Here is a 57,671-nt window from a genome sequence, read left to right on the forward strand (position 1 = left end):
CCGGGTGCAAACGCCGTTATTAGGATTAGTGGCAAGGCGGGATAAAGAGATTGAAGTTTTTGTGAGTAAACCTTTTTATGAAGTGGAGGCGCACTTAACGACACTCAAACCTGAAAATATTGCCTCATTTACGGCCAAATGGAAGCCCAGTGAAGCCTGCGAAAAATATCAGGATCATGAAGGGCGTGTACTGGTTAAAAAATTAGCTGAGAATGTCGCGCAGCGTATTTCTGAGCAGCCCGCTTTCGTTAAAAGCTTTACGGCTAAAAATAAAAAACAGGTTGCACCTTTACCTTATAATTTATCGGCGCTACAGATTGATGCTGCTAAGCGTTTCAGCTATACGGCGCTGGAGGTATTGGATATCTGTCAGGCATTGTATGAAAAATATAAGCTGATCACCTATCCGCGTTCTGATTCCCGTTATCTGCCCAAAAATCATCTTTCTCAGGCCGGATCAGTGACTAAGGCTATTGCCAATAACCAGCCCGCTTTAAAAAAGGCGGTCAGTGATGCGGATCTTTCACTAAAGAGCCGTGCCTGGAACGATAAGAAGGTTGATGCCCATCATGCGATTATTCCAACGGATAAACACCAGTCTTTAACGAGTTTAGATACTGCCTCACAAAATATTTACGCTTTAATTGCCCGTCAGTATTTATGTCAGTTTTATGCTGATTATCATTATGGCGAATGTGTGGCTGAAATTGAGATAAATAACGGTTTATTTATCAGTAAAGCGAAAGCGAAAATCAGCGATGGTTGGAAAGTATTATTTGATAAACAGGAGAAAGACAGTTATTTACCTGCGCTTTGCAAAGGACAAAAGCTGTTTTGTAATAAAGGTGAGGTGATGGAAAAAAATACTCAGCCGCCGGCCTATTTTACCGATGCTACTCTGTTAGCTGCAATGAGTAATATAGCCCGTTATGTGCAAGACAATGAATTGAAAGGCATCCTGAAGGAAACCGATGGTCTGGGCACGGAAGCGACCCGAGCGGGTATTATTGAACTGTTGTTTAAACGTTTGTTTCTGCAACGCACGGGTAAGCTTATTAAAGCGACTGAGACCGGCCGAAAGTTAATTGAAAGTCTGCCGGAAATGTTGACCTTGCCTGATATGACGGCGCAATGGGAGATGGAGCTCAATGCTATCAGTCAAAAAGAGCAAAGTTATCAGGGTTTTGTTGTGCCGTTACAAAATCAGCTTAAAAGCATTATAGAAAAAGCGATTGCAGACGGGCCGCGGGCATTGGCGAATTTACCGAGCAGTGGCAATGTTTTTAAGAAAACCTACAGAAAAAAATCAACAAAAAAAGGCACTTTTAAAAAGAAGAGCAGTTAATAATGCCCAAAGAAATTAAACTTTGAGTTTTGAGTTTTGAGTTTTGAGTTTCGAGCTTTGAGCTTTCGAGCTTCGGGTTTTTAGCTTCGAGCTTTCGAGCTTTTCAGCTTTCCGGCTTCGAACTAATCACGCTGAAAGTGGCATAAATGGGGTTGTGGTCTGAGATTTTCTTGGTATCGATGGCTTTGGCTTTGAGCAGTTGCAGATCTCTGTAGAAGATATGATCGAGTGGTTTTGCAAAGATCTGTTTGACGTGATGCGGTTCCTGAACGTCTGCTTTTTCCAATCCGAGTGCGTGCTGAAAAGTCTCCAGTGCCATTATCCGTTTTTTGGTCCAATTATTAAAATCTCCTGCAACAATTATCGGGCCGCTGCAGCTGTGCAGTACTGCTTTGATCTTCTCCAGCTCTTTTATAAATCCTTTTAGAGAGACAAAATTGATGCCATGAATATTGACAATATTTAGGGCTTGGCCATCGGGCAGTTCGTGGTGCGTGATGAGCATACTTTTATAGGTAATAAGACCGACTTCCCGCCGATGCGTAAGGTGTGAACTGATGGTGGTAAAGGCGATTTTGGTTGCGGTTAAAACGCCGTAGAGATGCTGAAAAGTCTCTATATTACTGGCCATCGCATAGGAAAAAGAATCTAGTACAGAGGCAATTTTTTTGGGGAATTTGACCTCTTGAAAAAGCAAAAAATCACAGGGGTACTCTTGGATCAGGATTTCAAAGCGATCTAGAAACTGCGGGTGCAGGTTCTCTTTATGGATATTCCATACCATAAGGGAAAACGTGTCCGGCAGGGCATGTTGCTGATGGGCAAGTCTTTGCGGAAAAATTCGGGGTGTAAAAATAAGTTATCCCTTAGGGTCTGTTGACCTTTTGTGTGCATTTTTGCATAAATTTGTGGGTGCTTTATACAAGGAATAGCCTGCAACCTGTCGTATTCTACATAAATAGGCGATAACCGATACGATCGTATTCACAAATTCTGCCCTTCGGGTTCATTCAAAAGCGTCCTGCGCTGCGTTATACGTCGTTTACATCGAATAACTATGCTTCACTTCTAATGCCTTGCTCAGAACACGTTTAGATTGAACGAAATTTGCACTCCAAAGGTCAACAGACCCTTGAGTTGCGGGGCTAAGATACGCATCAGATTTTCTGCAATACGACGTAACCCGAAGGCTTCTTCCATTTCCGTGTCAGCCTTGGTGATAAAACCCGGCATCCACTTTTCTATCTCGCGAATAATAGCGTTAGTATAAGCAAAACTGACGACTTCATCATTAAGCAGCAGGGAACGGTTGTCAATATTGACTGAGCCTATCATAACGGCATTCTGGTCAAACAGAATAGCTTTGGCATGGAGCATATTAGACCAGACTGATTCCTTCTTCCTGCCGTTCTCTGCGACCAAGGTCGGCGGGACTGCTTGGGTGTGATTAGTTTGATATCGGCGCCATTGTGTTTGGCAATCTTTAGCGCATGCATTAAGGTCTCATCGTGCAGAAAGTAGGGTGACTATCCAGATGCGCTCTTTTGCGGAGTGCATTGCACTGATCAGTGCGTTAAAAAGTATACTCGCATATCGTTTTTTATATTATGAAAGTCGCCACGATTTTGCTATGGCTGTTGACTCGAAGGCTTGAGGGTTTGAAGGCTTGAAGGCTCGAAGGCTTGAGGGTTTGAAGGCTCGAAGGCTTGAGGGTTTGAAGGCTCGAAGGCTTGAAGGCTCGAAGGCTTGAGGGTTTGAAGGCTTGAGGGCTTGAAGGCTCGCCATTCGCCACTCGCCACTCGCCACTCGCCACTCGCTACTCGCTACTCGCCACTCGCCACTCGCCACTCGCCACTCGCTACTCGCTACTCGCTACTCGCCACTCGCTACTCGCTACTCGCCACTCGCTACTCGCCACTCGTAGCTCATAACTCATAATCAAGCTACACTTCTTTATTTGAATCGCTATTCGTCACTTTTGGTTTTTAAGTTTAAAGGAATTAGTATGAAAAAGATCATCTCTGCTCTTGGTTTAATTTATTTATCCGCCTGTACCATCCAACCTGTCGCACAGAGCCCGGTTAACAGCGAGGAGAGTCAATGTATTGGCAGCGTTGAATTGAATCCGCAGGTCGCGGAGCTGTTTGCTGTTGCCGATGATCTGCAAATGCTGCAGCGCGCCTTAGGGGAGCCGGAACTTGGAAAGTTATGCCAGGGTAAGGTATATCAGCTTAAACAGGGGCAGACTTTGCCGCTGTATCGCTCTTGGAACAGTACTAATCCAAACAGTCAAATGGGGAGCTGGTGGGCGTTTAATAAACCAACGGGCAAGGTCAGCTTATACCGTAATGATTATGAAATCTGTTATCAGTGGTCACCATTAGATAAATTAACCCAGTGTCAATTAAAAGCAGGGGCAAAGGTGGTGATTGGTAATGGACAAAGTGCGCAATGTTCCGATTATTTATCTTATCCGGTTTCAGCCGTACAGCAGGTTTATATTGAGAACAGTAGTGAGTTAATGCAGGGCTGTGAGCAGTTTGATGCTGTATTTAAATGGCAGCCGGATGTGATTGAATCAAAACTTAGATTCAAATAATAAAAGGGCCATTACGGCCCTTAACTTAATTATCTGATCGTGATTAACGACTTTTATAGTTACGTTTTCGAGATTTTTTCTTTTCTATTTTATTTTCTGCCTGCTCTGCCATTAGCTGCGCCACTGCTATTTTTTCTACTTTTGCCATATCCGGCGTTTCAATACTTAAAGGACCCAGTGCACCGGATCTTAATTCATTCAGTAAAATGGTAGAAACTTTATAGATATCAAAATGACCTCCGGCGCGCAAGCAGCCTCGACGTAATGCAATGGCTTCCATTAATTCATGATCACTCTCGGGCAAGGTTTCCAGTTCGTAACGGCTTTTTAAACGTTCTGGATAATTCGCCAGCAGGTACTCAGCAGCATAATAAGCGATATCTTCATATTCAATGGCAGTATCTTTGATTGCACCGGTCACGGCAAGGCGGTATCCGGAATTTGCATTTTCAATTTTAGGCCATAAAAACCCGGGTGTATCGGAAAGCATTATTCCGCTTGGTAAACGGATCCGCTGCTGTTGTTTGGTGACGGCGGGCTCGTTACCTGTTTTTGCTATGATCCGATCTGCTAATATATTGATAATGGTTGATTTTCCAACATTTGGAATACCCATGATCATGGCGCGGATCTGTTTATCCTGACCTAATTTATGGGGTAACATCTGTTCACACAATTTGGTTATGTGATGTACTTGTTCAGGTTTGCTGGTGGTAATGGCAAGTGCCTTTATACCCTGCTCCTGCTCTAAATAAGTGATCCATTTGGCAGTAATCTCAGGATCGGCTAAATCTGATTTATTGAGCACTTTAATACAGGGGGTATTTTCGCGGATATTAGCAATGAGTGGATTTTCACTGCTATAGGGAATGCGTGCATCAACGACTTCAATAATGATATCAACCTGAGGCAAGACCTCTTTGATCTGCTTGTGTGCTTTGTGCATGTGCCCGGGAAACCATTGGATATTAGCTTTACTCATTTGATTTTAAACTCTTTTGTTTTATATAGTATCCAATGGGGAGGTTCTTGGGGTACTAAATGTGATTGTGGGAATGATCGACAGTAATGCTGCCTGAAGGAAAGTTTAACTTATTGAGGGTTAACCATCAAATATCATTGCTGGCGTGGTTATTTTATATTTGTATCTGACTCTGATTAATCAGCGGATTAATCAGAGTCAAGGTCATTGCCGTGATTGTAAAGCAAGGCCGCTTGAACTAGGTGATTTCTTATCTAGTCGGTTTGAAGCATCCAATCTTTCGCTTTGATCTCGCGAATCTCTTGGGCTTTGATCTGACGAGTTTCTTTCGCAGTATCTGACTGTGGTGCTTGTTTTTCTTTTTTCTGCTCAGCTTCCTTTGCTGTCAGTGCTTCTGCTGCTTTTTTCTGTTCAGTTTCCTTTGCTGTCAGTGCTTCTGCTGCTTTTTTCTGTTCAGCTTCCTTTGCTGTCAGTGCTTCTGCTGCTTTTTTCTGTTCAGTTTCCTTTGCTGTCAGTGCTTCTGCTGCTTTTTTCTGTTCAGTTTCCTTTGCTGTCAGTGCTTCTGCTGCTTTTTTCTGTTCAGTTTCCTTTGCTGTCAGTGCTTCTGCTGCTGTTTTCTGTTCAGTTTCCTTTGCTGTCAGTGCTTCTGCTGCTTTTTCCTGTGCAGATTCTTTTTCTGCAAGTGGTTCTTTGTGTTTTTTTGCAGGTGGTGTTTTCAGTTGCGGAAAGGCCACGTCAGCCTCAGTTGCGTCGAGCAGAGCCTCCGATTGGCCTGCCATATGGCTATATAAAGCCTGATAACTGCTGGCAACCTGTCCCATCAGTTTAGCGCTGTCGGAAAAGTGGTTACTGACCTGAGATTTATAATGATCCAGTTCTGCTTTGGTATTATCCAGCGCTTGCTGCTGCGCGGCTTTTTGCTTCCTGCCTGATGTTATACGACTGATAACATAACCAATGATGCCACCAATAACGCTGCCTATAATAAAAATCAACACTCCGCTTATTTCTGTCATGTGCATTCCTTAATATAATATATAATAAATCACTACGTCATCGATATAACTATTTGAATAATATAGATTAAGACGATGCAGATAAATTTTATTCAAAGTAGGATAAGAATAAGCGCGATTTTAAATTATGCAAACTCATTGGCGAAGTATTCATGGCAGGATGAGACATAACAGTCATCAATCAGCGTTATAATCGTTATTCTATAAATTTGACGCTTGTGTACTTAACTTAGACCCTATCATTGTGCTGCCTTTTTTGATCTAACCGCAGCTTATCAATGCATAGCGCTGCCATTTTTGACTATTAACTTAAGTAAGATACATGGACAGTAGGTTCTGCCAAACATTAAAATCAAATCTCTCATTGCGCTAATTTTTCTTTTTTGTCCCGGGACTGCATTCTCAAATCCTGTCGCGGCGCTGTTGTTATTGGAAAGATTATTGAGTTTTGTAAAATGACTATTCACTACCGAGCTTAAGCGTTAGAATATTCACATCAATCAAGAAGAGTGGAAGGTACCTATGGCTTATATACCCAGTAATTATAAAAGTTTAGAAAGCGATTATCGAGATAAAGCATTAAAATTATTTCCTTGGGTCTGTGGAAAGTGTACGCGTGAATTTGTTTATTCAAATCTGCGCGAATTAACAGTTCATCATGTCGACCATGACCATGCCAATAATCCGGCAAATGGCAGTAACTGGGAGTTATTATGTATCTATTGTCACGACCATGAACATGATAAATATACTCAGGCTGACATCTATGGCAGCAGCGTTAAGGCGGGTGACGATGAGCACGTGAGTGCCACCTATAATCCCTTTGCGGATTTACTGGGTAAAATAAAAAAATAATTTTATGAATGTTTGTTTAATAACTTACTCTGCCCCGCACATTGAAACTCGCATTTACAGGCTGCATGGGTATAATCGCCTTTTTTATTGAGACCTTAGAGTAAATTATGGAAAACTTATTGGACAAGCGTTTTCGAGGCTTTTTTCCGGTTATTATTGATATTGAAACGTCTGGTCTTAATGCGCAAACCGATGCTATTTTAGAAATAGCGGCGATTTTACCGGCAATGGATTCACAAGGTTATCTTTTTGCTGCTGAAAAAATTCATTTTAATGTGTTGCCTTTTGAAGGTGCAAATTTAGATCCGAAAGCCTTAGCCTTTACCGGTATTGACCCTTTTAATCCTCTGCGTGCTGCGGTGGATGAACGGGATGCACTCACTGAGATATTTAAATTAGTGCGTAAACATCAAAAGCAAAACCTCTGCAACCGGTCAATTATCGTTGCGCATAATGCCACATTTGATCAAGGTTTTATCAATAAAGCCACCGAACGTTGTAACTTAAAACGTATGCCATTTCATCCTTTTGTCAGTTTTGATACTGCCAGTATGGCCGGTTTGATTCTGGGACAAACGGTGCTTGCGAAAGCCTGCCAACAGGCAAGTATTCCCTATGATAATAAGCAGGCACATTCGGCTTTATATGATACGGAAGTGACTGCAGAGCTATTTTTTTATATGGTAAATAAATTGAAGGCGTTAGGCGGCTGGCCACTCGCTCCGGTTTAAGCGGGGTATTTTATAACTATCAGCTGTATATTGTGCGGACATTGCGTCTTTGTGCGCTTAAAATTGGAATAGCAAAGATAAAAACAGATCAATTGGTTTGCGGATGGGTTTTATAGCTAGGCCATTAATTAAGTGATTTGGTATTAGGCAATAAAAAAGGGATACGTTGAGTATCCCTTTTTTATAGTGTGATTCAGGCTTGATTCAGAATTTATTCTGACTCAGCTGCTGCTGCTGTTGCCGCAACTGCCTGCTCAACAAGAGGCTGTAATTCACCTTGTTGTGACATTTCCATAATAATATCGCATCCGCCTACTAATTCGCCAGCGATCCATAGTTGTGGAAAGGTTGGCCAGTTTGCATGTTTTGGTAGCTCTGCGCGAATATCTGGATTTTGTAGAATATCTACGTAAGCAAAAGGGTGACCGCATTGCATTAGTGCTTGAGAAGCCTGTGATGAAAAGCCACAGCTAGGTAATTTTGGCGAGCCTTTCATGTAAAGCAATACTGTATTTTCACTGATTTGGCTTTTGATTTTATCTAATGTTTCCATTTTAATATCCGGTAATTATGTTATTGGGATGGTCACCACACTCTAGCATAGTCAAAATGCTTTATAAATATGGACTAATTAAATCTACTTTATCATAAACTTTCATTGACATGGATCATTTTCTTGGGGACTATTACATTAAGTTAAGACCAAAAATGATAGTAATAATTCTATCACTCATAACTATATAAATTAACTATATAAATTGGAGATTATAAACATGGCTTTTGAATTACCAGCATTACCCTTTGCAATCGATGCGTTAGAACCACACATTTCTGCTGAGACTCTTGAATTTCATCACGGCAAACATCATGCAACTTATGTTTTAAAATTAAATGGGATAGTTGAAGGTACTGATTTGGCTGAAAAATCTTTAGAAGATATTATTAAATCTGCTAAAGGTCCTCTGTTTAACAATGCTGCACAAGTGTGGAACCATACGTTCTACTGGAACTGTCTTGCTCCGAATGCGGGTGGCGAACCTACTGGTGCTGTTGCAGATGCAATTAATTCAAGTTTTGGTTCGTTTGCAGAGTTCCAAGCAGCTTGGAATGATAAAGCCGTCAATAATTTTGGTTCATCATGGACTTGGTTAGTGAAAAAAGAAGATGGTTCACTGGATATTGTTAACACATCAAATGCAGCGACTCCATTAACCGACGAAACAGTAACGCCACTATTGACCGTTGATCTATGGGAACATGCATATTACATCGATTACCGTAATGCTCGTCCTAACTACTTAAATGGTTTCTGGGCATTAGTTAACTGGGATTTCGTGGCTAAAAACCTAGCTTAATCGCTTTATGCTTTCTCTTTAAATTTGTAGAGATGGCAAGATAAGCAGCGTAACCGTTGTTTATAAAAAAAACCTTAATTTTTATATTAAGGTTTTTTTATGGGCGATCATAAATAATGGATATAGATGCTGTTATTTTAAATTTTTTCTAGATTGCTGTTATTTAAAATATTGTTGATTTTGTTTCACTAATTTGGATATTAGCCTCGACAGGCGATAATATAACGCTTCAATTCTTCTAAAAAACAGTGCCATGGCAATAGTGCCGACTAAAAAAGATAAAACAAATAATAACAACATTGTTGAAAAACTTTTTTCCTGGTAATCATTAATTAAGCTGAGAATCTTCCCCTGTTCAAGAGAGATTCGAATATAACCAATTTTTTCATTGTCTTTATAAAGTTCGGCTATCTGCGGAATGATCCCCTGCGATCGTTTATCATTGGAAGACGCTATGTTGAGCAGCGTAGGTAATGGAAGCGCATCTTTTGATTGGAAAATTATTTTGCCAAACTGATCGTAGATTGTTACATCTCTGACGATAGGATCATCAGTCAACTCATGGATAAGTAACTGTAAATCTTCATTCTTCTGCTGTGAAAGATAACGAGAAGCCTCCGAGGCTGCCAAGTTCGTTAATGAATATGAAAACCTTTCTGTTTGCTGATAACGAATCCCATCAGAAGTATTACGTAAGCTTATAAATTGATAGGCAATAACGCTACAGATAATCAATAAACTTGAAATTTGTAATGTCCGTAGCAGATAATACATTTTTTTATGCATTTATTATTCCTCAAGAACTGGCGGGTAAAACTTGCAATGATAAATCGCAATAGTTATGGTGTAGCCATAATTTAAACCCATTTAGGTGTAGGTATTTTACAGTGAAAGTAATAAAAAATCTTTGTAACCCTTCAAATTCTCAATCACTGATTCAATGGCGAGATTGTTTAAAACAAGATCTTAATGAATTAGAAAATCTCTTTTACCATCAAGGAAACTTAACGCAAGTATTACTTTCTGATTTCACCGTGAAAGCAGAACTTATTGTGATGGGAAAACAACTTACGACCTTGGATTTACATAACTTACTCACTTTTTTAGAAAATGAAAAAATCGACTCAATACAATTATTTGCACCTGAAATAATAGAAAACAGGGTGGTTATGCGTTTTGCTTTAAATGCTTTCCCCCAAGATTTAAAGGTTAAGTTAGATAATTTCGCTGCAACGTTGAAGTTGGATTTTGCATTGATGAAAAATTTCCCTGACTGGAGTAAACCAGGTTTAGTTTTAATGGACATGGATTCTACCACTATTCAAATAGAGTGCATTGATGAAATTGCACGACTGTTTGGTGTCGGTGAGCAGGTCTCAGCGGTCACTGCGCTGGCGATGCAGGGAAAAATAGATTTTAATGAAAGCTTAAGAACGCGAGTCGGTAAATTAACCGGGGCACCGGTGTCAATTTTAAAAGAGGTTGCAGATAATATGCCTTTGATGCCGGGCTTGCTTGAACTGCTTAAGGGCTTAAAGGAAAGTGGCTGGAAAGTGGCGATCGCGTCCGGTGGATTTAACTATTTTGCAGATCGTTTAAAAGAGGATCACGGCTTTGATAGGGCTGTCGCAAATACTTTGGAAGTTGTAGATAATCACTTAACAGGTCAAGTTGTGGGTGAAATAGTTAACGCCAGCGTCAAGGCACGCACACTGTCTGAATTAACTGAAAAGTTTGATATCCCACTATCACAAACCGTTGCTATTGGTGACGGGGCGAATGATTTATTGATGCTGCAGGCTTCGGCGATGGGCATTGCCATACATGCCAAACCAATAGTACAAGAAAAAGCGGCAGTATCACTGAACCATATGGATTTGTATGGGGTACTGGGAATATTAAGCGCCAATAATAGCACTCACTGGTAATACCCAGTTTTAAGAGAATGACTATAACAGATAGGCCGATCAGTTTGAGGTTTGAATAAATAGTCTATGCCCTATCGATTTATAACAAAGCAATAGGGTATAGCACTGTGTATTAGCCATTAAGAGAGATGTATTAGGCATTAATTGATTCATTGTTCTTTATTTTTTTGGCTATATCAAGTTCAATAACACGTTGCAAATGCGCTGCACTGTCTAAATTTAGGCTTAAGAAGTTAATGCCTAAAACACCTGGTTGTTGATGCATAATAATACCACTCAATTTGAGCTCTATATCTTCCCCTTCCAGTATTAATGTCATGCGGACGTTATCATTTTGGATACCAGGCCAATTGTCAGGACATTGAATTGAAGCACCCTGAGCCGTTATCTCTAATATGTTACTCTGCCATGTTTCTAAATCTGTTGCTCCTTCTCGACTCAATATACAATACCCGATAGGATGAATAGGTGGGAACTCCCGTTTATCTTTCATATTGTTCCTTTTTATTTCGTTATTATGGTGTTCCGATATTACGGATAAATCGCTCATATATAACAGGTAATTGTTCGCATATAAGCGACTTAGCCAATACATTATGGTGTAAAATGGCTCCTTCTATGAGGGGCTGGGTTAATTTCTCAATAGCCTGTTGAGCAATTGGGAAATAGCTTATATGCCAAGGCTCGATGGCTACTCCACCGTTATATTTTTGGTACGGGCGATAAAATCCAAAGGATTTCATATTCTCCGAAAGCCATTGAGTGAGTTCAAAAAAATATCCTGCTTCACTGTATTCACTCACTGTTAATTGTAATTTTTTGCCTGCGGGTAGACAATTTGGATCAAAAATATCAAAATCGGTTCCCCAGTGATGGCGACTGGTGCCCGGTAATGCAGACCAGTGAAGAATGGCAAATAATTTTTCAATCTCAGAGAGTTTATCTATTGCTAAAGGATGCCCCTCTTTATTCAATATTCGGGTTTTTCCCGAAAATTTATTATTCCAGATTAATTGCTGCCGTTCAAAACTACGAAACCCACTGGCTATTTGCAGATTAAAGCCGGCTTTTTGTGCTGCGAGTTGCAATCCCTTAAAAGCAGATACAACCTCTTTATGCACATAAATATTATTCGAAAGTTGGGTCAAATGTGAAGACACTTGACCGGTTAGCTGCTCATCTAGCATGTAATACCAAATCCATTAATTTTCTGTTCATTTATGCTGGTTAAAATACATGCTAGCTAGACATAAAACTCCGTTTTAGTCTTTGTTATTGATTTGATAATTAGAATAACTAGTTACTGCAATCAATGCCTTGCTTTCATGCATTTTTCCGGCGCCTAAATAGACCACCTAATTAGTGGGATTGGCATAACAATTTTTCCAGGGTGAGGCGGTGAATATGTACCAACTCTTCCAGGTCTGCAATTTTCACTGATTCATTCACTTTGTGAATGGTTTTATTACCGGGCCCCAGTTCAACAACTTGCGCCCCTGTCGGTGCGATAAAACGTGCATCGGAGGTGCCACCACTGGTGGAAAGCTCAGTTGTTAACCCATTGACAGAAAAGATAGCCTCACTTACCGCATTAGTCAAAGAACCTGGTTGAGTAATAAAGGGAGAGCCGTTATAGGTCCACTTAATCTGGTAATTAAGCGCATGTTTTTGCAAAATAGCCACCACACGCGCAACAATCATCTCGGCTGTTAACTCGGTCGAGTAACGGAAATTAAACTGAATCTGCGCCTCACCAGGCACTACATTACCCGCGCCCGTGCCGGCATTAAAATTGGTTACCTGAAAACTGGTTGGTGGGAAATACTCATTACCCTTATCCCACTCCATCTGCGATAACTCAGTGAGCGGTTCGATGCAGGCATGAATAGGGTTCTCGACCATGTGCGGGTAAGCAACGTGACCTTGCACGCCATTAATGGTTAAATCGGCCGTTAATGACCCTCTGCGGCCATTTTTAATAGTATCACCAACATGATCTGTGCTTGAGGGCTCTCCAACAATACAATAATCTATTTTTTCATTACGCGCTTCAAGTGTTTCAATCACGCGCACAGTGCCGTTGATGAAAGGTCCCTCTTCATCGCTGGTGATAAGCAACGCAATGGAGCCCTGGTGATCTTGATGGGTTTTTATGAACTGCTCTAACGCAATGATAAAAGCGGCAATACCACTTTTCATATCTGCAGTGCCACGGCCGAATAAAAAACCATCGACAACGGTTGGCTCAAAGGGAGGGTAAGTCCAATTTTCTTCAGGACCGGTTGGTACCACATCGGTGTGTCCCGCAAAACAAAAAAGCGGTTTTTCTGTTCCCCTGCGTGCCCATAAATTGGTGGTATCTTCGAACACCATGACTTCACATTCAAAGCCTAATTTTTCAAGTCTAGAGATTAATAACGGCTGGCATCCTTCGTCATGTGGGGTAATAGAACGGCGGCTTATTAAATCTTTTAAAAGAGCCAAAACTGGGCTATCTGACATGGGGTTTCCTTTATAATGAAAATAGAGTTTGGTAGGTGTCGATGTTAAAACCAAGCTGATAGTGATTATCATGGTGCAGAAGAGGGCGCTTGATCAATGTTGGGAACGCAATAAAGAGTTCGATGACAGTTTCGGCAGATAAATTTTCTTTCTGTTCTGCAGTCAGTTGCCTGAAACTAGTGCTGCGTTTGTTGATAAGATCTGTCCAGTGAATATTTTTTAAAAAAGAGCCAAGCAGGATTTTATCTAAACCGTCTTTACGGTAATCATGGAAAGTATAAGGTAAGTTATTTTGTTCAAGCCATTTACGGGTTTTTTTAACGCTATCGCAATTGGGAATGCCATAAAGTGTGGTGATCATTTTTTACTCGTCAGCAATAATAGTTAAAATATTGTAACAATTAATAATAATAAGATCAGCACAGAAACTAAAAGAGTCGCATTAGCGACTCTTTTAAAAGTTAAAAAAATTTACATTATTTAACTATTTTAAGAACAGGATCAATTCCAACTACAACAGTACCGGACATTTTTTGCAGTTCTTTAATTTCATCCATGTTTGAGATAACAACAGGCGTCAAGATTGATTTTGCTTTTTCAGTTAGAAATGCAAGATCAAACTCAATAATTGTATCACCCATTTTTACTGTTTGGCCTTCTTCAGCAATACGCGTAAAACCTTTACCTTTCAGCTCAACAGTATCAATACCGAAATGCACAAAAAGCTCAATACCCGTGTCAGACTCAAGCGAGAATGCATGATTTGTTTCAAATATTTTACCAATTGTTCCGTCACAAGGAGCAACCATTTTGTTGCCGGTAGGACGAATGGCAATACCATCACCTACTATTTTTTCAGCAAAAACAACATCAGGCACCTCTTCAATCGCAACAATTTCACCAGAGATTGGCGCTATTAGGTTGATTGTACTTTCAGTTTGAGTATTACCTGAAACCGCTTTTTTTAATGAATCGAAAAAACCCATGGTCGAACTCCCTATTATTGTTAATAGTTATATTTTTTAAATGAACTTATTTTTTATTTACAGTGTAGCTCGTTTAAAGATTTAATTAATACCTTTAGTTTTGTTGAACTCATTCACTAAGGCTTCAATTTCAGCGGCTGTTGCCACTGATAATGCTTGATCAGCAAGTGCTTTTACATCGGAGTAATTAGTATTACGGATAATTTTCTTAACCGTTGGGATAGACATCGCACTCATGGAGAACTCGTCAAGACCCATGCCAACTAACAATAATGTGGCTTTTTCATCACCCGCTAACTCACCACACATACCCGTCCATTTACCCGCCGCATGGGAAGCATCAATCACTGTTTTTATAATGCTTAATACAGAAGGGGTCATTGGATTGTAGAGAGCAGAGATAAGTTCATTACCGCGGTCTACAGCAAGGGTATATTGGGTTAAATCATTTGTACCGATACTGAAAAAATCAACTTCTTTAATCAGGTGATGCGCAATCGCCGCTGCCGCCGGCGTTTCGATCATAACACCGATTTCGATCTCTTTATCAAAATCTAAACCTTCTGCAGTAAGTTCAGCTTTAAGTTCATTCAAAATCTCTTTTAGTCGACGAATTTCTTCAACTGAGATTATCATCGGGAACATAATACGAATTTTACCAAATGAAGATGCACGCAATAAAGCACGCAATTGAGGATTCATTATTTCTGGTCGATCGAAACAGATGCGGATTGCACGCCAACCTAAGAAAGGATTTAATTCCGTTGGCAAATTAAGGTAGGGTAAATCTTTATCGCCACCAATATCCATTGTACGGATAATACAAGCTTGACCATCCATTGCTTCAACAACGTCTTTATAAGCTAAAAACTGTTCTTGTTCAGTGGGTAACTGGTCACGATCCATAAATAAAAATTCAGTACGGTATAGACCAACACCTTCAGCACCATTACGTTTTGCACCTTCAGTATCTTTAACACTGCCGATATTTGCACACACTTCCACATGATGCTCATCAAGTGTTACTGCAGGCAAATCTTTTAACTTGGCAAGTTCAGCTTTATCAGCCAGAAATGCAGCTTTGATGCGTTTCGCTTCTTCAATTTCCGCATTCGTTGGATTAATAATAACTTTATTATTAAGTGCATCTAAAATGATTAAATCACCATTTTTTACACGCTTAGTAATATCCTTTGTACCAACGATGGCAGGAATTTCGAGGGAGCGAGCCATGATTGAAGTATGTGATGTTCTGCCACCGATATCGGTTACAAAACCGAGCACTTTATCAAGGTTGATTTGTGCTGTTTCTGATGGCGTTAAATCATTAGCAATTAACACTACCTCTTCAGAAATATCACTTAAATTAACAATTTTAATACCCAGTACATTCTTCAGTAAACGGTTGCCAATATCACGAAAATCAGCGGCGCGTTCACGTAAGTAAGGATCTTCGAGCTGTTCAAGCATGTTGGCATTTTCTTCAACAATAGTATGAACCGCAACATCAGCACTGCATTTTTTTTTGCGAATGTGAGAAACGATATCTTCTTCTAGCTCTTCATCATCAAGCAGCATCAGATGACCTTCAAAGATTGCCTCTTTTTCTTCGCCAAATGTTTCGAGTGCTTGTTGTTTGATAATTTCAAGTTGAGCTGATGTTTTTGCTCGCCCGTCTTTAAAACGTGCGATTTCGTTATCAGAATCACTCACTTTTGCCGTATTAAGGGTAATTTCATCTTCCTGTAATAATAATGCTTTTGCTATCGTTATACCAGGAGATGCTAGAATACCAGATATCATAATCCATCCTTTAAAGTTCTAATTAAAATTTGGACTCTTTCTATAAAAAATTGTAATTAAAGGGTTTATTTTACAACAATCTAATAAGAAAGAGCCTAAAATTTACAAATGATGCAATGAAACTATACCAAAGTAGCCATTAGTTCAATCAGTGCTTCAACGGCGTTTTGTTCGTCGCTACCTTCTGCTTTAATATTTACTTCAGTTCCCTGAGTTAATCCTAAAGTTTGTAGTTTAAAAAGACTTTTGGCACTTGCTGATTTTTCACCAACTTCAACCGAAATAGCAGATTCAAAAGATTTAGCTGCTTTTACAAATTGCGCTGCTGGACGAGTATGAAGGCCGTTTGGTGCTGTGATAGTAACTTTTTGTTCAAACATGGTAATGTCCTAATATTATGAGAAATTAGTTTTTATTTTATCACCTTACTAAATCATAAGGTAAGGTGACAATAAAGAAGTATTTTTGTGTTACTTAAAATAACCAATAAAGTTAACTAGGGTGTTAATCTAGGTCAAGTTTTTGTTTGCCAGTTAGTTATTAAGAGTCAAAACATCATTATTAACGGGCAGATGACATTAGTTACCTTAAAAATGATGACGATAATCCGCAAAAACGGTGAATAGGTCAATATATTTTTGCCCGGAAGCGATAATAACTTCATTGCGCTGTGTGTTTTTGTGATTTGTATTGTTAAATATGTGATTTGTCTTGTCAAAAAGAGGCGAATAAGGGGTTGACAAATAAAATTTAACGGTTTTGGTGGGCTATGTTCAAAGCAGTCGAAGTTGCTGCTTCCTGCCTCTTAGCAGTGCAGTTGAAATTGTAGCAGTACAGTTGAAATTGATATGAGCGAATCTAAAGGTATACCAGAAGCAGTTGCTTCGAGTTGTCTCTAGACTCGCTTAAAAGTCGCGAGGAAATGCTTTACTCACGACGCTGTTATTTCAACACTGTTATTTCAACACTGTCTATATTGAAGGAAAATTTTCACCTTCAAAAACACCTGCAAAGAGTGCGCTTGATAAATAACGTTCAGCTGAACTTGCTAAAATAACAACAATGTTTTTGTCTTTAAATTCATCTAACTCGGCTAAACGAGCAGCAGCAACTACGGCAGCACCCGATGAAATCCCAGCTAGAATCCCTTCTTCTTCCATTAAACGACGTGCCATTGCGATTGAATCTTCATTACTGACAGCTTCAACACGATCAATTAAAGAAAGATCTAAGTTTTTAGGAATAAAACCAGCGCCAATACCTTGAATTTTATGCGGGCCAGGTTTGATTTCTTCACCGGCGAGCGTTTGTGCAATCACTTGAGAGTCTGTTGGTTCAACAGCAACACTGATAATTGCTTTACCTTGAGTCTGTTTAATATAACGACTTACACCTGTGATTGTTCCACCAGTACCCACTCCGGCAACAAATACATCGATCTCGCCATCGGTATCATTCCAAATCTCAGGGCCTGTTGTTTTTTCATGAATTTCAGGGTTAGCCGGGTTATCGAATTGTTGCAATAACAAGTATTTAGCCGGATCTGAACTGACAATCGCTTCAGCTTCAGCAATCGCACCTTTCATACCCTTTGCGCCATCGGTTAATACTAAATTAGCCCCTAATGCTTTTAATAGCTTACGACGCTCAACACTCATTGTATTTGGCATAGTTAAGGTGATTTTGTAACCACGCGCAGAGGCAACAAACGCCAGTGCAATACCTGTATTTCCACTTGTTGGCTCAACAAGTTCAACATCTTTAGTTAACGTGCCTTTCTTCTCTGCGTCCCAAATCATGTTTGCACCGATTCGGCATTTAACACTGAAGCTTGGATTACGGCTTTCTATTTTTGCAAAAACATTACCGGATGTGACGTTATTTAAACGGACCAGAGGTGTATTGCCGATAGCCTGTGAATTGTCACTAAATATGTTAGACATGTAATTCCCTTTTTTATTGAATTTTCATCGAATTTTCATTGAATTTTTATTGACTTCTTACTAATAATACTGCAGCAAGATTGCGGAATTGTCAATATAGCGAATCTATTGTTTTTTCGGAAATGAAGTTTTGTTATAGCATATAGTATTTTACGATAACTTAGCATTCTAGGCTGCTGCAGCAGAGTCGTCCGCCATTTAACATGACAAATAATGGGGATATTATGGGTTAAAATTGAGTTTCAAAACCGACTAATGCTTTACTTGTTCCATACCCCGGAATTTCATTATTAGAAATAACTATTTTAATTTTGCTGTTCGAGTCGGTCTTAAAACTGATACCGGCACCCAGTGCCAGATCGCTTCTATAGAGATCGAGTGTCTCAGAATTAGACCGGTAATTATAGAGAAGGTGATCCGCTGAAAAATTACTTAAATGCTGTGAAGCAGGAGTCGAAAAATTACCAAAAAATTCAAGCTGAACCCCTTCCGTATTGGTTGGAATGATTGGAATAGCAATAACCTGAGAATAAGCATTTTTTTTAAATGTACTGTTGGCTATTGAAGTATTAAAAGACAGTTTTTGATAAAAAGAGGTAAATACAGAATTCAGGTATAAATAGGTTGTCTCCGGAATTTGAAAAACAGGATTTAAATAAAATGCGGTTGACGTTTGTTTAATACTTTCCTGATACTGAACCTGTAATGAATTAGTTGGAATTTTTTCGGCAAAACAGACTGTTGATAGGAAAGAAGCTAAAATAATAATAGGTTTGATCACAATCTTAGCTCGCTTTTCTGGTGATTAAAAGATGAATTCGTTTACTCATTAAATCTTGGCTAATTTTAAGATTAACAGTTAATTATTCATAGTTTAAATAATTCAAATAATCATATAATTGCTGTAATAATTCTATTTTTGCAGGATTGCTCTGATTTTCAAGTGCGAGCGCTTCGAGTTTTTCAATATATGCTTGACTATTTTCTAATAAATAGGCTTGGCGGTGTCTTGCCCATTTTTCCTGCTCTGCGAAATCCAATGAATCTGGTGCATTTCTGGCTCTGTAATGCCATAACAGAATATCTAACCGGCCATCTTCAAAGTTGAATTTTTTATTCGTTAACTCCTGCCACGTGCTGTTACAAACTTGTTCACTGAGCGCTTTGTCTGCCGCAGACAAGAATCCGCCACTATATAACATCTCCTCCACTGATTTATTTTCCGTACTCGGCATTTCCTGTACAAAAACCTTCTGTAGTTTTTCTGCAAGACCCTGCTGGTTACTTAAAAAATCTAACGAACGTCGACATTGCTCGCGATTAATCCCCAATTGATCGGCCCGTTCCTCGGTTAATGTTTTTGCCGGTGCAATGATCGGGCATTTATTAATATGGATTAATTTGATAGCTGGACGTTCAATGCCTTCCGGTAAATCGATGCTGGGAGTATATAAGTAGGCTTGGATTTGTTCGATTGAAAGTGTTTCTAACCCACTTAAATCTTTGTTTAAATCAACCACTATGACGGCATTTTTATTAGAAGGATGCTGGGTGATAGGCATTACGTAGGATGCACAGCCCTGAAGGGCGGGAAACATCCCTGAAACATGTACTACGGGTGTATTAGTGCCCAGTTTTAGTTGTGCTAGCACATTATTTTTTTTACGCAGGCCAAAGAAATAATCATAGAGCTTAGGGTGCGTCTCTTTTATCAACTTTGCCATTGCAATGGTGGCATAAACATCCGACATTGCATCATGCGCTTGTTGGTGCGCGAGGCCATTCTCTTTGGTTAACAATTCTAAACGAAAGGAGGGCGCATCATTTTCATCAACAGGCCAATTTATGCCCTCGGGACGCAAAGCATAACATGCTCTTACCATATCGATAATGTCCCAGCGGGAACAGCCATTTTTCCATTCACGCTGATAAGGATCGCGAAAATTACGATAGAGCGTAAAGCGCGTCACTTCATCATCAAAGCGTATATTGTTATAACCCACAACACAGGTATTTGCCTGACTGAACTGCTGGTTAATAAGCGTAATAAACTCACTTTCTACCATGCCTTTTTGTAATGCACGTTGGGGTGTTATTCCGGTGATTAAGCAAGCTTCGGGATTTGGAAGGTAGTCATTGGGCGGTCGGCAATACCATTCATCGGGCTCAGAGATAATATTTAAATCGAGATCGGTACGAATACCGGCAAACTGAGAAGGGCGATCCGTGCCAGGATTAAGTCCGAATGTCTCATAATCGTGCCAGTATATCGACGGCTGATCGGTGGTTTTTTTTGATGTTGCTTTTTGCTCGTTATTATTCATTTAACACCTTTTTTTAAAGTATTTTTTCGTTTGATGTTATTGCTTGTCATTCTGTGCCGCTTGCTGATTGTGGATCACAAATTGGATTATACTTTAACTTACGTTGCACCACGGTGGACGATGGCATTATCTGATTCAAAACATCGCAGTATCAAGGCTGCTTATATTGAAGCCTCAAAATATCTGACCGTGGTGATGGTTTAACTGTCCGTCTCACTAAAAATGCAGTGGCTATTTTTGATTTTCAATGGATTAGCAGCATTAAACCTATGTTGCTGATTATTTCAGAGGTTAGACTAGCTGAAGCGCGAGAGCAAGTGATTAAGCACAGACGTAAGCTGTTTGATGGGAATCATTATCAAAAATAACCCGATAAAGTATTTATCTATTTAACAGATATTTCTGATCTGCTATTTTATCGCTTCTAATTGATGACTCAATCATTTTCTGCTTTATATCAATATGAGTAGATCTCGCAATTTGTACTCAGCAGATCCGTTTCAATATCGTCTTATCCGCGTTGTTATTTCACACGCTATAACAACCCCTGTTTCTATTTGCTTTTAAAAACGCCCCACTAATAAATCATGAAGGTGCTGTGATACTCTCTAAATTAATATTTTTCTGCTCGCGCTTCCATGTGCGGCGGCGTCTTTCTGTCCTTGAGATTAGAAACCTTATTTTCGCAATGCCAGCCCATTAGGCTATTTTGTTTTATCCTCATACTGTTCAGAGTGTTAACCAATTAGTCACCGTTTAGTCACTATTCAAAGCGATTTTGTCAGCAATATGAAATTTTAATAACTATTAAGTCAGCGTGCTTGGGCCGTTATTGACATGTTGTCAGAATGTTAAATAAAGCGAGGATTAAGTTCAAATTTTGTTAAGTAAAGCTACTTTATTAGTTTAAATTGTGGGTATATTGTACGATTAATGATAATCACAATGATAATCATAATCATTTTCAAAAAGTAAAAGGCAGGTTGGAGAGTCTTTTGTAGCAGGTTTTAGCCATTATGCCTGTCGAATAATATGACTTATACGGACTGTACTTTAACCAGTAATAATTTTTTTTGTTGTACATATACAAGGAACTTATAGCGTATGCGTTTATATTCAGTAACCTCAATAATCAACAATAAAATTGCCAGACAGGGATGTTTGCTACTTATTAGCGGGCTGATGACCGTTTGGTCTCCTATTTTACCTGCCGACAATCTGCTGGATTTATGGAAGATTGCCGAATTACAGGATGCCAAATACCTCTCGGCCTCTCACAAATATCGCTCAGACCAAGAGATTGTTAAGCTCAGTCGTGCTGATTTACTGCCCAGTGTGGATTTTCAGTATGAATATAAAATAACCGACCAGACAATCAATGAATCGGATAATGAGGTATACGATTCCGGCTCCGATCAGTATGCCACTACAACTTACGGTCTAACCTTGACTCAGTCTGTTTTTGACTATGCGCGCTGGCAACGCTATTCACAGTCAAAAATCAGTGCCAGTCGTGCGGAAGTCGAATACAGTCTGGCCAAACAGCAATTATTACTGCGTCTGTCTGAAGCTTATTTTCTCGTTCTTGAGCGCGGTGACCAGCTCGAAACCGTGCAGACAGAAAAAAAAGCCATGGGTAAACATTTAGACGTTGCAGAGAAAAAGCATCAAAGCGGTCTTGGCAGAAAAGCCGATGTTGAGGAATCCAGAGCAAGCTATCTGAATGCACTCAGTAAAGAAGTGGAATTAAAAAGCCGGTTACTCGATAGTCGCTATGCTCTGCGCGAATCGTTGGGGTCTATGCCCGAGCAATTGTCAACGCTGCGGCCGAAGATAGATCTAACATTACCTGTCCCCGCTGACCCGCAACAATGGGTTAGCCAGTCTGCTCAAAATAATCTTGAATTACAGGTTATTCAACTGTCACTCGACGAGGCTGAAAAAGAAATAAAAGTCCTTCGCGGCGGGCATTATCCCACGCTTGATCTGATAGCTTCCATGGAAAACACCGAAACCGACGGTTCGGTGTATGGCGGGGGCAGTAATATCGACGAAACCAATATTATGCTCAGGTTAACCGTGCCTTTTTATTCCGGAGGCAAAACATCTTCCAAGCTTCGTCAGGGCATTGAGAAACGCCGCAGCGTGTTTCAGGATCGTAATGATAAGCAGCGCATCGTTGAGCGTTCAGCGCATGATGCCTATTATCGTATCGGTGAGGCTATTGAGCAAATCGGCGCGCTTAGGCAGTCGGTAAAAGCACAGGAAAGTCTCTTGAAATCAAGAAGTTCAGGCTATCGTGTCGGCCAAAATAGTCTCCTTCAGGTACTGGATGTCGAGCAGGCGCTGTCCGAGGCAAGACAGGCTTTAACCCAGGCACGTTACAACTATGTGCTTAATGTACTGCGTCTAAAATTTGCGGCCGGTGACCTGCAGGAAGCCGATCTGGCGACCATTAATGGCTGGTTGGTGGGTTAACCCGCATTTATTTTTGATCCAAGAGATGCTGTAAGTCTCTTGTCGAATACCTATTAGCGTTACAAAAATTCCGGCTTCTAATAGGAAGCCTTTATTGTCGAATAGTTCACTGTCAAAGAGACTTTTCGCTAACTGAAAAATAATTTGGAATAAGTTATGTCAGCTCTCCTCTATCGTCTGTTCAGATCACGTTACGATAAGTTACAGAATTTGCGTCAATTCTTCTGGAATCGCCGGGTGACCACCGCCCGCAGGCGCAATACTTATCTGATGGAGCAAATGGAAAACCGCTATCTGTTGTCTGCCGATGCGGCGCCACTTGCCCTCAGTGCTGAACTACTTAACGACGAATTAATGATAGAGCAGCTGATCGATGCGGGTCTGGCCGAGGCAAGCAATGCCCAGGATCTGCAACTGGTTCGCCAGCATGATTATGACCTTGAAAAATCGGGCAGTCTAATCGACATCAATGTGTCTGATATAAATAGCCTGCAACCCGCGGACCTAACGCTTTCTTCTGAAAATTCAATTGATCCGCTGGACGCTGTTCTGCCTATCGAAGTGTCGGCTGAAGCAGGTTTAAGCACAGAAAACCTACCCACCGACGGTGAGACTCAAACAGCCGCTAAAATTCAACATATACAGCAATTAAACGGCCACCAGTTTGTGGTTATTGACCGTTCCGTTGAAGATTATCGTGCTCTGTTGAGTACCTTTATGGGGGATGCCGGCGCTGATCTTGCATGGCAGACGGAAACCACCAGTGCTGGAGATGTGCTGGTCGCCAACTGGTATCCTGCGAATGAAAAGGCAGAAGCGGCGACCCTTGCCGAAACAGGTGATGAATTAATTGATGCGCCCGTTAAACCGACCCAAGCGGATCGGGTGACGGTTGTATTACTGGACGCAGAAGGCGACGGAGTTGAGCAACTGGCTGGAATACTCTCGGCTTATGACGATATTTCGGCGCTGCATATCTTATCCCATGGCGCGGCAGGTCTGCTGCGTTTAGGGTCGGCAAGTCTCGGTGGATCTTCACTGGAGCGTTACCGTCAGCAGCTTGAAGCCTGGGGTAAAGCATTAAAAGCCGATGGCGATATCCTTATCTACGGCTGTAATGTCGCAAAGGGTGAAGTCGGTATCAGTTTTGTGGATCGCTTGGCGGGTGTGACGGGTGCTGATATTGCGGCGTCTGACGATTTGACCGGTAATCGCTTTATTGGTGGCGACTGGATATTGGAATCCGAGTTTGGTTATGTCACTCAAAAACTCGATTTCATGTCCACGGAACAGCTGATGTTTGCAGCGAATGATCCGCGTTTTGAGGGTGTTTTGTTAGCGAATCCAAGCTATAGCACCAGCACCGGATCTGGTTCATCAACAACTGATATAACTGATGAAAATTTTACCGGCAATATCACGCTCGAAGCCAATGTATATAAGAGCATCAATCTGAAGAATGTAAATGGTTCGTTAACGATTAAATTTACCAAAGCGGGCCCTGCGATTATTACCAATGGCAACGACAAGATTACCGTTGTGGGGCTTGATAATATTACCGTAAGCAGTGGATCCGCAGATATCGAAGTATTGTTTGAACAGGGCGCGCAATTTAAAGGTGTCACTGTCGATCTAACTAACATTACGTCCAGTAATAAAACGCTGAGTTTTACGGCTGATCCAAGTAATCCTGATGGGTTTCTGGCCAAAGGTGAGTCGCAGCAGGTTGATTTGGAGCAATTGGGTAATGTTAAAGGGGAGTATATTGCCACAGTAGGTAATAATGCTATCACCTTATTAGGTTTTCAAAGCGCAACGCTGGTCGGTGGTCTGGGGCGGGATATATTTGTTGGCAGTGACTTGCTTCAGGTTAACGAAGTGGTGCTTGGCGGGAAAGGCGACGATGCCATTAGTGGTGGCAAAGGCAATGATACCCTCTCGGGCAATAAAGGTGATGATCTGCTCGTTGGCGGAGAGGGGGTTGATGCGCTCTTTGGTGGTGACGGTAGCGATATCCTTGAAGGTGGTACAGGCAACGATAGCGGGCTAGCCGCTTATAGCACGAGCACTGCTGCTGCCGTCGGTTTACACGGTGGAGATGGAGCGGACAGTCTTTTTGGCGACGAGGGTGACGATTGGCTGTTTGGCGAAGGTGGTGCCGACAAACTGAGTGGTGGTACGGATGACGATACCCTGGTCGGTGGTTCGGGTAATGATAGTTATCTGTTTGAAGATAACTGGGGCAACGATGTTGTTATAGAAGCCAAAGGTGATGGCAAGGATCTGCTCGACTTTAGCCAAATTACGACGGCTATGGCTATCACAATAGGTAAGGCCGATGTGGCGGCTGCGGATTATTTTAGCATTGTTTCCGGAACCAATTCTGTTTCTGCCAGCGCCTATACTGAATCATTACTGGCCGGTAAAGGTATAAATAATTATATTTTTGATGTCACATTTCCAACGAGCTATTCCCCAGACGGCATTCTCAATCGGACCCTGAACATCAATAATACGCTTAAAGCGGATGGTATTCCCACTGCGGTACTGGATCTTAGTGCCATTACGGTAAAAATGAATATTACCGTTGAAAAAGATGCAAACAGTGTTGGCAGTAATAAAGTTACCGTGGAATTTGATTCGGGCAGTGTGTTAATCCCTAATAAAAAACTGGTTATGTTCAATGTTGCTGAAATTAAAACGGGTGATAGTGAAAGCGTCATTATATTTAAAAATAATGCCACCCTTGTTGGTAATCTGACCCTGGGTAACAGCAGTAATTCAATAACATTACAAAGTAATTCTCGTCTTGGGGGGAATCTCACTACAGGCGATCAGGATGATATTATCACTCTGGCGGATACCTGTGAGATTAGCGGAGATTTAACAGCGGGCTCTGGAAACAACACACTTGTGTATTTAGGTGCTCGCTATGCGGGTACACATTTTGGTATTCTTGATGCGAGCGATTTAACCACGCTGGATGCCATTGATGCCAAGTATTACGCGAATGATCCTGGTTCTCTCGGCACAACGTTCACTATGGGCACTGCTATAGGGCAGTATCCTCGAATTACTGGGCTGGCCACCGGTATTGTTAATGTGACCAGCGGCGAATTTGCCGATGCGATATTTGGTACAACCGAGGATAATATACTTATTGGTGGCGACGGCAATGATCGTATCTTTGGAGAGGGGGGGAACGACACCCTAAGCGGCGGCGCAGGTGATGATTATCTTGCCGGTGGTGCTAACCCTGACCAAACAGCCTATCAGGAACTAGACGGTGGTTCAGGCAATGATATTCTCGTTAGTGGGTCTGGTGATGACAAGCTGATGGGTGGTAAAGGTAATGACACCTTTGTATTTGAAAATAACTGGGGCAACGATAAGATTGTCGGTGATTTTTATAAAGGCGGGAAGGATACACTCGATTTAAGTCAGGTTACAGATGGTTTGTTATATAGCCTTGCCGCTAATGAAATTCTGCTGGGTAATGTGGCTGATTCCTCGGAATTTACACGCGATGCGGCTCTGTTTGGCGCTAGCTCTGCACTACCCGGCTATGAAAAAGCGACGGGCAGTTTCTTGCCAAGTGCAAATACCATTACCGTAGAAGCAACAGGTACGCTTGACGTTGGTAAAACTAATATTAGTAATATTGTTACCGGGGTGGGCGATCAAACCTTTATTATGGGTAATCGCTGGTCACAAACCATTATCGATGCGAAAGCGGCAAGCGATGCCGGTAGTAAAGTCGTACTTGATTTTAGCGGCAGTACCATACCTTTATCTTTCGAGTTCAGAGCTGATTTTAGCAATCAGTTAATGACGGTACCCGCGGGTGCAACTGTTCTCACCATCGCTTATGGCGATACTCTTATTGAGCTAAGAGGTGCTGATCTGACACCTGAAATGTTAGAGCAAAAATTAGCTGAGATTGAGGCACTTAAACAAAATTCTCTGCTTGATAAGGTAAAGAAAAGTACGGTAGGTCTTAGCCCGGATGTCAAAGTCACGGTTGAAAATGGCCAGTGGCGTATAACAATGCCCAAAGCGGATAGCTATCTTTTTTATAGTTTTGTTGATGCCGATTTTACTGAGCAAAAAATAGCACCAGCTCCGGTGCTAACACCATTCACATTACTTTACGGAACCCAACAGGTTACTTTTGCAAACGCAGGTGAAGACCTTCGAGCTGCTGCTGAAAGCTGGTTGAAGGAAAATGTTGATGCCTTAGCAACTATTGCTGTTGATACCTTTGGTGAGTGGACTGTGGTGCTGCCTTTTAAAGCCCAAACCCTGATATCTATTAAGGGTGATGGTGCGCCCGTTGAAGCGAGCCGTGAATCATTAAGCCGTGCCGATGCGGCAGATATTGTGCGCGTTTATAAGGTTAACGGTTTAAGCGACCTATCGGTTAATGCTTTGTTGAAGGTGGCAGGTGCCGCTGATTATCTTGAGTTGCGCGGCGTTGATGCAAATACAGAAATTATTTCCGGCCGTAATAGTAATGAATACCGTGTTCGTGGTGATGCTTCCTATGCAGGTCAGCTGACCCTGCTTAATGGCCCGCAATACAACAGTGTGCTTGGCTCTGAGAAAGCCGTACCGGTTGGTGTTCAAATCGAGCATGGTTTGAGTTTCGCCGAAGGTATTTTTACTGATCTTAATCCTAAAAACATATTTTCTAATTTTGTTAAGCCAACCTACGTAGATCTGTCAACGAATCAGGCCGGTAAAGTGAATTGGCCTTTGACGCAGGGTACGGGAAACTTGCCAACCAAAGACAAAATATTAAAAGCCATAAGCGATTTGCCCAAGGGATTAAAAAGCGCTTTTCAAGCGATCGCGCCTTCACTCCCCTCTGCATGGAATGAGACGTTTTTTGATGCAGGGTCTGCCGCTATTGATGGCCTGCCTAATATTGTATTACAAGATGGTGAGCGCAACGCAACGTTGTCTTATTCTGCGCCGGCGAATCTCTCTAACGTTACCCTGGGATCGGGTTTGAATATTGTCAAGGGTGATGCCGACTTTAATACCATTTCAACACGTCCTGGCGGCATTGGCGTACATTTACTGTCGGGTGGTTTAGGGGGTGATACTTATGTAATGAAAAATCTTTGGGGCGTGGCTGCGGTGCTTGAAGTGCCCGACATTGTGATTAATGGCACAGCGATGCCGGAGGCATTAGATACCATCGATTTTTCCTCTTTTGTCGGTAATATTGACGTCGATGTTTATTCCTTTAACAATATCAAAGATTCGCTGCTCGATGAAATTGGTGTCGACCTAAGCAGTCTTGATTTTGGTGTCGGTATTGAGACCAACTTCCTGGTTATACGCGGCACGGATGGTCTTGGCGATACCTTAAATATTATTGGTATTCCTAGTCTCGATCCGGCAAGTGTCGGTTGGAATAATATGATAGCGATGGATATTGAATCTATCGTTGGTCCAAAGCTTGGCAACCTTAAGGTCATAATGCATGAGGGTGCCAGCCTGCGCGGTACGGTTAAAGCCGGTTCTTTAGGTACAGTGACGCTCGATTACTCAGATTTTAACGCACCCGCCACCATTGTTGCGGGACAGAGTGCGCTGGGCGAGTTATCGTCAATTATAGGTGTCGATGCAGGTTCGATCGAGGGGCCGTCTTTTGATTTCTTAAATGCCGCGGCTAATAACGAGGATGGCATCGCAGACGTTTTTGCCAACTTAATTCCCGGGGTTTCGTTACCCTTTAAGACCACAGCTTCAGCAACCGGTATTGATGGGCATCGATTTGGTGGTCTAACCACATTTGCTGATTTTTTACCCCCGGAAAATCAGGCCAACCAGACGCTGAGCAATCTCGCCGTTGCGGGTCTGACTAAAGTTATTGGTGCGTCGAATCAAGATAACCAATTTAGCAGTCTTACGCTCGCCGGTTTAGGCCTGGCATTAGATAATTTCGATGACGCCAGAGATATTGATCTTTGGTCAAAGGGCGCGGCAGGTGATGACTTCCTAATCAATTTTAACAGCGGCCAATTTTTTAAAAATGGTGATCCGGTACTTAAAAGCGACGGCTCGGTGTTTAATAATATAAACGCTGTCAATATCCGTTCCGGGCACGGTAACGATGTATTTGTCGGTGGTAATGACGATGTCAACATTATCTTTGACCCGGTCAATACTGATAATCCGAATAATGCTGTTATTGAAAGCTGGGGTTCTGATTTCATTATTGGTGGGACAGGGCTTATGGAGCTTGACTTTAGCAAGCTTCCCGACACTTGGACGGGTAATCAGAGAACCCTCGATTATATTCAATCAGCGAAGATCAGTGGCAGTGCAGTTGCCGGCCAAACCTGGACACTGGTTATTAATAAAGACGTACCAGGCGAGGCGTTAACGCTTAGTTATACACCGGATGCCGCAGCAATAGCTTCGGGAATTTCTATTGCCGAGGCTTTTAAGCTAATACTCGATTCTATTTCAGCGGATGATACTAATAGCCAGTATGCAGTAGCGCAACAATATTCAGTTTTTGCATCCGGAAAAAATATTTCATTTATTAGAAACGATAAGTCAGCCTTTACACTTGACGATGATTTCACGGATACAGCAGACGGTGAAATCAAATATGCCACGGCAACTGAAATATATTTTACCGATGATAATGGCGTAGAAACAGGCTCTACACTGCAAGTTTCGATTGGCTCATTTAAAGTTATAAAACCAGAAGCGGGGTTCAACGAGATTACAAATAAGCCCGAAATTGAATTGGGCCTGGATAGTCTGGTTACAACCGACATACCTGCTGGATTGGCAATTACCAAAGTACCATTAGCGGCTATTGAAGCGGCTATTACGAGTTTTGACGGTATTATTTTATCTGTGCCTCGAACCGATGATAGTGGTTCGGATGATTTTGTTTTAAGCGTTGAAACCATTACAGACGAAGACAATAATGTCTCAGTGCAACTGCTTACCTCATCGGGCGGTTTGTTGCTCGATTCAACAACTGTTCAAATTAGTCTGCTTGAATTAGAAGGCAAGCAACTCTCCACACGCTTAAGTAACGGCTTAATTATGCTGGATTCCACTGCAGCTGATTTGGGCTGGTATACCGGTACAGATGATACCGCTGACTTTTCCGGTAAAATGGACTTAATCAGCGTATTGATTCATGAGTTTGCTTATCAGTTGGCGCTTGATCCGACGATTGCCGTTATGGCTGCTACCTTGGATGCCGGCGTTGCACGTCGCACGCTAACGGGCACTATTGAGCAGGTAGTTGGCGGGGCAACCGATACGTCGCTACAAACAACAACATTGCCCGATACGGCATTAACCGATGTTACCGATCCAGACATTAATGCCGTGATTGCCGAGGCCGTGCTGCGTTGGCAGGGGGCGGATCTGCATGTTCAGGGTGACGCCAATGATAGCCGCACAGCGACCCTCGAGGGTGAGGTGGTCGCCGACGATGTGTGGGCACTGATTCTAAATGAGAACGTTGCGGGTGAACTCAGGTTGGAGTTCAGCGCAACCACGGACTTGCTGAACGATGTTGCAGCCGGTATTAAGGCTTCTCTTGATACTCTGCGCTCTGCCAATGATCCACTTGCGCTACTTTATAATGCTACGATCGTAGATAACGTTGTAAAAATTTATCGCAGCGACGGCACTGATTTTACCCTGAGTGGTGATTTTACCGGTGCCACGAGCGGCACTGTAGACGGCAGCGCAAGCTTCAACCAAGTTCTAGCGGCAGTGGTAACCGTCAATACTCCTATTGTCCAGTTCCAGGATTTGGGTGAAGGCCAATTAGCCCGAACCTTAGAGAATGGAACGATTCTTCTGGATACTACTGCGGCTGGGCATGGCTGGTATGTCGACCTGGATCCGACTACTAATAATGACGAAGCAGGCCTAACAGGTAAGATTGACCTGCTCAGTGTCGTGATGCATGAGATGGGGCATATTATCGGTTTGGATCACGATTATGTGCCCGGCGCCGTGGATATAATGGATCAAGTACTGAGCCTTGGTGTACGTAATGCAACGCTACCAACAGGCAGCATTACTGTGATCACTGTGGATTCTTCGGATCAAAGTAAGTTGGTTGCCGGGCTGGATGCTTTTGGTGACTGGGTCGGTGGACTCGGTGGGCGTATTGATGAGTTCCTTAACAGCAGTGTAGAAATCCCTCTGGTCGGTAATGTCTCACTGGATAGCGTCTTTGCGCTTGGCGGTAATGCCGGCACTACGCTCAGCGATGCTTTTACTGAGAAAATCGCAACGCAAGTCGGCTCTGTATTTACGGGGGCAACGGTTACAAACACTACGATAGCGAATCTTAATAATATTGAGTTTGCGCCTGGTGCCGATCCGATATCCTATAAAGCGACCGTTAATATTCCCGGCCTTGAAGCCAGTTACGATCTCGATCCGGATAATTTGGATTTCGGTGGTATCGATCCTGCCACGCTGGGTATTAATATTTCTTCTTTAATATCACCATCATTGAATATTGTCGGCGATCTTGATCTGACCTTTGTATTTGGTATAGATGGTAATGGCAATTTCTATATTGATTCACCGACAGTCAATGCGAATTTGGCGATCGACAGTGGCAGATATGAGACTGGACCACAGGATGGAGAAATTAAACCCTTTGATGTCGAGATTGCCTTTGGTCCGATTGGGTTGAATGTTGAGCAGGGTTATATCGATATTGCTGCGACTATGAGTATCGGTACCAATGAGCGCCTTAGTTATAACGATCTGGTCAGTAATGCCGTTGATCCCTTTGGTCTTATTCCATCGTTAAATGGTGGCGCCTATTGGGATATTAATTTGCCGCTGGAATTAACCGGCGCGCTGGCAGGTCTTAATGGCGATGGCTTGCAAATTGTATCGCAGGGTGAATGGGAGGGTGGAATAGGTTCCATTGCTTCATTATTAAGCAGTATTGAAGTTGACACCGGTTCGTTATCTGAATTACTTGACCTGCGCAGCATCTCACTGGATATGATCCTCGATGGCCTGCAAGGGATCCTCGATGACATGGTAGGTGTTGAAGCCGATGTGCAAGGTGTGCTTGCCGGTGCTGATCTAAACGTTTATGAAGAACGCTGGATCGCGGATGCCGTGATTGTAACTGCAACGGATTATGTGGCAGCAACTGGGCAGCAAAGTATCAACGTGCGCTTAGCTGATGGCAGCAGTGTGACACTGCAGGACTGGTCTGACGGTGGCGCTGACGTTTGGGGTTATTTCAATGGAACCGACCTGCTCACCTTTGAGCAACGTTGGAAGCTGACGGCTGAGTTCGCCGCAGGTGAATTTGAAGCCATTGCTGGCGAGTCCGTTAATATGACTCTGGTTGATGGAACGGTAATAACGACACCATTGACAGCCTATCATGTCAGTTCAGGCGCCATTAATACTGATATCCCTTTTGTCGGCCAAAGTATTGCCGATATACTCGGTAGCGGCTCGGTTGGTTTTGCCAGAATGCTGCGGGATACCATCAGCGATATCCGCTATACGGCAAATAATATCTCCGAGTTGCAGGATGAATTAAACAACCGTATAAACACTGCGCTTAACTGGGGAACTGCCGATGGGACTGTCTTTGCTCCTGTGACGCTCGTCTATGAAGACTCTGCCTTTAAATTTGATTTTGATCTTAGCTTCCTTTCGGAAAAGAAATTCTCGCTGAACTTTGATATTGATGACCTGCCGCTGGACGATATGCTCGGGATGGATCTGGGTAGCGACGTTTTAGCCATAGAAACACAAGGTGAGATATTACTTAAAGCGCAGGCTGATTTGAATTTCGGTTTTGGTTTTGATTTAAGCGATGTTACCGACCCCAGCCTGTTTTTTGATATTGATTCCGGTATCAGTGCCAACGTATCAGGTTCAGTACCTGATCTTGATATCTCTTTAGGTATAAACGTTGGCGGCACTGTCTTGGGTATTAAAGCCATTGACGGATCTGCATCGGTCGATCTGGGGTTCTTTGCCAATTTAAGCAAAGAGGGGGGCGATAGTAATAATGATGGCCTGTTGCAGTTAAGCGAACTGTTAACCAAACCGACTGAACCATTCAGCCCATTCCAGGCCGGTGCCTTTGGTAATGCGCAGCTCGATTTACCCTTGTATTTCCCCATTGAAGCCCTGCCAGTCGGTGGAACCAAGGCTGATCTGGACGGTGATGGTATTGGCGATAACGTCCTGCATGCCGAGGCATCACTGTCGATAGACGACAGTTTTAATATTGAACAGAAATTCGACTATGTACTGCCGAGTTTTGAGCTCAAATTCGATGTCGCCGCGGCCTTACTGGAGATGCTCAACAACCCGGTCAAGGTGCTGGGCGGTTTAGAGGGTTTCTTCAGTGCACTGGACACAACGGCAGACGGTATCGACTCGATCGAAATTCCACTGATTGGTGGGGTGCCGTTTGATAATCTGGCCGACAGTCTGCGCAGTGTTCGTACCAGCGTGCTGGGTGAAAAAGGCAACGACGGTGACTATCTCTATGTCACAACAGAAGATGGCAGCAGCGATAGCCTTGGCGGCTGGCTGCAAAGACAGATCGACGACGAGGTCACTAATCTTTCCGAGCTACTCTTAGATAAGATACGTGAAGAGTTGTATAACGGACTGAGCGGAATTAATAGCGCGCTGTTCAGTTTTGTGGTGCCCAGCTACGATGCATCGGGTAACAAACAATATGACAGCAGCGGCAAGCTTCTGACGGTTATTCCGGGCGGACCTGATGATATAGAGCTGGTTCTTTCTGCTAACGGACTGTTAACGTTCAACATTAAGTTCGGTGGTGTACTGGTGGGTACCAAAGTGGGTAATACGGTTAACCCGGTTATGATCCCGCTTGACATGGCTGCCGGGCTGCCGGGTCTGAATATAGATATAGACGCGGAGTTGGAGGCCAAAATTGATTATCTGATGGGCATTGGTTTAGGCATCGGTAACATGGCCGATGCAGGCTCTATTGTTCCTGATATGGGCATTTTTCTCGACACCTCGGGCATCAATGCTGCGGGTGAAGAGATCGCACTCGATATCGATGCAAAATTAGTGATGGGAGACGACGGGGTCAGCGGCACGCTCGGCTTTCTGAAAATGAGTTTTGATGACAATGATGGAACAAATGACTTAGGTCGGACGGGTTTAAGCGGTCACCTGGGTCTGGATATCTATGATGACGGAGACGGTCGCTGGCAATTCGGTGAAACACTGGGGCTGTCGTTGAGTGCGTCGGCTTTTGCCGAAGCCAATCTGTATGCCGTTGTCGACACGGTTGCGGGCGAATTTCTGCCTTCTATTGGCACTATTATCCGTTATACCCAGATGCTGGGTGACGTCGAACTCTCAACCTCCGGTGATGCCCGTTTTGAAATGGGATCGCCAGATGTGACCCTTGAAGCGGTCACGCTGGATGTCGGCAGTATGTTTGACAGCTTCCTTGGGCCAACATTAGACACTATTTATGACATTGTTATTCCCTTTAAACCGGTCGTTGATCTGCTGCTGATGGAAATAGACCTGGGTGTCACCCAGATCCAGTTTATCGATCTGGCTTATCTGCGTCTGCCGGCGTCCACGGTTGATACCGCGAAAAAAGTGCTGGAAATTATTAAGAGCACGATTGAGTTCCTAGAAACCGCGCAGGGTCTTTCTGATTCGGGCAAAATTAATTTTGGCGACTTCCATCTTACCGGCGCATCGGTGCAGGATCCGGATGCGGAAACTACGGACGCCGATGTGGCGAGTGCTGAGAGCACAAAAGGGGCAGGGCCAGACGCTAATACGGCGGCGCTGCTGGCGGGTCCCGATCAAAAGGGTCTGGCTAACGACACCAGCAAAACCAAAAAGAAAGGGGTCAGTACGACCAGTCGTTTCAGTATTCCGCTGCTCGAAAATCCGCTCACTGTGCTTGATTTTCTACTTGGTCGCGGTGACGCGACGCTGTTCTATTACGATTTACCGGATCTGGATTTATTCTTCGAATATAAACAATCCTTTATGGTATTCCCGGGATTAAACGTTGGCTTGTTAGGTAACATAGGTGCATCGACCAACTTTGATTTTGGCTTCGACACGCGTGGCCTTCGCCAGTGGATGGAGACGGATTTTGATCCCGCCGAGAGCGGGCAGATTTTTAATGGTTTTTACCTTGACGATCACGGTATCGAAGGTGTTGTGGGATCCGATTTACCAGAAGTCACTCTGACGGCAACGGTTGCTGCGACAGCCAGTCTGGGGATAGGGGGTATTGTCGAAGCCGGCGTTCAGGGCGGTATCGAAGCACTTATCGAATTTGACCTTAACGATTTTGAAACCGAGTTCCTTAATGATCTACCGGTGGGTGACGGCAAACTGTATGGCGATGAGCTGCTGAAAAATATACTTGATCCTGCCTGTCTGTTTAATATACACGGCGAACTCAAGGTATTTCTTGAGGCATTCCTGTGGATCGGTTTAGATACACCGGTCGGTAAAATTACACTGTTCGAAGCCTCTGAGCGTTTTATCGACGAGGTGATTGCCTCTTTCGATTACGAATGTGTGCATGACGTTAACACCGATATCGCTCAGATATCCTCTCCTACTTCAAAAAATCTGATTCTCAGCTACGATGAATCTGCCGATCCGCGACATTATCTGGTCGAAGGCATATTGATCGATAACGACTTTACCCTTGCCAATATGGTGAAAAATGGTTATCTGGTCATGGATAATTACACCCGCCCTGAGCAGCAAAATCTGCGCACCCAGATTGCCGATTATCGTGATAATCATCAGGGTGAGTACGCTATTATTGTCAGTACTCAGGAGACTGCTGAGTTCTTCCTCGGCAGCGAGGTCGATAGCCTGACTGCCGTGGGAACGAGCGGACAGGATGTGTTCACGCTTAAGTATCTGGACGGTATTATCAATGACATTGAGATCAATAGTGGCGAGGGGAGCGACAGAATAGAATTAATTGCCAACAGTGATAATGATGAACTATTGACCCTGACGCGCCTGGTACTCGATGGTGGGGGGGATGATGATTTCATTACGGTTGACGCGGCTATGCTGGGCGTTACACTGAGTACGCCGAATACCTATACGTTGAGGGGCGCTGGTGGTGATGACCATATCAAGTTAAAGGGTCTTAACCCTAACTATGATGTGGTTACGATCGAGGGGGGCGACGGCGACGATGTCCTTTTCGGTGGTCAGGACGACGATATTATTAATGGCGGCGGCGGCTTTGATGTTATTGCCGGCTACAAAGGCAACGACATCATAGATGGCGGTGATGAATTTGAGGGAACTGCGGATGTCCATCAGGACCTTGCACTCTATCTCGATGCGGATGGTAATACTCAGGTGTCGCAGATCTATCAGCAATCGGCAGCAGACCCATCGATAGACGGTAAACCCTTCGATTTTTATGACACGCAAGGCAGACCGATTGATGCTGTTGATGGCGATCCCATTCCCCTGGACTCCTCCCCAGAGTCAGCAAACTACATGGTGCGATCTCAAGACCTTGCACTCTATCTTGATGCGGATGGTAATACTCAGGTCTCACAGATCTACCAGCAATCGGCAACCGACTCATCAATAGACGGTAAACCCTTCGCATTTTATGACGTGCACGGCAGACCGATTGATGCTAATGGCGATCTGATCATTCTGGTCTCAACCCCGGGACTGGCGAACTTTATGGCGCGCTCCTTCCACGGCGATATTATCGATGGCGGCGACGGTGACGATACGATTACAGGTGGTCACGGTTACGATCAGATTGAAGGTGGCAAAGGTGTTAACACTATTGATGGTGAAGAAGGCAACGACATCATCGATGCGGGCAGCGGTGCAGGCTCGGTGCTTGGCGGCGCCGGCGATGATATTATCAGCTGGACCTATGCCGGTTTTGATGGCGGCGCGCCGACCATTGATGGTGGCATCGGTGAGGATACGCTGGATGTAACAGTCGCTGAAAAACTCGCTGGTACAGAAACAATCGCTGATCCGGATAACTATGTAACCCTGGCTCACTCGGGAACAGGTACCACCGCAGAGCTTAAAATTGCGCCTGACGCTATAGAAAACTCCAACTTTGTATCGAATGTGGCACTCGACAAGATTGAAAATATCAAGATTGATATCGATGCCGGGGCCGATAATATTCAGATCAGTGATCTGCTGGATACCTCGATCCTTTCTGTTGATCTGACCCTAGGTATGGCGAAAGCGAAGGTGTGGCAGACAGTACTAGATGCGGATGGCAATGCTCAGGTATCGTCGGCACCGCCGGCTAACCTGTTCTTGCACTACGCTTTGAACTACGATGCCAGCCTCGATAAAAATACTATCGGATGGGTCGACGCACAGGGCAATGCGAATGATCTGCTGACCCAGTGGATACCTGCAGCGGCCATTATGGCTAATACCAGAATTGACTACACCGATGGCTCGTTGATTTTGAAAGCGGGCGACATTGATGCCGATACGACAGTTCAAGCGGTCAGATTGCAGGAACGGTTGCGCGAAATTTATGATTTGAGCAAGGTTAAAGTTGTTTATGACGCGACGCAATTATCCTACAAGGTGAGCTTCGTTGCAGATACGTTTATAAAATCGGATGGTTTTGAGTATAAGCAGGATGATTATTTTTACCGCTACGACCTTGCCAGTGGTGATTACGATTTTATTGACGGTATACCGAACCTTGAGGCGGTAGTTACTGCAGCCGATATCGATACGGCGACAGCAGACCAGAGTAAACAGCAAGTGTGGCTCGCAGATGGCCTCGAACGCGTTAATTTATTCTATGGTTACGATGCCACTGTGCCTAATAATGGACGTACGGCCAATAACAGCGTGGAAATATCGGCCGGCATGAACACGGCGCAGATTGAACTGGCCCTCAAATCCCTTGATGCTGTGACAGATGTCACCGTCAGCGGTTCCGGTATACAGACAGATCCCTGGGTACTTGAGTTTACTGATGCTGACCAAACGGATAATACCTACAGACAACTTGCGTACCACTATAATTATCAGACCTACAGTAATGGCATTCTTGCCCAGCGTGACGATAGTCGGGTGTTCGAACGCTTCTACCGCTTGAGCGAGGATCAGGCAGTCTACCTGTTTAATACTGACGGCACACCAACGCTTGTGTCGCAAACTGATCCGGCTATCAGCATTGCGCATAACCGGGTGCAGATGTTGGCACTGAACACATGGGAAGATAATGCCATCTTATGGTATGGCGACCAGGGTATCGCCGTCACCCAGAGTGATACGGCAGCTGAACTGCAGCAAAGAATGACAGATTTAGCGGGTATTGATCTGCTGGTTGCGGGAAATGGCACCATCACCAACCCCTGGTCGTTTGATTTGAGATCCGTGGAGACTATCTCCTTCACGCTGGCAGATCTGCTGCCGACCCTCGCCGTTGACGCTGGAGTCGGTTTCACGGGTGTCACCAGCGGCTCGTTGACCGATGACGGGACCACAGCGACCTACACGGCGGTCAGCGGTGCCGCCTATACCGACACATTCACCTACCAGCTCGACGATGGCAGCAGCTACACGCTGAGCGTGGTCGTCGATGATTCAGGCGCCGTCACGGGCGTCACCACGAGCGACACTCGGGCGGGGAGCGGTATCGTCAACGTGACCGGGGCTGGCCCATACACCTTCGCCCTGGCGGCTTTGGTGCCAACCCTGGCCGTTGACGCTGGAATCGGCTTCACGGGTGTCACCAGCGGCTCGTTGATCGATGACGGGACCACAGCGACCTACACGGCGGTCAGCGGTGCAGCCTATACCGACACATTCACCTACCAGCTCGACGACGGCAGCAGCTACACGCTGAGTGTGGTCGTCGATGCCTTAGGCGCCGTCACGGGTGTCACTACGAGCGACACGCGGATCGGAACCAGTGGTCTGGTGGACTTCTTCGCTGGCGATTACAAAAAACTTGAACTGGTTACCAGCAGTGTAGTGCAGGCGCCGGATCAGCTGTTTACGCGTACCTCTGCGCTCGTCAACGAAGCCACCTTGCCTGCCAATGACAGGCAGCAGATACTGATCCCAAGCAACGCGGTATCAGCGGAGTTCCGCTATGGAGACCGCGGCAGTTTTGTCGAGTTTAGTCTCGATAAGCTTGAGTTCAGTGCCAATGCTGGCATTAACAGTACGACACTGACCAATGTTTCCAGTACCGATCATCTTTATCTGGGACAGATCCTGTCAGGAATCGGTTTGCAGGCAGGGACGCGGATCGTGGCTATTGACACTGCTGCCGCGACTATCACTGTCGATAAAGCCTCGACAGTGACAGCTGCAGACACAGCTATCAACATTACACGCGCTGTTGGCGCATCAAATCTTGAAGCCAGCCTGAAGAGCCTGACGGGTATCACCGATCTCGCCGTAGTGGCGGGCAATACTGCGACTGATCCGTGGCAGGTTGTAATGCTGGATGCGTCGCTGAATAGCGGTGACTATAGCATGCTGGAGTATCAGATAACCGAGCAGCTTGCACCGGCTAATCTGGCGACTAGCTTAGCCGCGACGGTCACTTTGCCTGTTAACAGCCTACAGAATTTCACCGTGGCACCCGATGCCAGCGTGACCCTCTGGTACGGCACAGAATCTACCGAACTTCAGCTTGGTAGTGATAAAGACAGCAATGCCACGGCTATCGCTGCAGCGCTGGGTGATCTGGGCGCCTTTGATAGTATTAATATTGGCGTTGCGGGTGTTGGCTCCGGCAGTAATCAGCAATTTGATCTCACCCTGACCCCTAAAGAAACGGGTGACAACATAAGTTATAAATTGATCTCCTTTGCAACAAGCGAAACGATTGTGTTACCTGTCGCACTCAAGGCTATCGAAGTGCTTAATCCACTTCGCGCGCAGGAAATAAGTATCACCGACGGCGCCTTTACGCTCTGGTACGGTGCGCAGGGTATAGACGTGAAGCCTGCAGATACAACAGCCACCGCGATTGAGATTGAGAACGCACTTGAATCACTACAACAGATTAACAATGTTGCAGTGACCCAAAGCAACGGTAAATGGCAAGTTATTTTCATTGCAGCAGAGACGTTGGCCGATGGTAGTTATGCACCACTGTCCAGCGAGATCTACACCAGCAACAGCAGTGTGGTGCAGCAAAACACCGAGGACAGTAAGCGCACAACTCGTGATACGGAGATTGCTACACAGGCAATCTTCCTTGAAACATGGCAGGGACATGCGGCCTTCAATTTTAATACTGAATCGGTTGAACTGACCTACGGCATGACGGCAGATGAAGTGGCCGTTGCGCTGGAGTCTCTGACCGGAATACGTGACGTATGGGTCAGCGGTATTGGCGAGCTGAGCTTTGATAATGAACTGCCGTGGAATATTGTGTTCCTCGATGCCGATCGTGATGACAGCGGTGACATTTTTAATCTTGAGCGTGTTGTAAGTGTGCAGCGCATGAACCGCTTGTTTGATGTCAACAGCTTTGAGAATAATGCTATTCAGCGTATACCTGCAGCCGTAGTGGCTATTGGTACCGAATTTAAAGGCAGCGCGGGTGAAACCGTGCTGAATGCGGGCGATATTAATAGCGATATCACCACGCAGATAGGACTGCTGCAGGCTAAGTTACGGACTATTGCAGGTCAATATTTGACTGTTGCATTTGATACTGACACTTATGTTGTCAGTTTCTTTGATTCAGCCACTCTGACTGAGCTTAGCAATAGCGCCTCCCCATTGCGCTACAATGCCGGTGGCGGTGTTAAAACCGCCGATAGTACTCCAGATATCGTTGGCAGTATCACCTTGCCGTCGGGCATTGCCGCCGCTACTTTCAGCTACAATGGGGCCGCTATCGAGTTGGAATTTTCAGTGTCTACGGACAATGAGATTAAGACTGCGCTTGCTGCAGGTCTCAGCATTGACCCTGCTAAAATTTCAGTCTCAAGTGGCAGTGCCTGGATCATCACTATAACCGATTACGATGCCGCATTACCGCTGAGCATCGCTTATGAATTCCCTAGCCAGCAGTCAATTCGTGCTACTGATGTGATTGACGGAGCAAAATTCGCCTACGGAGAGCATGTCGTTACTCTTGCTGTTGCGGACATTGATCCTGATGCTGTGATACAGGCGACCCTTCTGCAGACGAAGCTGAATGGAATGACTGGACTCACGGGTGTCACTGTGGCCTATGTCGACAGCCGTTATGTCGTGAGTTTTGTGGGTGAAAATCCACAAACGCTGTATTTTGATAATGGTAACGGCTGGCTTGCCAGCACTAACATTACGTTGCAGGCATTGGCTGTGAATACGGTTGCCCCTCAACAAGTGATCGAGCGCCGCGCAGAAGATGGCAGCTGGTCTATCGAGAAAAATACGGCGGAGAACTATGCGGTGCTTAATGCAGCGCAGTCGACTTCCGTTGCTGATCTGTATATTTCGCCCTACCAGACGCTGCAGCGTTTGTCTCCGCGTCTTCTGGAAAAAGCCGTCTGGGAAAAAGACGAGACCGAAGGACCGACCAAAGGAACTTATATAAAAACCGAGAAGACAGACTGGTTCGAAGACCCTACTTGGGAAAATGACCATTCTGTAGATCAGGTTAAGATACTCGGCTCGGATCAGGGTGACTACTTCCTGGTCGGCCACGAAATACTCAATGAAGGCATTGCCAACGCTGAGTCGACGGATTTACGATCTGTGCAGATCACTCACCAGCGACTGGATCTTGAGGGTAACGTTGATACGGCAGCGAAAACAGTTTTGATAACCCTGCGCGGCATCGACAGCGAATTCGGTAATGGTGTTGATTACACCGGCACCGAGAAAGATGTGCTGCGTATTGAAGCGGGCGCAGGTGATGATCGTATCATTGCCGGCCTGATACCCAATTCCACGGAGATAGAAGCAAAGCACGTCATTAAGTCCGCGGTAGTTGACGCGCTGATATTAGATGGCGGTGCTGATAACGATCGCATCATCGGCACCGGTCATGCAGAGACAATTATTGGCGGTGATGGCAACGATCTCATTACCGGCAACGCGGGTGAGGATAACTTTAACGATACATCTGGCGAAGATACGCTTATCGAACAACGCGATCTCAATTTCACGCTGACCGATGATACGCTTGAGGTTTATGGCACGGGCATAGATGTTTATAACACAGGCGTAGAGAGAGAAACCGAAGCTGTTACTGTTTTTGAGCGCTTTGAGCTTTATGGTGGGGCGGGTGCTAATAAATTTGCGGTGGACAATTTTACCCAGATAGCGGCACTGGACGGTGTAGCGGGCAGCGATAGTTATACTATTTCACTGACCGGAAACATTGCAGGCCAATCCGCGGTGTACATTAACGACAGCGGTAATTCAGGTAGTGATGATGTGCTTCTTCAGGGCAGTGAGTTTGCTGACACACTGCACCTTGATTCAGATACCTCGCATCAGCGTGTTACGCGCGCTCTTGATATTGCAGGTGCCCCTGTTGCAGGTGACTTTAAGCTGGTTTACAACGGTGAAATAAGCGCCGCTATTTCCGCTACGGATGGTGCGGCTGAGATTCAACAGGTACTTGAAAATCTGAATAGTATTGCTGCAGTGCGTGTCACCGATGTGGTTAACAGTAACGGCGTCACAGAAGTTGGCAAGTGGGATATCGATCTCTTCATTGAAGATGCGTCGGGCAACCTGAGGACGGCCGCCAATGCAGAGGGAAAACTGTTTCGCATTTACGTGGAAGAAACTCCCACTGCTATTGCGGAAACAGAAGTCACTCGCGGTATGGTGACTCGTATTGAGAATTCACTTGCCTCGGCGCTTCTGGCCGGCAAGCCCGACATCGATGCTATGTTTGGCAGCGAAAACGAAACACAGCTCTTTAATGCTTACGGCGATGGTGCGAATACTTTCAAGTTAAGGTATAACGACAGTGCCTGGACAGCGGATTTGACCCAGCCGGCGCTATTTATACCCTCACTCACGGATACTGCCGGTGAAATCGCAACCGCCCGCGCTGCTAATGAGCTGGCGATCGAAAACGCCCGTTCCGCCATCAAGACAGAGCTGGAAAATCTGGCAGGCATCACTTCTGTAAAAGTGACCGGCAGTGGCCGCAGTTATGATCCGTGGCAGATTCAGTTACTCGAGGCGACGCTGAATGCGGGAAATTTCTATTTACTGGAAATTGATAATAGCAGCGCATTTACCAAGCCCGACGATATCGCTAATGCCGCCGCTACCACGCGAAAATCTATCTCCCTGACAACGCCAGAGGACTACCAGCGGGTTTATTACGACTTCAGCGCTGAGAGTGTGGTTATTCACGGTTTAGGCAGCGCCGATACTTTTATTTCAGATGACAGTATGGCGAAGATCGAAGTCCACGGCGATGAGGGGGCTGATAATTTCCTTATTGGACGTGTCCTTAAAACTAAGATTGTCGACGTCAATGGTGAAAAAATAGAAATCATCGACGGCCTTGACGGTATCACTTCGGGCGTCACCGTAGGCGCTACCTTTAATGGTGGCTCGGGGGACGATTATTTTGAAGTCAACCACAATGTCGGCACGCTGGATCTGTTCGGCGAGGCCGGTGATGATACCTTCTTCCTCAAGGCGCAACTGCAGGAAAAACCCGGTGGGACGGGTACCGCGGGTATAGGTACTGAATTAACAGAAATAGATGGTGGCCAGATCACGGCAGGTGCGGGTGACAGTCAGGGGCAAATTGACAAAAAGGACAAGGATGTCCTGATCGACTATGTCGAGAACAATCGCGTTGGCATCTTCGGCGGCAGTGGTTTTGATACACTGGTAGTCGCGGGTACTGCGCTAGCCGACACTTTCTATGTGTTCAGAGATAATGATGGACAGCAATACCTCTACGGTGCCGGACTTAAAATAGAAAATATCGACGGTATTGAGCGTCTGGCGCTGATCACCGGTAGTGGTGCCGACACGGTTTATCTGTATGGTCTAGACCCGGCACTGAGTCTGCTGATCAACACTGGTTCAGGCGATGACAAAGTTATTATTGGCGGAGAGCAACAGACTTTCAATGTGACATATCCGGCCTCAAGCGCGGTCTATACCGTTGAACAGAATCTGCTGGTAGATGTGCTGCAGGAATTACAGACAGAAACCGATTATAACGACATTGTCTTCCAGCATATTGATGAAAATACAATAGATTTTGCGTCGGTGTGGCGTACATTTTTTGATAAGTGGTTTGATGTAAAGCCTGACGATCTTGCTTTACTGACAATGGATCAAACACGCTGGCGCCTGCTTGAAGCGAACCTCGCGGTAGGCTTAAAGCTTTACACTCAGGCTATTGGTCTGGCGTCCAGTACGTCTGCATTATATGCGCTTAATGGTTCAACTAAGGCCATCAGAGATGCTTATGCGACAGGCGTGGACACCTTCGAGACTGCACTGCAAAGCACCAATGCGGCTTACTGGAGTAAGCAGGAACTTAATGTCAGGACCGAGGACTACGGATTTTTAGATTTGATGACCCGGACTATCTATTCGAGCTCACTCTACTCCGCACTTGATAACGATACGGCCCCCTTCCTGCCGGATCAATTAGATTTTGCAACTCTAAATGCTATTGTGCCAACCACGAATATGTTCGCCAATAATCGCAGTATTGACCAGATCATGTTCACAGAATACCTACAGCGTATCGTCGCTGGTACCCATCTGGGCTGGATGGTCGATGCAAGCACGGTCAATGTAGCCGAATCAGGTATAGCAGGGCTGTATGGGTGGGTACCGGATCTGGTTGTTGGAAACGATCTGAACTTTAGTTTTGTGCCGGTCGCTAACAGCTCTACTAGTGCTTTTTTAGGACTATTTGGGACAAGTGCTTCTAATGGCGGCTTTATGGCGCCGATAACCGGTCTCCCGGATGCCGATATTAATACTATCAATGAACCGGGCGCGGCTATGTTCTGGGACTTGATAACGCTGTTTTATAGCATCGATACCCCTCATTTTGATAATACCATCAATATTGTTGAGCACTACACAACAGACATCGAAAGCGGAGCGGCTTCTTATGTCTTTAATGATTTACCTGAACGCACCGTGGAGAAGATTCTGCCTGAGAATTACGACATCAGCAAAATTGAAGGTGTACTTCGTATCGCTGGTGGGCAGGGTAATGACAGTCTGGAGATTAATGCACAGCAGTTACAGGGTGATGTCACTGTTAAGCGCCAGACGCTGAATCTGAATGACTATACATTTGCCTACGCAGATAATCTTATTACAGCCACGTTGGGCTCCGCGACGGATGGATTCTCGCTAGGTCCTACTGGCTGGGTTAGTGACGTAGCCAAAAATGGCAGTAATGATGCCTTTATCGACGCCGCCATCGCGAGTCTGGAAAACGGGGTCAGCTTCGATGATATCGAAAGTGCACTGATTCGTGCTGATAAAGAGACCCAGCTGGGTATTCTCGCGGCACTCGACAATAACGCAGTGACCGACGCAGAGGTGAACATTTCGGTTGATACGTTGATCGATAGTTTTACCCTGAATACGTCACTTGCGGTACTCAATACAGCGGCAATAAATTTGGTCAGCATGGATTTAACGTCCGTTGGTTTCAGTGACGTGCGTCTTTCTACCAATGGAGGTCTTGATGGCCAGCTTAAGCTCGCGGATTACAATAAAAAACGTGAAGAGTATCAGACCAAACTACAGGAATATCGGGTCAAGCTGCAGGATTTTGTCACTCGCGGACAAGCATTGCTTGCTAACGCTATTGCGTTGGACACTGGTTCGGACACTGTCAAACTAGCAGATAAAGATGACTTCTCACTCGATAAGCTTGATTTGCTGCTCAATGATTTTGCGCTTAAAAATATGATTCAGGGGTCTGCGGCGGAAGTGATTACCGAGGCCGTGAAGTCTGCATTAGAGGACTTGAATAAATTCTTTACCCTGATATCCGTGGGTGGTGAGCTTGATGGCAAGGGTTATACCTGGACGCCGGATACTGCGCTCAAGGTCTACCAGCAAGTCAGCCCCGATGTCACCGATCGGACGACGACCCGTAGTTACAACCAGAATATCTGGGAAGTAGCGCCCTATACCGAGGCCGATAGCTGGGTGACGGGTGAGCGTTTTCCTGATCAAATTAATGGGCGGATTGACCCTTATACTGACAAGGTTGAAGACTTCCCAGTAAACGACACAACAGGCGACAATAGAGCGTTGCGCACGATCACATACACAGTCGATGGCACCGAATATCTGGTCGGTGATGACGGTACTGCTAACCCTCAAGACAAGGACAAGATCGGCAATAATATAGCGATGGATATCGCCTACGTTGAGCGGCTCGATAACCTCGATACGTCGTACTACACCTATTCGTACTACGCAACCGATGCGGCTGGTGATTCGGCGCTCGAGGGCGTTGCCATTCGCAGACTCAACGACAACGACAGTACCGCCGGGAATATCCGTGTTGGTGGTCAGATTGCGCTATTACTTGAGCCTATTACTCCCGATACCTCAGTTAATAAACGCGTCTATCTGAGTGCCAGCAACTGGAATGCTTACGTCAACCAGCTCGGCACAGAAAACTATCTTACTGTAACCGATGTCACTGCATTCAGCACTCTGTCGTTTACCGATGCGCATGTGCAGGCTCTGATCCAGACCGCCTTTGGTCAGACTTTACGAACAGATGTTAGTGCTGCTATCTCCGATGGATTGATTATCAATAAAGCGGGCGCTGAACACACTGTTGATATCAAAACTTTTCAGGATGATGACAAGTTCTATCTGCCTTTCCAGATAGACATCGCCCGTAATGAAGTTGTCACTGTGACAGTCGGCGCCGATTACGTAACAGGTGTGCTGCCAAACACAGCTTCAACCGTTGTATTTGACAGTGTTATTGGATTAAATAATTCCGGTCTGTGGTTTGGCAGCTTTGAAAACCTTGATCTCAACGTTGATGCCGGAACGGGTAATTCTGCTACGGTAAACGTCGAGAGTACTTTCTACCTGAATAACGTGACGTTCAATACCGGTGCGGGTAACGATTTCCTCAATATTGGGAAATTGACTGACAGCAGCAATGCGATTACTTGGGATCTTGAGGGCATTGCCAGTGATATCTACATCATTGGCGACGCGGGTAACGATACCGTTAAGGTTGGTAATGACTCGGACAGTGACGAACATACCAGTACTCTGGCAGACGGAACCTTTACCAGTACTGCGACTGCCACTGGACTGGAAAAAATTAATTTCTTCAGTCAGGCAATAGTAGAAGATTTAACCGCAAACCCGGAAATTTTAGCCTTGCCATCGGCCGTTACCGTGGAAATTATCAACATAGTGATGGGCAGTGGTATCGATCATTTTACGGTGAACGATAGTGGGACGTTAGTCACTGCCTGGGATACGACACCCGTAACGGTGAACGTTGATACGGCAGCGGGTAAGGATGTTGTCGATATTATCGATAATGTGGTCAACGAACTAATTATTAAAACAGGTTCGGATGAAGATGAAATTAACCTTAAAGCGAATCGTGATCGACTAACCATTCACGCCGGTTCTGAAAATGATGAAATTAATATTGGTAATGCACAACTATTACGCGATATAGCGGCCAATCTAACCGTCAAAGGTGAAGATGGCACGGATACTATCAATGTCGATAACTCCGGATCCACGTCCAGTGCCGCCGGCAATCTAACTCTTGCTCAGCTCAGTGGTCTGGATATGGGGGGCGTTATTACCTATGACACGGTGGAGGATTTAAATATCTTCCTCGGTAGCGGTGAAGACAAATTCACCGTTGTCAGTACGCACGCCGGCACGACTGATATTACCGATACAGGCAGCACTAAAGATCTGTTCCGGATCAAGTCAATTGCCGGAGAGACCACTATAGTGGCCGGTGCAGGTGTTGATCAGCTTACCGTGGCTGACGACAACGATACGCTGTCAGGAATCAGGGCAGTACTTAATTTATCATCTGCTGATAATGATAATATTCTGAAAATGGATAACAGCGGGGCGACATCGACGCAAACAACTGTGCTTACGGATAGAAAGCTTACCGGTGACTATATGACCGGGCATATCAATTACAGCAGTTTTTCCGATCTGACCTTGTTGCTGGGTTCCGGCGTGGATCACTTCACTCTGGAAAGTACGATTGACGCTAACACCCATATTCAAACCGGGGAAGGCCGAGATCAGGTCAAAATAGAGCAATATTCTGGTGCGGTGGTTATCGAGACCGAAGCGGGCAGTGACACTATCAGACTGTTCGATGGCATTGATGATCTGGCGAGCGCCGGAGCAAAACTTGAAATCGACGGCGGTGAAGGGGGTGATCACTATATTGTGACTGTAGCAAATGATATCGCGGGCGAAAGCTTTGTTAATCTGAATGACAGTGGCAGCACAGGTGACGACCGGCTTACCTATAATGGCAGTACTGGTAATGATTTGATTCAACTGGATACGGTCTATGATCATACTGAAGATAGCAGTCTGGAATTTTCTACAGACCGCTGGCTGAACGGCTCAGGCGAACATGGCGATGGTCTGTTGATTGCTCATTTCGATGGTCAATCGGCTGACTATGATGCGGTTAGTTTGAGTGATACAGAAACATTAATGGAAGTTAAAACATCGCAATTGATCAATGCTGCCAATTATATGGTGCTGAATTATTCTACTGTTGAAAAGGTCACTATCTATGCGGGTGAGGGTAACGACAAAATTATTAGTGATGATACCAGCGAAGTGATCGATGTTTATGGTAACGAAGGTGAAGACGAGTTCTATATTGGATCCGTGCTGGCGACCGAAGATGTATCGGTAGAGGGCAGGGTAATAACAGTGGTTACCGATATCACCCATGGTGCAACCGTCAATATGAATTTTTATGGTGGCGCAGGCAATGATTATTTCGAGGTTAACCATAATCAGGCGGATATCGGACTGTACGGCGATAACGGTGATGATACCTTCTTTATCAAAGCGCTATTGACCTTGAATGACGATGAAGATCTGGTGGAAATGGATAACAAAATTGCCACGGTCAGCGGTGTCTCTGGCGAAGGCAGTGACCAGAGTCAGAAAGGTGTTAACGACAACCGTATAGTGGATGTGGACGCGCTGGTTTATGTGGAAAATGCCAATGTGAAGATTGATGGTGGTGCCGGGTTCGACTCAGTGGCGATTGTAGGTACCGTGCTCAGTGATACTTTCTATGTATTTGCTGAGGAGGTGACCACCACGGATGCGGTTACCGGTCTGCAAAAAACCGACACTGTGCAGCGTATTTATGGCGCTGGAGTGAAACTGAAAGAACTGCTGAATATCGAGAATATCCAGATTATCACCGGTGCCGGTGATGATCGCGTTTATGTTTATGGCGTAAATATGGGGCCGGTGGCAGACATGGTGATCAACACCGGTACGGGCAGCGACACTGTTTATATTGGCGGACCTGAACTGGCATTCGATTTGAATTTCCCGACCCGCAGAAGCACCGAGTATGCTGCGGTCGATGGTTATGGGGCGGCAGGTGAAATAGCGATTGGCAACATTGGTCTGGGCATTGATTTGACTGAGCATCAAAACCGGATAGTCTCTTTTGCTGTTGTTGAGCCTGCACAAACTCGTACAAAAATAGTGGCAGCGGCGACGACTCTGGCAGGGATACTAAATCCTGTGAGGATAACCGATCCTGGTGGTGAAGTGGACACTATTGTGTTCAATAACCAGACGGGAGCTGATGATCTGATTTTTGAAAATAGAGAACTTTACAAAAAAATTATAACGTCGGACGCAGGCAAGGTGACCTATCCTGTGACTGTGAGTCTCGGCAGCGGCACTCAAACCGATCTGATTGCACAGCTGGATGCCTTGTCGAAAACCTTTATTGATGCGGAAGGTATCAAGAAAATCGCAGATATGAAGGAAATGATCAATGATTATCTGCAGAATCAGATTGTCTTCACTGATCGGTATTACGATGCTGACGAATACGATGCGCAAGACGTAAAAGTTAAAGACGGATTAATCGCTCGTCTGGAAAATAACCAAATCGAAGATATTATCATCGCGGAAGGTGTCTCCTATGCTGTTTTCCAGGATACCTTAGATGCAAACAGTAATATTGTTACCAGCAGAATGCAGCTTGATAAATTTCTTGAGGGAACGGGTTACACGGCAAATTACAATACTGAAAAAAATCCGGATGCCGGTAAAACCGGTAACTGGGTGTTCCATTTTGATGCCAGTCTGGGTGATGTTTCTCCTATCAGTTTGATGGGTGATGCTGCGTTTACCACCGGTGTTGTAAAACTATTATCCAGCACCAGTGTACAGGGTGTTCTCGCAGAGGCGGATGGCAGTCAGAGCATAGCAGAAATTCAATCACTGCTCATTCCTGCCGCTGCTGGTGGTAGCTTTACACTGACGGTGAATGATAAAACAACCAATCTAATCACTAATAATGGTGATCTATTGGCGATCGAACAGGCCCTAAACACTGACCTGATGTTTTCGGGTAAAGTCAAAGTGACTGATCCTGATAATGACGGCAACCTGACCTTTAGTTTTGCTAGCGTTCTGGGCAATGTGAGTGACATCCTGTTAACCGGTGATGCGGATTTCAATATTAGTACTATATTCTCCAGCACCAGCACGACCGGGGTTATTGCGGTTCCCGGTATTAAAGAAATACAGTCACTATTAAATCCGAATGCCACTGCCGGCAGCTTTACCCTGACAGTGAATGATCAAACAACCGATCCACTAAACTTTGATGCGGATTATATGCTTGTTCAGGCCGCTTTAAACAATATCCCGATGTTATCGGGTAAAGTTGAAGTGACTGATCCTGATAATGACGGAAACTGGCTATTTACCTTTGATGAAAGCTTCGGTGATGTTAATGACATAGTGCTCACCGGAGATACTGATTTTGATGGTGCCGTTGTTACTTCTATTACTATTACTCAAGGCAAGCTTCCGGTGCCTAGTGCTAATGAAGTACAGTCATTGTTGAATCCGAATGCCACGTCCGGCAATTTTACCCTTAGCCTTACTGTGAATGGTGTACTTCAGACTACTAATGTTCAATTACCTTTCGATGCTGATTATCAGGATATAGAAGATGCGCTGAATGCTATTCAGATTTTAAAGGGTAAAGTCAAGGTTACCGACAGCGAGCTGCTTTATCAGATTAAAAATATCACTAATAGCAACGGTACTGAGCTCGACTATGTGACCCAGAACAGCGAGATCCTTGTTCATAACCTTGATGGCACTACCAGTGCCAAACTGGATCTGATTGGGGTCAGTTTGGTCACCGCAACCTCGGTGGCCCTGCAACTGCAATCGGATTACCTGCAGAGTTCGGAATTGTTATCTACAGATGCATTGAACACCCTATACGTTAGCGATCAGCTACCTAAGATTTATTTCGACGCCTTTGAAGAAGTAAAGCTTAATCTGCTGGAGCAGAATGCCAGCACCCTGACCTTAGACAATGACCTATTTACCGGAATGACCTTTGTGCAGGGCGGTAGTGAAGGCGATACATTTAATGTCAATGCAATAGCCGGCCAAACCTTCCTGTATGGCGGTAAAGGTGATGATACCTTTAATGTTGGACAGGGAACTGTGGATCAGATTGATAATGAGTTATTCCTTCTGGGTGAAGGCGGTGAAGACAGTGTGTTTGTGAACAACAAACTGGCCGACAGCGCTGCGGTGACACTAGAGAAAAACACAGTGCAGCATACACTGGCTCAAGACAAACTCAGCACAGTCACCAATGCGCTGGAATTTACGATCAGTGATGCTGATGAGAATAAAAATATCGCGGATCAGCTCGAGTCTGAATCAGTGGAGTATGCACAACTGGCGGCACTCGCTAACTTAAACGACTTAGATAAAGTAGCAGTGCAGGCGGCTAATGAACTCGGTGCCAGGATCAAAAATACGCTGGAGGTTGTTGAAACAGATTTCATTAATGGGGTCAATGACCTTGTGACGGATCAGCAGGATAACCTTAAGGCGGTATTGAACAGTGATCTGGCGGCGTATTATATAGCGCGCGATGCCTACGAAGATAAAAAAATAGAGGTGAAAAGTCAGGGGAATACCATCATAGTGCAGGCCAATAGCGCCGTTGGTGCTGTATTTGGGTCGTGGGGTGCTTGGGTTGGTCAAGTTGAGGCAGCGCTAGATACGGCTGGCTACACACAAAGAACAGCTCTTTATATTCAGGTAGCTGGGAGCAAACCAGATGCGAATGCTTTACTTGCGGCTTACAAGCTAAACCCAACTAATATTACACTTAATCTTGAGATGAGAGCCTATGGATCTAAAGATGTAAATGGCAATGTGATCAGGGGCGTTTATGTCAATAATGTTTTGACTTATATTGATACAGTGCTTCCGTCTACCGCGTATGTTATTCCGGTAAGCACAGCACTGAAGACCAGGCTGGAAGAACTTCAGAAAAATAAAGATGATGCTCAACAGTTAAATAAAGAACTGGCGGCGCTAAAAGCGAAATTACAGGGAGCTAGCTCGGCACTGAGAGCCTATTTCGATGAGACTCAGCTGACCAAGTATTATACAGATGCTGAAAACAACAACAAAGATGCGGCAGCTGCGGCGAATACCCTGATTGACATAGATGTTGAAGTAAAAGCGGCACTGGATGCTATTAAAGATAATATAGATGTAGCAGCAGTTAGTACTAAAATGGCACTGACTGAGGCAATCACTCAAGTTAATAATCTGATCAATGCGGGTGGTGCCGTCGACGTTGTTATTGATGCCGTCACTACAGAGTTTGGCTCTCTGCAAACTGAACTGAAAAAAGCGGCCGGTCCGACATGGGATAAATGGGTGCATCTTATTCGTTTGCAGTTGGTGCAGGATGTCTTGTTCACCACTGAAACGATAAAATTAGCCCAGGTAAAAACACTCTGGCAAGCTATTCCTGATGCAACAGGTATTCAAGCTGCGACGAACTTTGCAGCGCTCGGTGATAATGCCACATGGGCGCAAGCCGTGAGTTTGTTTAACAACGATGATTTGAACAACGATGATTTTATTGATGTTGTTAACGCCTACAAACTGGCTCAGGATCTGGCCAGTAATTTTATCAACTACAAAGCTGTAGAATATACTGATTTCCGTTCTGTTTATCGTAATATTCTTAAGTTTGAGACGGCGCTGCAGTTCCTGAAACCGGATGCACTGGGAGTGGATTCCGCTATTCCTGATAACTTTGATTTTGAATATTTCAAGGCGCAGTATCTGGCTAATGTTGCTAAATTAAATGCCACATTAGTACAGTTAGATGATATAAAACTTGAATCTCTTTATCAGGCGCAATTGGTTTCCCTCGAGGCCGACCAGAAACAGATTGATGCTATTGATATTCATAACGCGGCAGTGGTGGCGTTCTTTACGGATCGGGTGACGGCAGCAAAAGCCGCATTCGCTGCATTGACTTTACCCAATAGTGCCTTTTTGCAAGATTACACTATTACCTTTACCTTTATATCCTTCAGTTACTTCTTCCCTGTCTCTGAGACATACACTTTTGGTCTGGATGTGTATCAACATGACCCGAGGTATGTGGCGGCTAAGCAGGCCATCATTGATGCTAAAAACGAAGAAGCACTAGCGATTGCAAAGAGCGCTGTAGCGAAAGCTGATCAGCAAGCGCTGAATCTGCTAATAGGTTCCGAGAGTGACGTCGGGGTTGTGGGATCCGGATTGAAACTTAAATTTCAGGAAGTAACAGAGCGCCTAAACGATGAAACAACGAAACTGAGCGACCTGACACAGACCCTCGATCAACAGTATAAATTCCTGCGTAATGTCAGCCGTGTTGTGGTTCAGGTATTGAGCGAGACACGAGGCGGGCAGGTCGCAGCAGATTTCGAAGGTGCGACCAGCCTTATCGCTGAGGTTCTGCATTATGTGAATACCTATGAAGTGACGGATCAATCCGGTATTGATAATTTCAGTGGCAATAACAAGATTATTCTAACCAGCACGCTTGGAGACTTCGACTTAAACGTCGTTGCAGGAATTAATGCCGGTAATTCTATCAGTACTGTCAACATTGAAAACGATGCGGTGAGCAAGTTGATTGCGCTTTCCGGATTGGTGGTGACGGGTGATACCTGGACGCTGACAGATAATAACGCCACTGTCCTCGCCAGCTACGTTGTGTCTGCTGACGAAACATTGAGTAATATAACCCAGGCACTGGTTGCTCAGTTGAACAAACTGGATGATTATTCTGCAAGTGTATATGAAGGCAAGATTCTATTAACCAATACTACGTTGCTGGATGCCGGCCCCTATGGGGTTGCAGTGAACTCGTTAGTCACCAGTGTGATCACTAATCAGGAGGATGGCGTTAAAACGATTCATTTGTCAGGGCCGGTGGTCATGGATGATACCTGGATAGTGAAAGATAGCAGCGGCAATGAGATTGCCAGCCACAAGGTATTGGATGATAGCACTGAGGATCTAGACAGCATAACGCTCGTCCTGACTGCTCAGTTGAACGCTCTGAATGATTATTCTGCAAGCAAGGTTGACGGCAATATTGAGTTGACCAATACCACAGGTGCATACAGCGTTGCTATTACAGTGACGACTGTGGCCACCGGAATAATGACGGATGTAACGAATGCCGTGACTCAATCTGTTCAGTTGTCAGGCGAGGTGATCACGGGTGATACCTGGACACTGAAAAATGGCGATACTGAGCTTGCTAGTCATGTTGTAGCGGCTAACGAATCATTGAGCAGTATCACGCAGGCGCTAGTTAGTCAGCTGAACGGTGTGGCTGGATATTCTGCAAGTGAGGACGGTGGTAATCGACTCGAACTGGGTTCGACGGGTAATTCCGTCAATGCCATCACCCGGGAATCAGATTTCTTCGAGGTCTTGTCGCTGACTGGCTTGAATGGAGCTTATGGTATACACGCTGACCATAACAGCATTGAAAACTTTAGCTTAACGCTGGGTAACTCGAAAGATACAGTGACTATTAAAGACAGTTTGGGTCAATCTATCAGTGAAGTGACAATTAATACTGGCGGTGGTAAGGATGATATTACCATCGGTAAGTCGCAGAATCTGGATGGCATTGTCGCAACACTAAATATTGATGCTGGAAGCGATGCGAGTGATAACACTTTGACCATTGATGACAGTGAAGATGAAACTGATAACCAGATCATCATGACCAATAGTAACCGTAACGGTTACACCTCGGTGACTGAAACTAATCAGGGTGATATCAATTACAAGGGTAACTATAGTCAGGCAGATGGCAGCGCTGGGATTAATCTTCTCGCGGGTAAAGGTAATGATGATATTACCATTGACGGTGTTATTGCCGATGCCCATACCTTGGTTGAAGGCAATGAGGGTAATGATGATATAACCGTCACCGATACCAATACCCGCGTTTTGAATAGTCTGACCTTCCTAACTATGAAAGGTGGTCTGGGTGAAGATGTGATTGATGCATCCCAGTCGGGCTTTGGTGTGATCATTGAAGGTAACCAGGGGGACGATGTTATCTTTGGCTCTGCCTATGACGATATCCTGTCGGGTAATGAAGATAATGACCTGATCGTTGCTGGACTGGGTGAAGATACAATTTCCGGTGATCAAGGTCAGGATATTCTATTCGGTGATTTGGCCAGTATTACTCTGGATTTCTCTACAACTCCTGCAGCGACCAGTCAGTTGCCATTGGCTCCTGTGACAGTTGACTATGCAACAGCGGCTAATCAGCTGGCAGGTGATGAATATCAGTATCAATACTTCCGAGATGGCTTTATTACCCGTTTGGAATCAACCGAGGCGCGAGGTAATGCCAGTAACGGCGATATTATCACCGGTGGTTTAGGTGACGATACGCTGATCGGTGGCGCAGGTCAGGATATCATCAGCGACGACAGCGGTAACGAGCTGGTGTTTGGTGATAGTGCTCTGATTACTTATATTGCGGGTCTTACTATGGCTGTGGCGAGCCGCCATAGCAATGAAGGTGATGATGACATTATCACCTTACGGGATGGTAATAACATCGTTATTGGTGGTTCTGGTAAAGATACTATCCGTATCAATGTAGAAGAAGATACGGCCAACCTTGGCAGCTATATTCCGACGGCTATCAGCAGCACTGATATTGTACTGGGTGACAATGGTCAGATTAGCTGGAACAACGATCAAGCACTGATCTCAGTGAATAGTACTGATACTGGTGTCGGCGGTAATGATGAAATCATTCTGGGTAACGGTAGCAAAACTGTAATCGGTGGGTTTGGTAATGATCAGGTGACTATCACTGCCAATAATAGCGCTGAAGTGAATGACCGCACTGTGATCGGTGATGAGGGTTCTGTTACCTACACTGAGAATGCTGCGGGTGATGAGCAGCTGAACGTGGCTAGTACCAGCACGGTGGGCGGTAACGATATTATTGAAATCAATGGTGCTCACGGTGATGATCTTAATATTATCGTCGCCGGTACTAATGATAATGGTATCGATAAGGTAACAGTGACCGGCGGCAGCACCGATATCGTGCTTGGCGATAACGGCGCAATTAAGTGGACAAACGGCAGCCTCGACAGTATCAGCAGTACCGATACGGCGGCAGGCGGTAACGATGAAATTACTCTGGGTAACGGCAGCAAAACAGTTATTGGTGGCACGGATGAGGACACTGTTATCACGGGTAGCAGTGGCATTCACCGGGTGATTGGTGACAACGGTACTATCTCTTATGACACGGGTGCTTTGCGCAGCATGAGCAGCGATGCTCATGCGAATGCGGGTGAAGATACTATTACCCTGTCCGGTGATTTCAATCAGGTGATTGGTGGTAGTAATAACGACACCATCACCGTCAACACGGCGAGCAGTACCGATCATATCCTCGGTGATAATGGTCAAATGAACTACAGCGGCGCGATCGGCGTAGAACAACTGATCAATATGTACAGCCATCTGGGTGAAGCAGGCGGTGTTGATGTGATCACTCTGGGCAGTGGTAATAAAGTGGTTATTGCCGGTAAAGGCGGCGATATCGTTGAAACCACGTTGAACAGCGCGGGCAGCCGGGTTGTACTGGGTGACGAAGGCGAGATCGATTACGATGCCGACCTGAATCTGCAAACCGTCAATAGCACCAGCACCGACGGTGGCAGCGATACGCTGACCTTAGGTGGCACCAGCAGCGACAGCAACATCGTGGTCGGCGGTGCGGGCGCTCTGGACAAGATCAGCACGGGTGACAGCACCGATATCGTGCTTGGCGATAACGGCGCAATTAAGTGGACAAACGGCAGCCTCGACAGTATCAGCAGTACCGATACTGCAGTGGGCGGCGATGATGAAATCACTCTGGGTAACGGCAGCAAAACCGTTATTGCCGGAACCGGCGCTCTTGATACTGTTAAAACCGGTAGCAGCGGCATTCAACGGGTGATCGGTGACAACGGGACTATCTCTTATGATGCGGGTGCATTGCGCAGCATGAGCAGCGATGCTCATGCGAATGCGGGTGAAGATACTATTACCCTGTCCGGTGATGTCAATCAGGTGATCGGTGGTAGCAATAACGACACCATCACCGTCAACACAGCCAGCAGCACCGATCATATCCTCGGTGATAACGGTACGATGACCTACAGCGGCGTT

25 protein-coding genes (2 of these 25 cut by a window edge) are annotated in these 57,671 nt (G+C 44.8%); 9 read left to right on the top strand and 16 right to left on the bottom strand.

What is annotated here, in order from left to right:
- Positions 1–1,345, top strand: partial view of a DNA topoisomerase III gene (locus tag CXF72_RS17155; protein ID WP_101040927.1) — the 3' portion only. The gene continues 587 nt to the left of window position 1, outside the view; 1,345 of the gene's 1,932 nt are visible here — the last part of the coding sequence; its start codon lies beyond the left edge, outside the window; it ends in the stop codon at positions 1,343–1,345.
- A gap of 103 nt (positions 1,346–1,448) precedes the next feature.
- Here CXF72_RS17155 and CXF72_RS17160 read toward each other — a convergent pair whose 3' ends face one another.
- Together CXF72_RS17160 and CXF72_RS17165 are read right to left on the bottom strand one after the other, a co-directional pair.
- Entirely contained in the window at positions 1,449–2,201 is a 753-nt protein-coding gene (locus tag CXF72_RS17160) for an endonuclease/exonuclease/phosphatase family protein (protein WP_101040929.1), read from the bottom strand.
- A gap of 224 nt (positions 2,202–2,425) precedes the next feature.
- Complete coding sequence (locus CXF72_RS17165) at positions 2,426–2,767, bottom strand: phospholipase D-like domain-containing protein (RefSeq protein ID WP_269801203.1); 342 nt, start codon at positions 2,765–2,767, stop codon at positions 2,426–2,428.
- Positions 2,768–3,350: 583 nt separating this feature from the next.
- On the opposite strand from CXF72_RS17165, the gene CXF72_RS17170 reads away from it, so the two are divergent.
- On the top strand, positions 3,351–3,944 hold the full coding sequence (locus CXF72_RS17170) for a hypothetical protein (protein WP_101040933.1): 594 nt from the start codon (positions 3,351–3,353) through the stop codon (positions 3,942–3,944).
- A 43-nt stretch (positions 3,945–3,987) separates the two neighbouring features.
- On the opposite strand, the gene ylqF is transcribed toward CXF72_RS17170, so the two are convergent.
- Both ylqF and CXF72_RS17180 read right to left on the bottom strand, forming a co-directional pair.
- Complete coding sequence (gene ylqF / locus CXF72_RS17175) at positions 3,988–4,926, bottom strand: ribosome biogenesis GTPase YlqF (protein WP_101040936.1); 939 nt, start codon at positions 4,924–4,926, stop codon at positions 3,988–3,990.
- 254 nt (positions 4,927–5,180) lie between these two features.
- Entirely contained in the window at positions 5,181–5,942 is a 762-nt protein-coding gene (locus CXF72_RS17180) for a ZapG family protein (RefSeq protein ID WP_198552650.1), read from the bottom strand.
- Positions 5,943–6,464: 522 nt separating this feature from the next.
- Between CXF72_RS17180 and CXF72_RS17185 the strand changes: the two genes are divergently transcribed.
- Both CXF72_RS17185 and rnt read left to right on the top strand, forming a co-directional pair.
- On the top strand, positions 6,465–6,797 hold the full coding sequence (locus CXF72_RS17185) for a YajD family HNH nuclease (RefSeq protein WP_101040940.1): 333 nt from the start codon (positions 6,465–6,467) through the stop codon (positions 6,795–6,797).
- Between the two features lie 107 nt (positions 6,798–6,904).
- Positions 6,905–7,528 (top strand): ribonuclease T, encoded by a 624-nt coding sequence (rnt, locus tag CXF72_RS17190; protein WP_101040942.1) that lies wholly within the window; start codon positions 6,905–6,907, stop codon positions 7,526–7,528.
- Between the two features lie 211 nt (positions 7,529–7,739).
- Here the strand turns inward: rnt and grxD are convergent, their stop codons facing one another.
- Positions 7,740–8,081, bottom strand: a complete 342-nt coding sequence (grxD, locus tag CXF72_RS17195) for a Grx4 family monothiol glutaredoxin (protein ID WP_101040943.1) — start codon at positions 8,079–8,081, stop codon at positions 7,740–7,742.
- Positions 8,082–8,301: 220 nt separating this feature from the next.
- Between grxD and CXF72_RS17200 the strand changes: the two genes are divergently transcribed.
- The gene (locus CXF72_RS17200) at positions 8,302–8,883 is read left to right on the top strand and encodes a Fe-Mn family superoxide dismutase (protein ID WP_101040945.1); all 582 of its coding nucleotides are present in this window, start codon (positions 8,302–8,304) and stop codon (positions 8,881–8,883) included.
- A gap of 159 nt (positions 8,884–9,042) precedes the next feature.
- Here the strand turns inward: CXF72_RS17200 and CXF72_RS17205 are convergent, their stop codons facing one another.
- On the bottom strand, positions 9,043–9,669 hold the full coding sequence (locus tag CXF72_RS17205; RefSeq protein WP_101040947.1) for an AhpA/YtjB family protein: 627 nt from the start codon (positions 9,667–9,669) through the stop codon (positions 9,043–9,045).
- Positions 9,670–9,770: 101 nt separating this feature from the next.
- Between CXF72_RS17205 and serB the strand changes: the two genes are divergently transcribed.
- Entirely contained in the window at positions 9,771–10,811 is a 1,041-nt protein-coding gene (gene serB, locus CXF72_RS17210) for a phosphoserine phosphatase SerB (RefSeq protein ID WP_232785014.1), read from the top strand.
- A gap of 133 nt (positions 10,812–10,944) precedes the next feature.
- On the opposite strand, the gene CXF72_RS17215 is transcribed toward serB, so the two are convergent.
- From CXF72_RS17215 to sbcB, 10 genes are all read right to left on the bottom strand, one after another.
- Complete coding sequence (locus CXF72_RS17215) at positions 10,945–11,304, bottom strand: PilZ domain-containing protein (protein ID WP_101040949.1); 360 nt, start codon at positions 11,302–11,304, stop codon at positions 10,945–10,947.
- A 22-nt stretch (positions 11,305–11,326) separates the two neighbouring features.
- The gene (locus tag CXF72_RS17220; protein WP_101040951.1) at positions 11,327–11,998 is read right to left on the bottom strand and encodes a M15 family metallopeptidase; all 672 of its coding nucleotides are present in this window, start codon (positions 11,996–11,998) and stop codon (positions 11,327–11,329) included.
- 172 nt (positions 11,999–12,170) lie between these two features.
- A complete protein-coding gene (gene dapE / locus CXF72_RS17225) occupies positions 12,171–13,313 on the bottom strand; it encodes a succinyl-diaminopimelate desuccinylase (RefSeq protein WP_101040953.1) in 1,143 nt (380 codons plus the stop codon).
- A gap of 10 nt (positions 13,314–13,323) precedes the next feature.
- Positions 13,324–13,674 carry an ArsC family reductase gene (locus tag CXF72_RS17230; protein WP_101040955.1) on the bottom strand — a complete coding sequence of 117 codons (351 nt, stop codon included), beginning with the start codon at positions 13,672–13,674 and terminating at the stop codon, positions 13,324–13,326.
- A gap of 115 nt (positions 13,675–13,789) precedes the next feature.
- Positions 13,790–14,299: a PTS glucose transporter subunit IIA gene (crr, locus tag CXF72_RS17235; protein WP_101040957.1), complete on the bottom strand. Its 510-nt coding sequence runs from the start codon at positions 14,297–14,299 to the stop codon at positions 13,790–13,792.
- Positions 14,300–14,380: 81 nt separating this feature from the next.
- Positions 14,381–16,102: a phosphoenolpyruvate-protein phosphotransferase PtsI gene (gene ptsI / locus CXF72_RS17240; RefSeq protein WP_101040959.1), complete on the bottom strand. Its 1,722-nt coding sequence runs from the start codon at positions 16,100–16,102 to the stop codon at positions 14,381–14,383.
- A gap of 122 nt (positions 16,103–16,224) precedes the next feature.
- The gene (locus CXF72_RS17245) at positions 16,225–16,482 is read right to left on the bottom strand and encodes an HPr family phosphocarrier protein (protein ID WP_101040961.1); all 258 of its coding nucleotides are present in this window, start codon (positions 16,480–16,482) and stop codon (positions 16,225–16,227) included.
- A 591-nt stretch (positions 16,483–17,073) separates the two neighbouring features.
- Positions 17,074–18,045 carry a cysteine synthase A gene (gene cysK, locus CXF72_RS17250; protein ID WP_101040963.1) on the bottom strand — a complete coding sequence of 324 codons (972 nt, stop codon included), beginning with the start codon at positions 18,043–18,045 and terminating at the stop codon, positions 17,074–17,076.
- 229 nt (positions 18,046–18,274) lie between these two features.
- Positions 18,275–18,826 carry a hypothetical protein gene (locus CXF72_RS17255; RefSeq protein ID WP_101040965.1) on the bottom strand — a complete coding sequence of 184 codons (552 nt, stop codon included), beginning with the start codon at positions 18,824–18,826 and terminating at the stop codon, positions 18,275–18,277.
- A gap of 82 nt (positions 18,827–18,908) precedes the next feature.
- Entirely contained in the window at positions 18,909–20,369 is a 1,461-nt protein-coding gene (gene sbcB / locus CXF72_RS17260) for an exodeoxyribonuclease I (protein WP_101040967.1), read from the bottom strand.
- 81 nt (positions 20,370–20,450) lie between these two features.
- Between sbcB and CXF72_RS20085 the strand changes: the two genes are divergently transcribed.
- From CXF72_RS20085 to CXF72_RS17270, 3 genes are all read left to right on the top strand, one after another.
- Positions 20,451–20,573: a hypothetical protein gene (locus CXF72_RS20085; RefSeq protein ID WP_269801159.1), complete on the top strand. Its 123-nt coding sequence runs from the start codon at positions 20,451–20,453 to the stop codon at positions 20,571–20,573.
- Positions 20,574–21,473: 900 nt separating this feature from the next.
- Positions 21,474–22,847, top strand: a complete 1,374-nt coding sequence (locus CXF72_RS17265; RefSeq protein ID WP_101040969.1) for a TolC family outer membrane protein — start codon at positions 21,474–21,476, stop codon at positions 22,845–22,847.
- A 156-nt stretch (positions 22,848–23,003) separates the two neighbouring features.
- On the top strand, positions 23,004–57,671 hold the 5' portion of the coding sequence (locus tag CXF72_RS17270) for a DUF4347 domain-containing protein (RefSeq protein ID WP_101040972.1). The gene runs 1,563 nt beyond the window's last position; only the first 34,668 of its 36,231 coding nucleotides appear in the window; it begins with the start codon at positions 23,004–23,006; its stop codon lies off the right edge, out of view.

Source organism: Psychromonas sp. MB-3u-54 (assembly GCF_002836415.1).
Taxonomy (GTDB): Bacteria; Pseudomonadota; Gammaproteobacteria; order Enterobacterales; family Psychromonadaceae; genus Psychromonas.

Excerpts from the sequence above, each read along its gene's own strand:
- CXF72_RS17180 (WP_198552650.1), bottom strand. The coding sequence starts at position 5,942 with ATGACAGAAATAAGCGGAGTGTTGATTTTTATTATAGGCAGCGTTATT.
- cysK (WP_101040963.1), bottom strand. The coding sequence starts at position 18,045 with ATGTCTAACATATTTAGTGACAATTCACAGGCTATCGGCAATACACCT.
- CXF72_RS17200 (WP_101040945.1), top strand. The coding sequence starts at position 8,302 with ATGGCTTTTGAATTACCAGCATTACCCTTTGCAATCGATGCGTTAGAA.
- CXF72_RS17230 (WP_101040955.1), bottom strand. The coding sequence starts at position 13,674 with ATGATCACCACACTTTATGGCATTCCCAATTGCGATAGCGTTAAAAAA.
- dapE (WP_101040953.1), bottom strand. The coding sequence starts at position 13,313 with ATGTCAGATAGCCCAGTTTTGGCTCTTTTAAAAGATTTAATAAGCCGC.
- crr (WP_101040957.1), bottom strand. The coding sequence starts at position 14,299 with ATGGGTTTTTTCGATTCATTAAAAAAAGCGGTTTCAGGTAATACTCAA.
- grxD (WP_101040943.1), bottom strand. The coding sequence starts at position 8,081 with ATGGAAACATTAGATAAAATCAAAAGCCAAATCAGTGAAAATACAGTA.
- sbcB (WP_101040967.1), bottom strand. The coding sequence starts at position 20,369 with ATGAATAATAACGAGCAAAAAGCAACATCAAAAAAAACCACCGATCAG.
- CXF72_RS17205 (WP_101040947.1), bottom strand. The coding sequence starts at position 9,669 with ATGCATAAAAAAATGTATTATCTGCTACGGACATTACAAATTTCAAGT.
- CXF72_RS17215 (WP_101040949.1), bottom strand. The coding sequence starts at position 11,304 with ATGAAAGATAAACGGGAGTTCCCACCTATTCATCCTATCGGGTATTGT.
- CXF72_RS17220 (WP_101040951.1), bottom strand. The coding sequence starts at position 11,998 with ATGCTAGATGAGCAGCTAACCGGTCAAGTGTCTTCACATTTGACCCAA.
- ylqF (WP_101040936.1), bottom strand. The coding sequence starts at position 4,926 with ATGAGTAAAGCTAATATCCAATGGTTTCCCGGGCACATGCACAAAGCA.
- ptsI (WP_101040959.1), bottom strand. The coding sequence starts at position 16,102 with ATGATATCTGGTATTCTAGCATCTCCTGGTATAACGATAGCAAAAGCA.
- CXF72_RS17170 (WP_101040933.1), top strand. The coding sequence starts at position 3,351 with ATGAAAAAGATCATCTCTGCTCTTGGTTTAATTTATTTATCCGCCTGT.
- CXF72_RS17245 (WP_101040961.1), bottom strand. The coding sequence starts at position 16,482 with ATGTTTGAACAAAAAGTTACTATCACAGCACCAAACGGCCTTCATACT.
- rnt (WP_101040942.1), top strand. The coding sequence starts at position 6,905 with ATGGAAAACTTATTGGACAAGCGTTTTCGAGGCTTTTTTCCGGTTATT.
- CXF72_RS17265 (WP_101040969.1), top strand. The coding sequence starts at position 21,474 with ATGCGTTTATATTCAGTAACCTCAATAATCAACAATAAAATTGCCAGA.
- CXF72_RS17185 (WP_101040940.1), top strand. The coding sequence starts at position 6,465 with ATGGCTTATATACCCAGTAATTATAAAAGTTTAGAAAGCGATTATCGA.